Here is a 51,562-nt window from a genome sequence, read left to right as displayed (position 1 = left end):
TCTGCCGCCCCGTCGCGGGAACAACCCTCACGCCAGCCGACGAGGTACGCGCCGGGGCCGGGCCGAGGTCCACCCGCCGGGCGACGGCCGCGGCCCCCGAGGCGGGATTCGCCGCGAAAGCCGTATGAGACGAAGCCCGCCCACACGGCAGGCGGCAGGCGCGCGGCCTGGCTTACGCCTTACCGCCCGCGGGGTAGGCGAACCGGGTCAGCAGATCCCTCAGCTGCTCGGCCTCGCCGGGCCCCAGTTCGGCGACCAGACGCCCGGCCAGCGGCTCCGCCGCCACATGGGCCGCGTCGAAAAGCTCGACGCCCCGAGGCGTGATCTCCACTGCCCGCACTCGCCGGTCTGTGAGCTCCGACGATAAATGGCCGGGGAGACCCAGAGCTATCTGGCCGGGATGGTCCCGGATCGGTCAGCTGACTCTTCTAACGAGGGTCAGTGGGTACGGCGACGGGGCGCCAGAACCTCGGTGACCTTGGCGATGGCTTCGGCGCCGGGTTTCACGTAGCGCATGGCGGTGCGGGGGTTCTTGTGCCGGGTCTTACCCATAATGAGCTGCAGCGGGACTTCGGCCTCGCCGAGGTGGGTGGCGGCACTGTGGCGCAGCTGGTGCAGATCGAGGCCGGCGTACTTGTCCAGCAGGACGCGGGCGCGGTCGTAGCCGAGACGGGCGCGGCCAGTGTGCGGGCAGATGTCGTCAGCGGCCGGGCGGCGGGCCGGAACCGGGCGGCGTTCGGACAGGAACACCGGCCCGTGCGTGCGCGTGCCGCCATCCGGAAGCCGGAGTAGCCGGGGCAGCAGGTGGGCGGTGCCGCTGTCCCAGTACACCCATTCGACGGCGCCGCCCTTGGACCGGACGGGGGCGCGCCGGTGCTCCAGATCGAGGTCCTCGACATTCAGCGCCAGGATCTCCGCGGCCCGGGCCGCCGTCTCGTACAGCATCCGCCACAGGGTCTTCTCCCGGAGCGGGATGTCGCGGCGTGACAGCAGTCGGTGGATCGTGGTCATGGCCACGGCGCGGGTCTCGTCGACGGTTTTCCTGCGGCGTTCAGCGTCGGCCGGGACCGACGGCGCTGCCCAGTGCTTCTTGGCCTGGCACCAGGCGAGCCAGGACGTGACGGCGGCGCGGTTGCGGTTCCAGGTCGCCGGCGCGCTCGCGCCCCACAGTTCGGTGAGCGCGGTGCCGATCTCGGCGTCGGCGACCTCGGCGAGCGGCCGGTCCCGGCCAAGGAGGGTGATGACGCGGTCGATGGCCGAGGTATAGGCACGGTGGGTGTTGGGGTTGGCCGTGCGCGGGGTGGTGAGGAAGGCGTCGGCGGCCGCGGCGAGCGTGACGCGCCCGCCGCGCAGGGCGGAGATCTTCGGCGCGGCGCTCATGCCGGCCGCCGGGCGGCGGTCGCCGCGCCTGCCCGAAGGATGTACCGGATAACGTGCCGGAGTCGCGCACCGTCCCGGCGGGGGGTTCTCCTGGTCGCCGCGCCGCCGTGATCGCTCATGTACGTGATAATAGCTAATTATCACGTACCTACCTTGGCTCGCCCGTATGGGTCATGCCGCTGCCGCATGTTCATGGTGGAAGAGCTTGTGGGCGGGCTGGTCAGCGAGGCAGGAGTTTGAGTGTGGTGGCCCGGGCTGTGTCGGCGACCATCGGCTCGACGTACCCGCTGTAGTGGCCGTACTTGCTGCGGTAAGCGGCGTCGATGCGGTCGTTGACGGCCGGATCGGCTTCTTCGGCGAAGGTAACGTCTTTGGTCACGCCGCCGGCGCTGACGCGGCCGGCGCGGCTGGAGCCGGCGGTGCGGAACCACATGCCGCCGCTGCCGCGCCAGGAGCGGACGAACAGGTTGTCGCCGTCGCGGCGTTGCGGAGCGATGTCCAGCTCGTCGGCTGTGCTGATGCGCTCCAGCTCGTCGGCGGTCCAAGTGGTCATGGGCGTGTCTCCTTCACAGGGTGATGTAGCCGCAGCTACCGGAGCTTTGAAAAGGGGAGCGACGATGAACGGGCGTGGTAAGGGGGTTGACGAGCATGCGAACGAAAAGTCGCGTTTGGCCGCCCTCAAGGCGATGGCGAGGCCGACACGGCGGTGATGGCGATCGTGTGGGAGGAGGAGGCGCTCGCGGCCAGATCGCGGAGGTTGGCCGGTCCGGTCATGCAGACGGACTCGAGGCGGTCGGTCAGTGTGCCGTTGCCGAGCTGGCCGTAAAAGTTCCAGCCCCAGGCCACCGCATGCGTCGACTCGGCCGTCGCAGCCGCTGGCATCGCGATGGCCACTCCTGACAAAGCCGTCGGTAAGAACGCCGCCATCGCCACCATCAGGGCGCCGGCTCTGCGCCGATGTATTCCCATTCCCCGTTACCTCCCGTAGCGGTCTGCGCGATGCACGCACTTCTTCAGTGGACTCATGGGTAGCCGGGCACTGTTGCCAGCGCGTTGCCCGGCAGGTCGGCGACGACCGGCGCGCCTGTCCTACCAGCCGATCGGACTGCTCTTTGATGCGGTCGACCGTGCCCGGCATCGATGGCCAGCACCACGCTGACCTCCACCAACCGCGGCCTGACCAAGGACCTGGCCGTGGCGCCTAGTCAGGCGATCGCCTGGTAGGCAGTGGTCCAGAAGTCGCGGTGGAGGCGGGGCGTGTGGGCCGAGTCCATCGCGGCCTGGGTCAGCAGGATGCCGGTGAGCCCTTCGGCCGGATCGGCGTACGCGGTGGTGCCCAGGCCGCCGTCCCAGCCGAACTGCCCCGGCGAGGCCAGATCACGACGGTGGGTGCGGACGGCCGTGCCGAAGCCGTACCCGCCGTGCCTGCCGAAGTGGTCGCCGAAGGCGTCCTTTTCGACCTTCTGCTCCGGCGTCAGGTGGTCCATCGTCATCAGCTCGACCGACGCCTGCGACAGGACGCGCTCGCCGCCCAGGGTGCCCTTGTTCAGCAACATCCGGTAGAAGGCGTGATAGTCGTCGACGGTCGAGACCAGCCCGTCGCCGCCGGCCTGGAACACCGGCGGCGTGCTGTACTTCCCGGTGGCGGCCTCGTCCCACACCACCAGTTCGCCGTTCTCCGGGTTGTGGGCGTAGCTGGTCGGCAGCCGGTGGATCCGGTCGGCGGGCACGTGGAAGCCGGTGTCCTTCATGCCGAGCGGCCCGAACAGCCGCTCGCGCAGGAACTCCTCCAGCGACTGCCCGCTCACCCGGCCGACGAGCACGCCGAGCACGTCGGAGCCGGTGTGGTACTGCCAGAGCGCGCCCGGCTGGTGCATCAGGGGCAGCGTGCCGAGCCGGCGGATCCACTCCTCAGGACCGAAGCCCGGTGAGGTGGTGTCCAGGCCGAGCTCGCGGATCGCGGTCTGGATCGGGTACGTGTCCGGCGGCGCCAGCACCGCCCCGAACCCGAACGTGAAGGTCAGCAGGTCCCGTACAGTGATCGGCCGCGCGGCGGGCACCGTGTCCTCCAGCGGGGCGTCGATCCGGGCGAGCACCCTCCGGTCGGCGAGCTCCGGCAGCCACTCGTCCACCGGCTCGTCCAGCCCCAGCCGGCACTCCTCGACCAGGATCATCACCCCGGCGGCCGTGACCGGCTTGGTCACCGACGCCATCCGGAAGATCGTGTCCCGCCGCATCGGCTCGGTGCCGCCCACGTGCAGCGTTCCCATGGCCTCGACGTGGGTGTCGCCTCCCCGGCCGACCAGGGCGACCAGGCCGGGGACCGCGCCTGACACGACATGCCCGCTCAGCACGTCACGCATCCGCCGCAGCCCCGCCTCGCTCAGCCCGGCGCGCTGGTGCTCTTCCCAGCGTCCCTGAGTGTCCCAAGCACCCTTGCCGTCCCAGGTGCCCTTCATGTCCCAGCTGGCGACTTTCGACATAGTTCACATTCCTTTGTGTTTGTAGACCCTGGTCACGGCCGCGATCACGGCGGCCGCGTGGAGTGTCTTTCGAGCTCGGCAACCCGATGGTCGCCGAGCCGACCTGACACCTCAGCCCTTGATCGCGTGTTCCTGGAGGAACCGCTGGACATGGGGCCGCAAGATCTGCGATCCCTAGGTGCCCCACTGGCCGGTGAAGTTGTGCTCCGCCCAGGGGATGGTCACGGCGGTGGCGGGGACACCCGCGGCGTCGAGCTTGGCGGCCAGGTCGGCGGCCTGGGTGGCGGGGATCATGTGGTCGCGGTCGCCCTGGATGAGCAGGGTTGGCGGGAGGCCGGGCCGGGCGTGCGTGACCGGGGAGGATGCCTCGTAGCGGTCGCGGTGGCTGTCGATGCCGCCACCGAGGTAGTCGCTCGCGACGGTGGCCGCCACGCCGGGCAGGCCGTTCTCGTTGAGCAGGCGGGGCAGGTCGGTCGGCGCGTACCAGCCCATGACGGACTTCACCGGCGCCTGGGGCACCTGGCAGGAGGGCGGGAACTGGGCGTCGTCGACGGTGTAGGCGGCGATCATGGAGAGTTGACCGCCGGCCGAGTCTCCGGCGATCGAGACGTTGGACGGCGCGATGCCGTACTCGCCGGCCTTGCCACGGATCCAGCCGAGCGCGCACTTGACGTCACCCACCGCGTCCTGCCAGCGCGGCGGCGGGGCCAGCCGGTAGTCGATGGAGAAGACGGCGATGCCCTGGTCGGCCATCCAGCGTAGCCAGGGCGCGCTGTCGGCGCGGGTGCCGGAGTTCCATGAGCCGCCATGGACGTAGAGCAGCGCGGGCTTGCTCGCGGCGAGCGCGCGCGGCCGGTACACGTCGACCTTGAGGTCCTGGCCGTCGACGGTGGCGTAGGTCTCGGTCGAGGTCGGGGTCGCCGCGGCCGGCGAGGCGAAGTACTCCGACCAGGAGACCTCCGCGGTACGGGCGGCCACCGCCCAGGGCACGACGACCATGAGCACGGCCAGCAGCCCGGCCAGCACACCGGCGCCGAACAGGGCACGGCGGCCGGACCGCCATGCCATCACCGCCGTGGCAGCGGCGCCGAGCGCACAGACCATCAGGAACCCGGTCAGCCAGGGCACGAACAGCGCGATCACGCCCAACGCTTCCTGCACCGGGGTGATGGGCAGGCGCGGCGCGAAGAACGCCGCCCCTAAGACGACGACCAGCACGCAGATGGCCCAGGCCGACACGCGGCCGACTCGCCGCCACAGGCTCTTCTTCCTGGGCTCGCCCGCGTCACGCGGGAGCGCGGCCGTAGGGCTGGCGGTCACTGTCATGTTTCCTCCTCAAGCGATTCGAACGCTGTACTCGTTCGGGAACGGCGTACGCCCATGAACGTCAAGAACTCAAGAGAACGCGGGATGCACGCTCAGGCGCCCGCAGGCGGCACCCATTCCACGAGCCGGTGAACGGTGCGGGCGATCGGGAGGATGATCATCACTCATGCCTTTCACGGGTGGAGCGGGAAGTTGCTGCGGAAGACGTTGTACGGATCGAGGCGACGCTTGATGTCGCGCAGGCGATCCAGCGCGGCCGAAGTGAAGGCGTCGGCCGCGCTCTCGCCGGAGTTGAGGAAGGTGAAGGGCTTGCGGCCGCTGACGGGCAGGGCGTCGGCGAGAGCGGCCTGCTTGCCCTTGACGGCCTCGGCCGTGGCGGGGTCGGCGGGGATGCCGAACAGGTAGAGGGCGTACGGCTCTATGAGTGAGCCGTGCGGGCTGTCGGACGGGCGGGTGAACGCACCTCCCAGATGCCGGATCTGCAGGCTGAGCAGAGGGGCGATCGGGTCGGCCAGCAAGGTCTTGACCGCGGCGTCACCGAGGTCGCTCAGCAGTTCGCCGCGTGAGAGGCCCGCGCCGGGATCGGTGGGTTCGGCCGTGATGCCGCCGACGTCGGAGACCGGCATGCTCCGCCTGCTGTCGGACAGGGGAGCGGGCAGGCGGTCCAGGGGGCCGAGCAGGTCACGCGCCTGGCTCTCGGCGCCCAGGTAGGTGGCGTCGATGGCCACCATGGGGTCGGCGCCCGGGAAGTGCAGCAGGTCCAGCCAGACCGTCAGTTCGGGCGGGGCGTCGGCGGTGATCTGCCGGTAGGCGTCCATCACGTCCGGCGCGTGCTCGGCCGCCCACAACATCCGGCCGCCGTACAGGCGCGGGGCGGCGTGCAGGGCCAGTTCGAGGGCGGTGACGACGGCGAAGTCGCCGCCTGCGCAGCGCCCAGAACAGATCAGGGTCGGTGCCGGCGGTGACGTGCCGCTGTCTGCCCTGGCTGTCGACGATGTCGAACGCGGTGACGCTGTCGGCGACCCACCCGTACATACGGCCGAACCAGCTCAACCCGCCGCCCAGGGCGACACCGGCGACGCTGACCACCGGAGAGCTGCCCGGCAGGCCGGTCAGGCCGTACGGCGCGGCGGCCGCCTGCACCCGGCCGGAAGGCACGCTCGCACCGACGCGGGCACGCCGGGCCACCGGATCGACCTCCAGAGTCTCCAGCCGACCGGTGCGCAGCAGGATCGTCCCGTCAGTACGGCCGGTCGCCTCGTGCCCGTTGGGCTGGGCCGCGATGGCCAGCCCGGCGGAACGGGCATGCCGGACCAGCGCGGCGACGTCTTCGGCGTCGGCGACCTCCACCACGGCCGCCACCGGCTGCTCGATCGCCAGGTTCCAGGGACGGCGGGCGCCGTCGAAGCCGGGATCGCCGGGCAGCCAGACCCGGCCGCGGATGACGGAGCGCAGGGCGTTCAGTGTGTTCATGAGTCTTCCTCGGGTGATGGAGGTTGTCAGGCGGCCGTGCGGACGGTGGCGCGTTCGCTGGCGCCTGCGGGAACGGCCCGGCGGCGGGCGAGGGTGGAGCCGGGCGCGACCAGGAGGGTGAGGGCGATGCCGGCGGCCACGGCGAACACCGCAGTGCGCGAGGCGGCACCGTTCAGCACCCGGTGCGGCTGTCGATGATCGCGACCAGGACGGCCAGGCCGCCGGCGATGCCGACCTGCTGGGCGGAGGTGGTTGCGGAGGCAACGCCCTGCCGATGCGGGGCGTGCCGGCGGTGGCGGCGCCGAACATCAGCGTGTAGCCCGTGCCCTGCCCCATCCCGAGGATGCGTCCTTGGCTGGGAATGTGACATGAGGACACCTCCGTACGGCTGTGAGCGCACGCTTAGCCGGCGCCACCGATAACGGGACGAGGCGTCCCGTATGGAATGCCTATCGTGCGGGAACGTCGCTATATTGTCAAACCCAACGTCCCGTCCCGATATGGTGGCACCATGAACGCACGCCGCCGCTCCGACGACCGGACCGCAACGATCATGCAGACAGCCCTCGACCTGGCCCTCGAGGTCGGCTACGCCAAGCTCAACATGGAGGCGATTGCCGCCCGGTCCGGCGTCGGCAAAGACACCATCTACCGCCGATGGCCCTCCAAGGCCCAGCTGTTCCTCGACGCGGTTCTCAGCTCGAGAACCACAGGCCTGGAGCATCGCGACACCGGCGACATCGTGGCCGACCTGCGCGAGGTGATGACCCGGGCCGTCGACCTCCTGGCCCGGCCACCATGGGGACCGCTGTACCAGGACCTCATCGGCGAAGCCCAGCACACCCCCGAGGTCGCCGCCGCCCTCAACCAGCGCTTCATCCAGCCGCAGACCGCCGACACCCTGGCTCGCCTCAAAACCGCCAAGGAGCAAGGGCAACTGGCATCCGACTTCGACCTGGACCTGGCCTTCGAGATCCTGTCAGGCCCGTTGTACTTCCGACTGCTGATCACACAGCAGCCGATCACACACGCTTACATCGACCGCTTGCTCCAAGCCCTCTTCGCCGGGATGGCGCCTGCACCCCATCCCCGGTGAGCGCAGCTCTGGCGCGTCGTCTCCAGACCGGCGTGGCCGCCGAAGTCGCAGACCAAGATGAGGTCAATATTGCCGGAGCACTCGCGACTGGATGCTCACATCACCACCTGGCCCGGCGACACGGATTCCTTCGTCGACGCGATGGTCTGGCTGGTCGGCCGCATGCTGACCGACCCCAAGCACTTCTACCGCAGCTACACCACCCAGGAACCGGATCGCATCATGACTGCCCGTCCCGCCAGCAGCACCGGCGTACGCGCCCGCGAGATGAACCTCTACCGCCGGCTACTTCGGCCTTGTCGCCGCCGGCCGCAAGACCATCGAGGTCCGTGTGCAGTACCCCAACCTGCGCATCCTTAAGGCCGGGGACCACATCCGGTTCGTGTGCGGCCGCGACGACGCCCTCACCCGGGTCAAGCGGGTGAGCCGGTACGCCTCGTTCGAGGAGATGCTCGACGCCGAAGGCGCGGCCAACGTCAACCCCGAAAGCTCCCGCGAACAGCAACTGGCCAACATCCGCCGCATCTACGGCCCCGAGAAGGAAGCCCTCGGTGTGCTGGCCATCGAGATCGAGTTCCTCCAGTGGTTTTGTCAGCCCGCACCGCCTGAGACACATCGACCCGCCACCACGACGAATGGCCCGCGCATTGCGCGGGCCATTCATCAGCTCTGGAGCACACCCACCGTGGCCGTGCGGCACGGTGGGCGAGGCTGTGTGATCGCCCTGCTCAGCGACATGACTGTCCCTTTCTGATCGAGTTGGACGCCCGCACGAGCTTCCTGGCGTGCTTCACCCACGCGGGTGGACGGAAGTCGAAGCTGTCGGTGGAGCTCAAGCGCAACATCCTGGCCGTGCTGATCGCCGGGGCCACCAACCTCGGGCTGACCCGCATGTCGGAGGCGTGCGGGGTCTCCTACGACACCCTGGCGTGGACGCAGGAGTGGTACGTGCGGGAGGAGACGCTGCGCGAGGCCAACACGGTCCTGGTCAACCACCACTACTCGCTGGATCTGGCCGGCAAGTTCGGCGGCGGCACCATGTCCTCCTCCGACGGGCAGCGGTTCCCCGTCCGGGGCAAGTCGCTGACCGGCCGTGACATGGTCATCCATGGTGGGCGGGTCCTGTCCACCTACACCCATGTGTCCGATCAGTGGTCGACCTACGGGACCAAGCAGATCGTGCCGACCGCTCGCGAGGGCCAATACACGCTGGACGAACTGCTCGGTAACGCCACCGACCTGCCTATCACCGAGCACGCCACCGACACCCACGGCGCAACCCTGGTCAATTTCGGGTTGTTCGACCTGGTCGGCAAGGCCCTCACCCCGCGCATCCGTGACCTGGGGAAGATCACCATGCTGCGGGTGGAAGCCCCCGGCCTGACGAACGCTCGTTATCCACACGCCGGGCCGCTGCTGGCCGACCGGTGGAACGAAGATCTGATCAGCGAGTGTTACCCGGATCTGCTGCGGATGGCCGGATCGCTCAAGTTCAGAGAGGCGACCGCGTCTTTGATCGTGGGGAAATGGTCGGCGGCCTCCCGGCAGAACACCCTGGCGGCAGCGTTAAAGGAGTGGGGGCGGATGCGCCGGACCATCCACGCCGCCCGCTATCTGTCCGATCCGGTCTACCGCCGCAAGATCTCCCGGCAGCTCAACAAAGGCGAGAGCCTGCACGCGCTACGCCGCGACCTGCACTACGCCCAGCAGGGCACCATCGTACGGGCTTACCTCCAAGACCAGACCGAGCAGGCATGGTGCCTCACCCTGCTCACCAACGCCGTGATCACCTGGACCACCGAGTACTACGGCAAGGCGATCGGCGAGCTTCGCGCCCAGGGCCGCGACGTCGGCGACGAACTGTTGTCGTTCATCGCCCCCGGCCACCGCGAGAACATCAACTTCTTCGGGTTCATCACCGTGGACATCGAAGCCGAACTCGCCAAGCTCATCGAGGGTTGGAGGCCGCTTCGTCCGACCAGAGTCCACGACGCGGGCCTGCCCTTCCTGCTCAACCCGTGACCCGAGGTCCCTACGTCCCGAGTCTCGGCCTGCGATCGGCTGAGGCGCGATCACCGATCCGCGAGGTCTCCTTCACTCCTGACTTGCGATTGGCTCGCGCAGGTAGCGGCCGGTGATGCTGTCGGCGTTGGCTGCGACCTGTGCGGGGGTGCCGGTGGCGACAATCCGGTCGCCTGCTTGTCCTCCGCCGGGGCCGTACGAGCATGCCACGAAGATCCGGATCATGCTGGGCTATCGCGAGTTCTCGGCCGCCGAGGGGGGTGGCGACGTTCATTGCCTCGCGGGTGCGCAAGAGCCGGGACTCGCGCCGGGAGCTGTTCGATCGGGCGGTGCTGTGGCTGATTACCAACCGGGTGCTGCTGCCGGGTATCACCACCTTGTCCCGGCTGGTCACCGAGGTGCGCCGGGCCGTGCTGGAGTCGATCAACCGCGGCCTGGCGGAGGCTGCGCCGCCGCTGATGCGGGCCGAGCTGGTGGCGACCCTGCAGGTGCCGGACGGTAAGAAGGTCTCCACTCTGGAGTGGATGCGTACGGCGGTGACCAGGCTGTCGGGCACCGGGATGGAGCAGGCGCTGGATCGCGCCTCGTACGTGCTGGGGCTGGGCACGGGGGCGGTGGACTGCACTGCGGTGGCGTCGGTGAAGCTGTCCGAGCTGGCCCGCTTCGGGATGATGGCCAAGGCGTTCCGGATCGAACAGCTGGAGAAGGACCGCCGCCTGGCCACCCTGCTGGCCACGATGCGGCAGCTGGAGGGCACCGCGGTCGATGACGCGCTGCTGCTGTTCGACCTGCTGATGTCGACGGTGCTGCTGGCCCGGGCCGGCCGGGCGGCCGACAAGGAGAAGCTGCGCAACCTGCCCCGGCTGCGGGTGGCGGCCGCCCGGCTGGCAACGGCGTGAACGATCCTGCTGGAGACGCCGCCGTCCGGCCCGGCCAAGGAAGGCGACGGCCCCGAGGACGACAGGCCGGACGGAGAACAGCACGTGCTGCCCCAGCGGTACCAGCAGCCGCCCCGACACCCGGTGCCAGCCCGGCCCCGCCGACGGCGGAACCCGCGGGCGAACTGGAAGGCGCCCAGGACTCCGTAGCCGGAGGCGGCGAAGATGTGCAGGATCACGGGGGTCGGCGCGTCGAAGAACCGTGCGTTCGCGGATGTGACCTCCGCACCGGTGAACAACTCGGTCAGCCGGACGGCACCGGCGATCAGCGGGACGACGGTGAGCGCGATCAGCCCGGCGGGCACGAGCCGGCCGTCGCCACGCCGGGAGGCACGCGGACGCGGCCGCGGCGCGGTGGCCGCCACCGGGGAGAGCGTCGGATTCGAGTGCTCGGTCATGGATCGATCCTGCGACGAGAGGCGGGTACGGCTCATCGGGCCACCGGCCCGACCTGCGCCCGCCCCTCGGCCGACCGCGATCTCGTACTTTCGGCCAGGCCCCGGGTCTTGGGCACCCGGCCTCCTCGTCCTACGCCAGAAGGACGATCTTGCCGCGGGCGTGCTCCCGCTCCAGGAGCCGGAGGGCGTCGGCGGTCTCGCTGAGCGGATACGTGCGTTCGATCACCGGTGTCACCTTGCCGTCGGCGACGAAGCCGGCGAGCGTCCACAGGTCCTCGGCGGTGCTCCGGGAGGTCAGGACGCGGAGCCGCTGCCGGACGAACGGCGTCTGCGCGACCGTGGCCAGCAGCCGGGGAATGGGCCCGAGCACCGGCCCACCCGCGCTGTTGGAGGCGATGTAGATGCCGCCGGGGGCGAGGAGCCGGCGCAGCGCCGAGATCGGGTGGTTGCCGACCATGTCGATCAGGACGTCGAAGCGGCGTGTATCCCGGGTGAAATCCTCGCGGGTGTAGTCGATCACGTGGTCGGCGCCGAGCGAGCGCACCAGCTCGGCGTTGCGGGTGCTGCACACGCCGGTGACCTCGGCGCCGAGCACCTTGGCGAGCTGCACGGTGAACGTGCCGACCCCGCCGGAGGCACCGTTGACCAGCACCGTCGTACCGGGGCGCGCGGCGCCGAGCCGCAGCGCCTGCAAGGCTGTGATCCCGGCCACGGGTAAGGTGGCCGCCTGCTCGAACGTCACCTGCTCCGGCTTCCTGGCCAGGCGTTTCGCCGGGATCGCGACGTATTCGGCGAAGCCGCGCTGGGCTGCCTCGCCGAAGACCTCGTCGCCGACCTGGAGGTCCTTGACGTCCGGGCCGATCTCCGCCACCGTGCCCGCGACGGCGCGTCCCAGGACGGTGGCCTTCGGCCGCCGCACTCCGAACGCCAGGCGCAGCAGGAGCGGCGTGCCGCGCAGGGTGAGCAGGTCGGCGTGGTTGAGCGCGGCGGCGCGCACCCCGACCAGCACCTCACCCGCGGCCGGGGCGGGACGGTCGACGTCGGCGTGACGCACGACGTCGGGCGAGCCGTACTCCTGATAGACGATCGCTTTCATGCCGGTCTCCTGATTCGTGTGGGTTCAGCGACGCGTGGCTCGGGCGATGCCGTCGATGACGGCGAAGACGATCGTGAGGGCGGACACGACGATGAGCGCGGTGTTGATCCAGGTGGTCGCGCTCTGCGGCCAGGCGGCGGCCTGGGTGAAGCCGGGGTTGAGCACCCGGTCACCGGCGGCGAGCCAGAGCAGCGCGATTGGGCAGGCGATCTCGACCAGTGTCCCGGCCACGGCGAGCGGAACGCTCCACCGGGCGTAGTGCTTGGCGTAGGCGACGGCGAGGTTCAGGGTCACCAGGGCGATGAACGCGTACACGAAGCCGGTCTGCCACAGCCACGGCGCGAACACGCCGATGGGGGCGCCGTGCGCGTCGGTCTCGGTGCTGATCACCGGGGAGAGCAGGATGAGGGTGGTGAACAGCACCATCGCCACGGTGTAGATGATCAGCTCGCCGTAGCGGGCGCGGCGGGTGGGCGGCTCGGAGAGCGCGTCGGGCGTCCAGCGCCTGGCGGGCGTGCGGCGTCCCGCGGCGCCTCCGGTGACGCGTCCGGCGACGCGTTCGATGGTCGCGAACAGCAGCGTGGTCCAGCAGACCAGGTGCGCGGCGGTGGTGAGCGCCGCACCGAGGGTGTCGCCGATCAGGTCGAGCGCGCCCGCCCCGCGCAGTCCCTGCACGAGCCCCACCGCCACGGCCACGGCGGGCACGATGGTCACGAGCAGGGCGGTCAGTAATCGCGTGTAGTCGAGGTAGAGCGCGGGGCCGATGAGCTGGAGCGGACGGTCCGCGTAACCGGCCGCCAGCCGCGCCGGGTCGCCGAGCTCGGTGAGCACCGCGAACTCGGCCTCGGCCCGGTCGGCGCCGGCCTCCACCCGGTCGTCGACGGCGTCGGCGATGGAGGCCCGCAGCTCGCGTTCGATGTCGATGTCGGGCCGCTGGTCCTCGGATCGCCGGCTCCCGCTTCGCCGGCTCCCGCTTCGCCGGCTTCCGCTTCGCCGGCTTCCGGGCAGGTGGCGCAGGACCGCCGCGACATAGCGGTCGGTGAGCGTGTTGGTGGTGGCAGTAGTGGTCATGACGCGCCTTTCAGGGAGCGGAGTACGGTGTCGAGCTCGTCCCAGTCGCGACTGAGCGCGGCGGCGAGCGCGGCGCCCCTGTCGCTGGTGCGGTAGAACTTGCGCGGCCGGGATTCCTCGGTGTTCCAGTCGCTGGTCACCAGACCCTGTTTCTCCAGGCGGCGCAGGAGGGGGTAGAGGGTGTTGGCGTCGACGGCGAGGCCCGCCCGGGTGAGGCGGTCGAGCAGCGCGTAGCCGTAGTCGGGGTGGTCGAGCATGAGCAAGCAGGCCAGGACGACGGTGCCCCGCCGCAGCTCCTGGAGATGGGTGGCAAGCAGCTCATCGTCATCGTGCACATGTCACACGATACTGTGCGCCACACACTATTGCAACGAGCACGGCATAAAGCTGAACCATTCAGGGTGGCGCGACAGCGCTCGAAGGGCTCGACAGGGGCTCGACAGGGCCCCGTCACCGCAAGCCACGTAGCCCACAAACACGGCTTGGAGTTCGGCGCGGACCTGGCTGACCGGCTTCGACGGCACCCCAGATCACTTCGCTCTGGCCATCCAACTGACCACTATCCACCAGCTACCACGAGAAATGGGGCAGGCCACGGTGTGCGTCCTCGACCGGGTATCTGATTCTCAGAAACGTCCGATTCTGAGACGAGGTCCGCCGTCAGCGTGACGGCGAACCGGCAAGCCCTCGAATCCCTCTCAAAACCTGGTCTCACGCAAGTGGTCGATCCCTCATGTTGTGAGAAATGTTTGTGAGAGGATTCGGGCATGGCCGACGCCTCACGCCCCCGCGAACGTTCGGATCCCGCCGCCGAGTCCGCGGACAATAACACCCGCGACGCCGATGAGGTGGAACACCACCCGTGCCCGCGCTGCGGCGTGGAAGCCGGTTCGCCCTGCCGAGCACGGTCGGGGGCGGTCGCCGGCAGCTATCACACCGGCCGGTTCACCAAAGTGCTGCGGCTGACCAAGCACCTGCGGGTACTCACCCCCACCGACCGGGGACCCGGCCGGCCCTGGCGGCCCGGTACCCCGCCGCCGGCCCCGGTCGACCCCGACGCCCGGACCGCCGACATTCGCATCGGCTACGCCCGCTGCTCCTCCCTCACCCAGGAGCTGCAGTCCCAGCTCGACGCGCTGGCCGCGCACGGCATCGGCCGCGACAAGATCTTCGCCGAGAAGGTCTCCACCCGGATCAAGGTCCGGCCCGAGTTCGAGAAGGCTCTCGCGACCGCCCGGCAGATCAAGGCACACGCCCCGCACTGCCGCGTCATCTTGACGGTCTACGAGATGAAGCGGCTGGGGCGCGACGCCGCAGAGCTCACCGCCCTGGCCGACCATCTGACCGCGCACGGTCTGGTCCTGGAGATGCTCGCCGGGCCGCTCTCCGGCATCTACGACCCGGCTGGGCCTGGCCGGATGCTATTCGCGTTCTTCGCCGCCATGGCCGAAACCGAACGCGAAGCCATCCGCGAGGCAACGCTGGAAGGACTGGACGCCGCAGCCCGCAAGGGCCACCACGGAGGCCGCCCCACCGTCATCACCGACGACATGATCCACACCGTCCTACGGCGCCGCGCAGCCGGCGAACCCATTGACAAGATCCGCAAGGACCTGATCATCCCCACCGGCAAGCGCAAGGGCCATAACCCCTCCCTCGCCAGCATCTACCGCGCCCTCGCAGAACACGAGAAGGCCCAGCGCCATCCCGACGCCGTCGAACAGGCCCGCGCCGAGTACGCCGCCCTGCACCAGGAGCTCTGATCTCGCTCAACTCGCGGGATCAGGCTCTCAACGCCACAGTCAGGGCGCAGCTCCTCCTTCCGCCTCAGCACTGAGCACTGAGCACTACCCTCACCGCAGGTCAGAAGCGGGTTCGTTGGATTCTGCTCGTTAGCTACTGAGACCCCAGCCGTTGGCGGTGAGAATGATCTTGTGTGAAGTGTGACGTCCGGCTTTAGCGTGTGGTCATGTCCTACCTGGAGGTTTCCGGGCCGTGGATGATGCGGTGGATGGTGGAGCGTCCGACGCTGTACTCGGTGGCCAGGTCGGCCAGAGATACCTCGCCCTCGGCGTATCGCCGGCGGATTGAGCGCCGGGCGGGCTCGGGCAGTTTGGGTTGCTTGCCCTTGAGCTGCTACATCGAAGAGGCCGACCGCTGGAGCGACAACCCGGTCACCGGCCTATAAGCAACGAGATGAATAACGTCACCACCACGGCCGAACTGGCTGCCCCTTCGCTGCTGGTCGCTGCGAACCTAATTAACCTGGCCAACCGGAACGTGGCACCCAACATGGTGGCCAAGGCATTGATACCACCGTCCGCATCGCGGAGACCGCGCGGCACGGTCTCGACAAGGTGCGTGCTATGTTCCGTGAAATGGAATTTCTGCGAAAATTAAATTCCATTCTCGTTGAGCACGGAATAATCGAACTTAAGCTCTTTGAAGTTTTCCACCATCCAGGAGCGGCGCTCAGTGTGAGAAACTCCCCATGCCCAAGAGAGGCATTGCAGTAGACGCTTTCGGCGAAGTTTTTTTGAAGGGAAGCTGAATGGGCCAATTATACTGTGACACAAATCTGAGAGCCAATATATGCGCTCAAACTTGCGCTGTGATTCCTCTGAGGAAATGCCTATATTTCGCTTAAGATCTCCAGAGTCTTTTCTGATTTGCAATTGTGCTCTATGTATGAGTGCGACTACCACATGCTCGATGTCGGACTCACGGCTCGCGCCAAGGAACCGCCGAAACACTTGATGACCCCTCTAAGTATAGGTGTGGCGCATTTCGCCACACCTATACTTAATTTCTAGCACCCTGTATGCTTATCGATATAAATTTCTGTATCGTAATCCCAGTCGTCGTCATGAGGATCGGCTGCTCGGTTGAGAAGTTCCTGAGCCCTATGGTTGCCATTTTCTAGATTCTGGCCGTCAGGCCCAACTCGTATATAGTCAACAGGCCCGTTGCGCGGCTCGAAAATTGAGTCTAGCAACTGCCAATCCTGCATCCCTGAAATCATGCTTGCCTTATCCCGACTATCCTTAGAACCATCGACGTCAGGTCGCCCGTATTTGAGCAGATCTCTGATGGTCGCATTGGGATCGGGGCGCGATGGCGGCGCTGGAGCACCCTTCTTTTTGAATGGGTTCCAGCCATCGTTGTGGATAAGGATAGCTTGGTCGCCTGCGAGGACATGGTAGGTGTGCAGGCCGTCGACGGTGAAGTTGTGGACGCGTTGGGGGGCGGTCCACTTCTTGATGGCGGCGAGTTGGACGTAGGTGCCGGCGCTGGTTCGCAGGAGCATGCCGGGCAGGAGCTCGCCTGCCGTGACCCACTTGTGCAGGTCAGGAACCCAGAATGGATGCCTGTCCGTCGCGACCACGGTTCCGGATTCGCCGGTCTTTGCGTCTGCGGTGATGGTGAGACGGACTAGATGCTTCTCGCCGTCGCCGGTGATCAGGTGGCTGACTTGTCTGGCGGCCGTCAGTCCGGTTTGTGTGTCGGCGGCTACCACCCAGTCGCCGACCTCGACGTCTTCGATCGGCTTGGTGGTTCCGTCGGCCATCAGGACCTTGGTGCCGAGTACAAAGCTGTTACCGGGAGAGCAGAAGGCCGGGGGCGCTGGCGGGGTCTCGGGGTAGCTGTCGCTGTTGTTGTCGGGCATGGGGAAGGTTTGCGGGCGGGCGGTGCCGTTGCCGATGTCTTTGTCGGATCCGGGTACGCATCCGAATACCGATGTCGAGTACACGAAGCCGACGTATTTACCGCATCGGTCCTCCCCGCAGTTCCCGGGGTTCCATTCTTCGCACGAGATTCCGCCGCCGCCCCCTATAGTGGGGGAGCCGACGAGCTCGATTCCAACGTGGCCGGCGTGGCTTTTCACGCACGGACCGTAAACGCACTGGCTGGCGGGTTCTTGTTTCTTACCAGGCTTTTTTACTGTTAGGGTTGTTTTTTTCCCTTTAACCTCAACTGTTTGCTTGGGCGGGTTAGACGTTTTCTTGGGAGGATTAGGCGGATTCCTGGGAGGGGTGGGCGGGTTCTTGGGGGTTTTGCACTTGCCGCAGGGTTTGCCGTCATCTTTCTTGGTGTTTTTTTTCTGACCGTTAGGGGTGTTGTAGCCGTATCTCGGATCTGAGGCGCTTCCCTGAGGGGTAGGGGTGGTCTGGGGGCGGGTGCTTCCAGCCGGGCGGGCTGGTGTGGTGATGCGCTTACCGTTCTTCGGTGAGGACGCGGTCTTCGTCCCTGCCTTGGCGGGAGCGGGAGCTGGCTTGGCGGGAGGAGCAGCTTTAGGGGGAGCAGCGGCAGGTCTAGCCGGAGTGAAAAGCCCAGGACGAGTATTGCTTCCGGCAAACACGTTTTTGAGGGATTGAAGACTGACGCCTCCCATGCTGCCCGACACCCCTCCACGGGTTCCGCTGCCATCGGGTGCGCGGTGCAAATGACCCGATGGATCCACGCCTACCAAAGGGCTCGCGTTGACGTAGGTGTAACGGTTTGCTTGAACCGAGGGTTGGGGGTTCAGGGTCCAGTCGTCGCGGGAGGTGAAGGCGCCGGTGCCGGGCTGGTACCAGCGGGCGTGCATGTTGACCTTGCCGGTGTCAGGGTCGGTGTACTCGCCCTGGTAGCCGAGGCTGCGCTGGGTGCCGGAGCGGTGGGTAACCTCGCCGAAGGGGGCGTAAGCGGTTGAGTCGACCAGCGCGGTGCTGGAGAAGGTGCCCACCACGTCGCCGTGCAGGTCGGTCATCGTGGCCAGGGCGGGGCTCGCGCCTTCTTGGAGGCTGAACAGGCCACCGAAGGGGTCACGCCCGTATTTGGCGAGGGTGGTGTTGGCGCCGTCGGCGACGATGTCGTTTTCCAGGCCGGAGTAGACGAAGCGCCGCTGGTCGGTGCCCTTGGTACGCGACGTCATCCGGCCCAGTGCGTCGTAGCCGTAGGTGGCGTCCCCGTCGGAGATGAGGCGGTCGAAGGCGTCGAAGGTGAGGTTGCGGGTGACGCCGGCCTTGGTCTCGGTGGCGGTGGTGCCGCGCGGGGTGTAGGTGTAGTCAGTCCCGGCGCCGGAGACGAGGCGGTTGCGTTCGTCGTAGGTGAAGGTCTTGGCGCCGACGGTGGTGCGGTTGCCGGAGTCGTCCCAGGTGTAGTCGGTGGCTGCGCCGCCGGGGGCGGTCCAGGAGGTCAGGCGTCCGGCGTGGTCGTAGCCGTAGGTGTTGGTACCGGCTCCGGCGGTGCCGGTGGTGGTCTTGGTGGTGAGGTTGTCGTCCTTGTCCCACCCGTAGACGATCTTCGACAGTTCGGTGCCGGAGCTGTTCTTCACCGCCTGGGAGGTGAGCCGGTCCATGGTGTCGTAGCCATAGCTTTGGGTGCCCACCGGGTTGGCGGAGGTTTTGCTGGTGAGCCGGTCGGCGTTGTCGTAGCCATAGGTCCAGGTGCGCCCCGTTACCGGGTCGCTGGCGGTTTTGAGCCGGTCGGCGCCATCCCAGGTGTAGGTGGCCGTGCCGGCCGGATCGACGCGCTGGGTGGGGTTGCCGGCGCTGTCGTAGGCGTAGGTGGCGACCTGGTTGGTGGCTTTGGAGACCTTGGTCAGCAGGCTGCGGTCGTTGTATTCAAGGGCGTAGTCGCCGATCGCGGTCGGACGGTCCACCTGGTCGTAGGCATAGGTGCGGCTGGGGGTGCTCACCGATGCCCCGGTGCCGGTCTCGGTGGCCACCCGGCCCAGATGGTCGAAGGTGCGGTCGATGCGCACCCCGCCCGGCTGCACGATGGCCACAGGGTTGCCCGCAGCGTCATAGACGCTGGTCCAGGTCCGGTCAGTGGCGTTTGGATGGGCGGCGGTGGCCGGTTCGATGACCGACTCGACCAGTCCGAGCGTGTTGTAGCCGGTCCAGGTCGCGTTGCCGCGGCCGTCGGTGGTGCGGGTAGGGGCTCCGGCGGCGTCGTAGCCGAACGTCGAGGTGATGGACTTGGTGGCCGAGACCGGTTCGATCAGCGAGGTCATCTGGCCCAGGGCGTCGAACGTGCGGCGGGTGATGCGTCCCTCGCCGGAGGTGATGGTGGTCGGGTTGCCGTCGAGGTCGTAGCCGAAGCCGAACGTGCGAGTGGCGGCGCCGACGTCGTTGAGGTCCTTGGCGGCGATCTTGCGTCCGGCCACGTCGTATTCGACCGCGGTCGCGTTGCCCAGCGCGTCGGTCACCTTGGACGTCCGGCCAAGGAAGTCGTAGTCGACCAGGGACTTGTGGAGAAGCGGGTCGGTAACGGTCTTGACCTGCCCGGCGGCGTTGAAGGTGTAGTCGGTGCTCTTGTCGCCGGGGGCGAGGCTCTTGGTGAGGTTGCCCGCGTTGTCGTAGGTCAGCTTGGTCGTGAGCGCCGCGGTGCTGGGCTTGCGCTCGATCTGCGTCCAGGTGATCTGGCGGCCCATGTCGTCATAGGTGGCCTCGGTGCGCGCGCCGGTGGGGTCGATCGTCGCGCGCACCTCGCCCAGCATGGTGAACTCCGCCACCCATGTCCCGCCGGGCCCTGAGGGGCCGGGGTCGGTCACCCGGACCGGACGCCCCAGCGCGTCATACTCCCTTGAGGTGACATGACCACGCTGGTCGGTGACCTTGGTCACCTGCCCGCCCGGGTCGTAGTCATAGCTGATCTTCGGGGTCAGCGCGGTCGCGCCCGGCGGGGTATAGGAGGGGGCGGTGGCCGACACCAGGCGGCCAGCCTTGTCGAACGCCGAGACGAGGGTGCGGCCCTCGGGGTCGACGCTGTGCGTCACGAGCCCGGCGTTGTCGTAGCCGTACTTCACCGTCGGCCGTCCGTCGGTGGCCACCCCCGCTTTGTCGATCTTCACCTGCGGTGCCTTCGTCTCCACGAGCTGGCCCAGGAGGTCATATCGCATCGTGGTGGTGAAGTCCGCCGCGGTGGCGCCGGAGGCGTTGCCGCGTGGGGTGGTGGTCGCGGTCAGCAGACCACGGTCGTCGAAGGTGTTCGTCGAGACCAGGTCGTCGTCGCCGTTTTCCACGCTCTGCTGGGTCACCAGCCCCAGGGCGTTGTAGGTGTAGAGGGTGGACTCCACTCGGGCACTGCCTGCTCCGGTGAGGCTCTCCCTGGTGACGTTGTCGGTCGCGTCGTATTCGTAGGCGATTTTGCGCTTGAGGGTCGCTGGATCGAACGTGGTGGAGGTGATGCGGTTCGCGGCGTCGTAGACGTAGTCGGCGGTTTCCGCCCCGCCGCCGCTGACCTGCTTGGTCAGATTGCCGGCCGCGTCGTAGGTGTTGTCCTCCAGAATCACGTCCGCCGCCGTGGTGGAGCCGTTCAGCCGGACGTCATCGGCGACGGTCTGCGACAGACGGTTGTCGGCGAAGTAGGTGTAGGCGGTCTTGCGGCCCATCGCGTCGGCCTGACCGGCCAGGCGCCCGCCAGGGTCGTAGGAGTAGGACTCCAACACCACATCCTGTGGCGCCTGCGGATTGACCGGGCTGCCGGTCCAGTTCTTGATCGTCTTAGAAGCCAGCTCGCCGCGCTTGGTGTAGGCGTAAGTGAAGACGGCGCCCAGCGGATCGGCCGCCGATGCCTTGGCGCCGGTGTTGTTCCAGGTGGAACGGGCCACGCCGCCTTCGGGGCCGGTCATCGTCTCCAGACGGCCCTTGGCGTCATAGGTGTAGGTGGTCGTGCGCGCCGCATCACCGCCGGTCAGGTCGGCGAGGGTCTCGGTGAGCGGGTTGCCATCGACGTCGTAGGTGTAAGTGGTCTTGGCGGTGTGGGTGACGTCGGTAACCTCGTTCTTCACCCCCGGATCAGTCTGCGTCAACAACCGCCCGACGCCGTCGTAGGTGAACGTCGAGGTCACCCCCACCGGATGAGCCTGCGACACTTCCGTTTGGGAGACCTTCCAGCCCAGCGCGTCGTAGGCGAACTGGGTCTTCACCCCGGTCACGCTGGTCTCCTCGGCCAGATCACCGGCGGAGGTGTAGCGGTAGGTCGTCTCGTTGTCCCTGGCGTCCTCCTCCGACTTCACCAACCCCGCGGGAGTGGTGCCACCGCCGACGGCGGCTTCGGTGCCGTCGGTATAGACATACGCCGTCGAGCGGCCGGTGGGGAAGTCCGGAGTGGCCGGAGTGGTCTGCTTGGCCACCTCACCCTGGGGGGTGTACTCGGTGGTGGTGGCGTAGGTGGTGTCGGTGGCGCTGGATGATCGAGCGTCTCGTGACACGGTGAGCTGGTCGTTGCGCGGGTCGAACTCATCAGCGGTGTTGCGGTAGAAGGTTCGGCGGGTGGTCTGGCAGTTTCCGGCCGCCTTGCAGGTTGTGGTGGCGGTGGCGTTGCCGCGGGTGTCGTTGACCTGTTCGGTGACGACGCCGTTGGGGTCGGTGACCTTGGTGAGGAATCCGCCGGTGTCGTACTCGTAATCGGTGATCTTGCTGAGCTGGTCGGTGCGGCTGACCAGGCGGTAGCCGCGCCAGGCGTCGTGGACGTGGCCGAGGGTGTTGTTGTTGGGGTCGGTGACCGTGACCGTTGATGTGCCCGTGTCCGGCGCGTAGACCGGGGCGCCGACCTTCCACAGTCCACCGTTTTGGTCGGTGTGCGTGGCGATCCGGTCGGTGGCGGCGTCGTAGGTGTTGGCCGTCCATGCCCGCCCGGACGGCAACGTGATGGTGGTGAGTTTGTGCGGCACCGCGGTACGAGCCGCGTAGTGGCGGCTGATCTCCTGGGCGGTCAGCGGCTTGTCATAGACGGCGGCCTCATCGATCTGGCCTTGAAACGCTGCACTGGCCGATGGCCAGCGCCAACTGAGTGACCCCATGCCGATCCGAGCCTGCCCCCGCCACTGCGGGCCTCCCTGCCCGACCAGCGACCCGACCAGTTGCCCGTCCAGATAGAGCCGGTCGGTGTTGCCGGCCACGCTCAGCACCGCGTGATGCCATTGGCCGTTGTTCACGACTCCCGTCGAGGTGATCGGGGCCGCGTCATCACCGGAGAACCGCTGGGAGCGGGCGCGTAGCTTGCCGTCCTCGCCGACGTAGAGCGCCGCGTTCGCCAGGCTCATCTCCTCCAAAGCGCCGGAGAACAGCATCCCGTTCGCCGTGGTCTTGAACCACAGCTCCACCGAGAACTTGTCGGCCAGACGAGCGACCGAATTCTCCGGCAGCTCCACGAAACTGAAATCCATACCGATCGAGGTGTTCGGCGTGCCGGCCAACGCCCCTGACTGGCCGTAGTTCACGTTGTCGTAGGTGGCGGGGCCCGCACCCCAGCCCAGATCGGCGGCCCAGGTGCCCGAGGCCTCGCCCAGCCGCCAGTACCCATAAGGGTCGGAGTCCAGCACCGTCGAGCGGTAGGTCGAGCCGGCGCCATACCCATAGGTGGTGCAGTTCGGCGCGGCCACCGGAGCACACGAGCCGACCAGCCGATCGCCCTCATACTGGTAGGTCCACGTCAACGCCTGACCACCCACCGGGTCAGTGGACACCTGCGTGACGTGCGCGCCCGTCCAGGTGAAATGCAACGCCCGCCCACGGCTAACGCCGGAAAAACTCCCCGAATAAGAAGGAGGGGAATCAGGTGAGTGGGCGCGAGTGCCGACAGCAAGATCAATAACGATGGCGACGGCAAAACCAGCAACTGGGTTGACGATCGGGGTGGCTCTGGAGCCGGCAACGTGGTGGTGCTCCCGCCCGGCGTCGAGTCGGGATCGGTGGTGGCCGCCGCGGAGGTGGCGTTGGCCGCGTTCGGTGCGCACTTGCGAAGAACACGGTGACCGCCTACCGGCGCCAAGCCATGGCCTACCACGACTGGCTGCTCGCCCGGGCGGCCGAGCACGCGGATGCGTTCGTTGACCTGGTCGGTGCCGAGGCCGCCGTCACCGCCTGGCGTCGGCACCCGCTCGGCGCGGGGGCGTCGCCGGCGACGGTGAATCAAGCGCCGGCGGCGGTGACGCTGCTGTACGAACACGGCCCCGCCCTGCGCTCGGCGGTCAAGCGCGCCCGGGTCCCCAAGCCTGGAGTCCCGGATGCGTTGTCGCGGGCGCAGGAGAACGCGGTCCGCCGCGCCGCCGACCACCGCGGCCCCCGCGACGCCGCCCTCATCGCCCTGCTGCTCGGCGCTGGCGCCCGCGCCGAAGAAGCCCAGCGCCTACGCGTCAGCGACGTGCCGATCACCGCGCGCAGCGGCACCGCCCGCCTGCACGGCAAAGGAGACGAGGTCCGCGCCGTCCCGTTGCCGGTCCCGGCCCGCGAACGGCTCACCGCCTGGTTGTCGGTGCGCGCCGAGCTGCTGGCCGCCCGGCCCGCGCTGGCGGAGGCGGTCGGCGAAGGACTGTGGGCTGCCAGCGCGGACGGCTGACGGTCGACGGCGTCACCGACGTGGTCTGCGCCGCCGGAAAGGACGCTGGCCTGCCCGGCCTGCGCCCGCACCGGCTACGCCACACCTACGCCACCCGGCTACGCGAAGCAGGAGCCGACCGCGCCCAGATCCAAGCCCTCCTCGGCCACACCTCCATCGAAACCACCGCCCGCTACTTCCGCGCCTCAGCCACCGAAGTCGCCGACCTCATCAACCGCGCCCTCGACTACTGACAACCCACGCCGCAGGCACAAGAAGCACCTTGGGGGAACGTGTATTGCCAGGAGGCGTAGGACCTTCCCCGAGGAGACCATCCCCGCAGGCGCGGGGAGCACGCCATCGGCAACCCCGACGCCCCCAACACCGAGGGGCCATCCCCGCGCGGGGATGGCCCCGTCACCGTCCGGTCCGAGGGTGACACCGAGGAGTGCTCCCCGCGCCCGCGGGGATGTCCCTGGCGTGAGCGGATCCGCGCGGCCCTGGAGTGCTCCCTGCTTCTTCCTTGAACTCCGGTGAGAACTGCCTGCGACGCCTTGTCACGTACCTACCTCTTCCAGACTTCTGTCGGCTTATGTAGACGACTGTCAGGAATCTGCTGGGCAGCTCACAAGTGTGAGACTCGGCGGAGACGAGCACGAGGCGGCAACGCCTCGGCCAGGGCGAGGACCACCCGTTCGTCCGCGTTGCCCTGGCTGTTTCTCATGGAGCGATCGCTTGCTGATCTGTGCCGGAGGCGCCGATCTGACCTGCATTGGTGAGCCCGACGTCGAGCACATTGAGCGCCAGGCGTGGGTCGGTGTAAAGCCGCGGATTGCGCTGCAGGTGCTCCACCTGCTCGGGGGTGAGTTCACGTACGAGCGGAACGCCATCGATCTTCACGATCAGGATATTGGAGAACGCGAGGAGGGCGTTTTCGGTGTTCTGCAGCGTGTCCAGAAGGTTCGCGATCGCTTCTCCCTGGGCTTTGGTGATTTGTGACTGGGGTTCGCCGTACCAGCGTGCCTTGGCGCCGGCCGTGAGCGCGTCACCTGCGTGTTCCAGCCGTTCCGGAGCGGCCTGACGCTTGAACACCGCTATGAAGGCCTGCCAGATTGATCCGTGCAGCGGATGACGAACCTGGGAGATCTGGAGACCAAAGGCCGGAAGGGCATCCTCCAGCGCTTGTCGTACGGATTCGTAGTGGGCCGTGTCGTCCAGATACAGGACGACGGGAGACAGCTGTTGATCGCGAGAACTGCGGTTGATCATCCCGATGACCGTCGCCAGCTCCACCTCCTTGCGCCGGGAACGGGCATACTCCTCGAGTTCGTCCAGTTCCTCGAGTACCGCACGGTCTTCGGGGAAGGTTTGTGCCCCGGCGGTGGGCTGCTCGAAGAGCTCCCGTAGACGTCGCCCTCTCCGCAACAGCATGCCCAGGAGAAACCGCAGTTGCTGCAGCTCAAGCTCATCGGCGTTGACGAGATCGTTCGTGGCCATCGTGTGATGCCGAAGCTCACGCAGCCGCTGAACATCCTGTTGTTTCTCCTCGATCGCATGCGCTTTGCGCTGCTCAGGGGCGGAGACGGATGTGCCTTCGTTCGTGGGATTCTTGGGCATGGCCCTGCTTCCAAAGGAGCGCTTTGTTCGGCACCGGCATTGACCATGATGTTGCCGTATCGCCGGTCGACGTGAAAGGTGCTCTGGATCGGGGAGGCAAGAACAGCGAAACAAAAAGTCCCGTCGCAGCTCATCGACGGCCCCAAACGACTTTCTACCCGTGGGTGGCTTGCGGGAAGGATCCTTTTCCCGGGACTTGGCTCGAAGCAGGCAAACCGGGCATCCTCACTCGGCGTCGGGCTCCTCTGACTGCGCAGTCGCCACCTCCCCGGTATCGGGGCCTGCATCCACCCCCACACGCCGTCGCAGGTCCACCACACCGTTGAGAGTCGTGCGAGTGAGGGTTGCGCCAGCGAGGTCCGCGCCAGTGAGGTTGATCTTCACACCGAATGGGTCTTGACCGACGATGCGTCGGCCTATCACGATAACCGCGGCCTGCAGGTCGGTTCGCGGCTCTGGACGAGTAGGTCCTGAAACTGAGAGCGGGTAAGGCGGGGCGTACCGGCTGATGAGCCCACCCGTGAAACGCGTCGGCAGTGGGGCGGGCGTTGCCCACCCGGGCTGCGCCTGGAGGCAGACGAACCTGCCCTCGAGGCCAGAGTGGAAGTGACGAAGGGTGTCGAGGATCGATGTGTGACCAACGACCTCGACACCCTTTTGACCGCACTCTACGTCAAGGTCGATGACTGGCTCGGTGCTCCCGGCAGCTGTGCCCGTCTGGGCCGCCCGCCCAAACTGGCCGACGCCGAACTGCTCACCGTGGCCGTCGCCCGGGCCCTGCTCGGCATCCGTTCCGAGACCCGCCGGCTGCGCTTCCTGCCCCGCCATCTGCCCGGCGCCTTCCCCTGCCTGCCCGGCCAGTGCGGCTACAACAAGCGTCTCCGCCGCGCACTGCCTCTGCTTCAGCGCGCCATCTGTGCTCTGGCCCGCGACAGCGACCTGTGGGCCGGCCCGATCTGGGTTGTGGACTCCACCCCGGTCGAACGCGGTCGCTCGCGCCCCACCGCCCGGCGCTCGAACCTGGCCGGCTGGGCCGGCTACGGCTACTGCCGCTCTCACTCGCGCTACTTTTGGGGCCTGAGCCTGCACCTGGTCGGCACCCCAGCCGGGCTGCCGATCACCTGGGCCCTGGCCACCTCGAAGTCGACGAGCGCCAGGTGCTGATGGCCCTGCTCGATCATGACCCGCACTTGATCGCTGAGCGCCCCGGGCGGATCCTGGCGTTGACCGCCGCGATCTGGCACAACCGCGCCACCGGCCAGCCCGTCACCCGATCACTGATCGCCTACGACCACTGACCAGACTTCGGACTCACTCGTCCAGTTGACCTCGCCGAGGTTGTCGAAAGAGCCTTGAAGGCCTCTGCATCCTCTCGTGCCGTCCGAGCGGCATCCGTCACGAACGCCTGTTTCCGTAGCCTCGCGGATCTTGGGGGCACCGGCCTTCCCCGTAAGCTTTGGGTGATCTCCAGCAGATCGCGGAGAAGGAGCAGCCGATCACCACTCCAGCCAGCTTCGCGGAGGTGCTGCGTCGCCATCGGCACGCGGCACGCCTGACGTTGGAGCAGCTCGCCGAGGCCTCGGGAGTCAGCGCCCGGACGCTGTCGGACATGGAACGCGGACGTAGCAAGGGTCCCCAGCACCGGACCGTCACCGCGCTGGCCGACGCCCTTGGCCTGGCCGACGCCGACCGCGAACAGCTCGACGAGCTGGCGCGCGAGGGCCGGCTGCGCGACCACTGGACCCGTCCGAGCGGGCTGTGCGAGCTGCCGCGCTCCGTCGACGACTTCACCGGCCGAGCCGCGGAACTGGCCTGGATCAGCGAGCTGGTGCGCGCCGGGGACGCGCCGGGCGCCGCGGGCGTGCGGCTCATCACCGGCTCCGCCGGGCTGGGCAAGACCACGTTGACCATCCGCGTCGCCCATGCCCTGCGGCCGCACTTTCCCGACGGGGTGTTCTTCCTCGACCTGTTCGGTATGTCTTCGCGGCACCTGCCCGTCGACGAGGCCCTGGGCACGCTGCTTCGCGCGCTTGGCGTCGCGGATCAGCGGATCCCGGGTGACGTCGCCGGGCGTGCGTCCTTGTACCGGTCCCTGCTGCGTGTCCGGCGGGTGCTGATCGTGCTCGACAACGCCGCCTCCGAGGAGCAGGTCCGGCCGCTGCTACCGGGTGGGGGTGCGGGCAAGGCCCTGGTGACCAGTCGCCGGCTGCTGGCCGGTCTGGAAGGAGTGCGCAGACTCGGCCTCGGACCCATGCCCGTGCTGGAGGCCACCGAGCTGCTGACCGGAATCCTGAAAGACCGCGGCGCCTCGGACGACGGATCGGCCGTCTGGCAGCTCGCGCAGATGTGCGGTGGTCTGCCCCTCGCGCTCCGGATCGCCGGAAATCGGTTGGTCAGCCGGCCCGGCTGGAACGCCGCCGACCTCGCCGCCCGGCTGACGAACGAGGAGCGTCGCCTGGACCAGCTCAGCGCCGGCGATCTCAAGATCGCCACCGCGTTCGGGTTGTCGTACGAGCAGCTGGCGGACTCGACGCGGCGGGTCTTCCGCCGGCTCGCCCTGGTGCCGGGCCGCACCTTCGACGCCGCTCTCGCCGCCGTGGTGGGGGACACCTCGATCGAGGGGGCGTGGGACGCCCTCGACGAGCTCGTCGACCTCGGTCTGCTGCAGGACAGCATGTTGGGACGCTACCGCTTCCACGACCTGGTCCGGCTGTTCGCCCGCGACCGGCTTCGGCAGGAGGAACCCGCGGCCGCGCGCGACGCGCTCACCGTGACGATGACGTCGTGGTTGCTGCGGATGGCCACCACCGCCGGGCGGTGGTTCGAGCCCGTGTACGGCCGTCCCGACCGGTCCGACCCCGATCTCGCCGCCCTGTCCTCCGCGGAGGAGGCCGACCACTGGCTGCGTGTGAACGTGGACAACTGGCTGGGCGCGTTACGCCACGCGGCGAGCACCGGCCGGTTCGCCGCCGTCCTCGACTGCGCCGAGTCGATGCACTGGTTCTCCGACCGGTGGATGCACGCGCCGCACTGGTACGAGGTCTTCACCCTCGGCGCCGAGGCCGCCGCCGCCCTGGGCGATACGGCCCGGCAGGCCGAGCAGCTGAACTTGCTGGCATGGGTCCATCTGGTGCCGCGAGAGGACCTGGAGACCGCGCTGCGCTACACGGCCCAGGCGATGGACCTGGCCACGCGCAGTGGTGCCACGACGCAGATCGCGTTGGCCCACCATCAGGCGGGGGGCGCGTTTCGACGGCTCGGGCGGCTCGATGAGGCCATCGTGTCGGAAACCCGGGCGGCGGAGATCTTCAAGGCCGACGGCGACATCGATCGGTACTGCCAGTGTCTCGGCGCCCTCGGCACCTGCCTTCGCGATGCCGGGCACCACACCGAGGCACTGGAGCAGTACCTCGACCTGTGGGCCCTGCTGAACGACGACCGGTCGGGGGTGACGCCGAGCGTCGCGGCGTTCACCCGGCCGATCGCGCTTGCCCGCGTCGGCGAATGCCTGGGACTGCTCGGCCACCGGGCTGAGGCGATCATCAAGCTCACCGAGGCGATCGGCCTCATGGAGCAGGCCCGGCTGCCCGTCCCGCAGGCCCGCTCCCTGGAGACACTGGCGGCCTTGCTGGCCGGCGAGGAACGGACCGGCGAGAGCCGCCGTACCTATGCGCGGGCGGCCGAGGTGTACGAGGCCATCGGCGACGCCGAGGCGGGCAGCCGCTGCCGCGACCTGGCGAACGCCGCGCCCTGACGGTTTCCGCGCTACTTCTGCGTGCTGTTCTGCGTGGCCGGGCCGCGTGCGCGCGACTTGGATGGAGTGCACCGGGACAGACGCCGGGCCTGTCCATCCAGCTCAGGAGCGACCATGACCACCATCGGGAACGTCGTGCTCGTGCACGGTGGCTTCGTGGACGGATCCGGCTGGCAGAGCGTCTACGACGAGCTGACCAGGGACGGGCTCCGCGTCCACATCGCGCAGAACCCGACGCTGTCACTGGAGGACGACGCCGCGATGACCCGCCGGATCCTGGACGGCCTCGACGGCCCGGCGGTCCTGGTCGGCCACTCCTACGGCGGGGTCGTCATCAGCGAGGCCGGCACCCACCCCAACGTCGCGTCGCTGGTGTACATCGCCGCGTTCGCCCCCGACAAGGGCGAGTCGGTCAACACCCTCATCGCCGCCACGCCGCCCGGCGTGCCGGTGCCGCCCATCCTCCCTCCCGTGGAGGGCTTCCTCTTCCTCGACCGCGACAGGTTCGCCGCCTCGTTCGCCGCCGACCTGCCCGACCAGGTGGCCGCGTTCATGGCGGACTCCCAGGTGCCGTGGGGCGTGGACGCCCTCGGCGGGCCGGTCACCGAACCGGCCTGGCGGCACAGGCCCAGCTGGTACCTCGTCGCGACCGAGGACCGGATGATCCCGCCGCCGGCCCAGCGCATGATGGCCGAGCGCGCCGGAGCGAAGGTCGTCGAGGTCATCGGCAGCCACGCCGTCCACGTCTCCCAGCCTGCCGCGGTCGCCGACCTCATCCGCGAGGCCGCCGCCTGACGACGTCCGCCCCCGCGGGGCCCGATACCGGTCACATCCGGCCGGACAGTTCCACCAAGCGATAAGGCGCTGCTCGGAAGGCGTCCGAACAGGGGACGAGAGACCCTCTCCCGCGACGACGCGGGAACCGGCCGGGCCGCCGGCGCCGGTCGTCACCGCCGAGACCGCCGCGCCGCGAGACGAGGGCGAGGCCCACGCCGCCGGCCCGCGGCGGGCGTGCCCGTGACCGCGTGCGCCACCAGGCCGCCATCCGGCGTCATCCACGGATTTCTCACGCTCAACGCCCCGCGCGGCACCCACGCCGCCCGGGCGGCGATCGACCAGGCCGGACGCTTGCCGGCGCGGGTGCCCGGCCCTGACGACAGGAGGCAGACATGACAAGCAGACCGGTGACCAAGGCCGCCGTCATCGGCACCGCGCTCGAATTCTACGACCACGCCCTCTTCGGCCTCGGGGCGGCGATCGTCTTCGACGAACAGTTCTTCCCGGCCGACATGCCCCTCGCGGGCACCCTCGGCTCCTTCGCCGCGTTCGCGGTCGGATTCCTGGCCCGCCCGATCGGCGGTGTCATGTTCGCCCACTTCGGCGACCGCGCCGGGCGCAAGCCCATGCTGGTCGTGACGCTGCTGCTGATGGGACTGTCCACGGCCGGCATCGGGCTGCTGCCCACCTACGACCAGGTGGGCCTGGCGGCGCCTGTCCTGCTGGTGCTGCTCCGGCTGGCGCAGGGTTTCGGCGCGGGAGCCGAGTACGCGGGCGCCCTGGTCATGATGGCTGAGACCAGTGACCCCCGACGGCGGGGCCTGTGGGCCTCGCTTCCCGGGGCGGGCGTCCAGATCGGAATCCTGACCGCCACGCTGGTCTTCACCGCGGTCACGGCGCTGCCGTCGTTCGAGACCTGGGGGTGGCGGTTGCCGTTCCTGCTCAGCCTCGTGGGCGTGGGCGTGGGGCTGTTCCTCAGGTTCCGGGTACAGGAGTCGGAGCTCTTCGAGCGCGAGCGTGCGCGAGGCGTGAGCCGTTTCCCGGCGCTGGAGGTCGTCAGGAGACAGCCGCGGATCCTGCTGATCGCCTTCGTGGCCAACGCCCCCTTCGGTGCGATCGCCTACATCCTGAGTGTTTTCGTGTTGTCGTACGTGACCAGGACGCTCGGCCTGCCGGCCACGGTGGGCCTGGTCGCCAAACTGCTCTCCGCCGCGGTGGCGATCGCGGTCACGCCGCTGTTCGGGCTGCTGGCCGACCGCGTCGGCCGCCGTCCCGTCTTCCTCGGCACCTCGCTCCTGCTCGCGGTGTTCGCCTTCCCGATGTTCTGGCTGGTCGACACCGGCCGCCCCGAGCTGGTGATCCTCGCGGTCACGCTGGGGTACGGCGTCTGCGTCACCGGGATGTTCGCCGTGCTGGCCTCGCTGCTGACCGAGCTGTTCGACACCCGCCATCGCTACAGCGGCGTCGCGATCGCTCGCGAGTGGACGGCCGCGCTGACCAGCGGCCCCGCCCCGCTCGTGGCGGCCGCCCTGGTCGCGGGCGCCGGTGGCGGGTCCTGGCCCATCGCCCTGCTGGTGGTGATCTGCTCGATGATCGCCTTCACCGCGGTCCTGTTCGCCCCGGAAACCCGCCACCGGAGCCTGACCGAAGCCGTAAGCGAACCGGCGATCCGTACAGGTGCAGTCATCTGACCGATTGCCGCCGAGGGCCGCGGATCTAGCGTCGAGCCCATCGCCACCGATCCGAAAGGCCGCGAATGCCCTACGTGAGCGCCGCCGACGGCACGCAGATCTTCTACAAGGACTGGGGCGGCGGCCAGCCCGTCGTCTTCAGCCACGGCTGGCCGCTGAACGCCGACGCCTGGGACAACCAGCTCCACCTGGTCGCCTCCCACGGTTTTCGCGCCATAGCGCACGACCGCCGCGGCCACGGCCGTTCCGGCCAGCCCTGGAACGGCAACGACATGGACACCTACGCCGACGACCTGTCCACCCTCCTGGACACGCTCGACCTGCGCGACACGATCCTGGTCGGGCACTCCACCGGGGGAGGCGAGGTGACCCGCTACATCGGCCGCCACGGCACCTCCCGGGTGAGCAAGGCCGTGTTGCTGGGCGCGGTGCCGCCGCTGATGCTCAAGACCGAGGCCAACCCCGCCGGGTCGCCGGTCGAGGTGTTCGACGCCATCCGAGGTGGCGTCGAGGCCGACCGCTCGCAGTTCTACAAGGAACTGGCCGTGCCCTTCTACGGCTACGACCGGCCCGGCGCCCCGGTGTCGCAGGGCGTCGTCGACGCGTTCTGGCGGTGGGGCATGCAGGTCGGCGTCAAGGGCGCGCTCGACTGCGTCAGAGCCTTCTCCGAGACCGACTTCGCCGAGGACCTCAAGCGCTTCGACGTCCCCACACTGATCGCGCACGGTGACGACGACCAGATCGTGCCCATCGTCGCCTCGGCGCTGGAGAGCGCCAAGCTGGTCAAAGGCTCCACGCTCAAGATCTACGAGGGCGCCCCGCACGGCCTGGCCGGTGCCTTCGAGCGCGAATTCAACGCCGACCTGCTCGCCTTCCTGAACGCCTGAAGGAGCCCCCATGACCTCTCTGCGCCGCCTGCTGGGCGTCCTCGTCGCCGGTTGTCTCCTGGCCCTCGGCCCGACCCCCGCACCCGCCACCGCCACCAGCGCCGCCACCAGCACCGCGAAGCCGACCGTGGTGCTCGTTCACGGCGCGTTCGCCGACGCCTCCGGTTTCCACGACATGATCGCCCTACTGCAGCGGGCCGGGTTCCAGGTGATCGCACCGGCCAACCCGCTGCGTGACGTGGCCGGGGACGCCGAATACATCTCCAGCGTCCTCAAGACCATCCCGGGACCGATCATCCTCGCAGGCCACTCCTACGGCGGCATCGTCATCACCAACGCCGCCCGCGGCCACGACAACGTCAAGGCCCTGGTCTACCTCGGCGCGTTCGCACCCGACCAGGGAGAAAGCGCCCTGCAGCTGGCCGGCCGGTTCCCCGGCAGCAAACTGGGCGAGGCGTTGCTGCCCCGGCACTACCCGCTGCCGGACGGCACCATGAACGGCGTCGACGGCTACATCACCGCCGACAAGTTCCGCGAGGTCTTCGCCGCCGACCTGCCCGCCGCGAAGACCCGGCAGATGGCGGCCACCCAGCGGCCCGGCAGCGTCACCGGCCTGTCCGGCGGCAGCGGCGCGCCGGCCTGGAAGACCATCCCGTCCTGGTATCTGATCCCCACCCGGGACAACGTCATCCCGCCCGCCGCCCAGCGCTTCATGGCCGAACGCGCCGGCAGCAAGGTCCGCGAGGTCAACTCCTCGCACGTCGTGATGACGTCCCATCCCGCCGCCGCCACCGCGGTGGTCCTGTCCGCCTACGCCGCCACCCGCTAGCAGGAGAACCGACATGAAACCCGACACGATCGTCTTGATCCACGGCTTCTGGGTCACCCCGCGCAGCTGGGAGAACTGGATCACCCGCTACCAGGCCCAGGGCTACAAGGTCCTCGCCCCCGCCTATCCGGGTTTCGAGGTGGAGGTGGAGGCGCTCAACGCCGACACCACCCCGATCGAGCAGGTCACCGTCCCGCAGATCATCGAGAGCCTGGAGACCCTGATCGGAGGCCTGGAGACGCCGCCCATCCTGATGGGCCACTCCGCGGGCGGCGTGTTCACCCAGATCCTGCTCGACCACGGCTACGGCGCCGCCGGGGTGGCGATCAACTCCGCACCCACCGAGGGGGTGCAGGTGATCCCGCTGTCACAGATCAAGGCCACCTTCCCGGTGCTGAAGAACCCCGCCAACCGGCACAAGGCCGTCGGGTTCACCTACGAGCAGTGGAAGTACGCCTTCACCAACACCTTCCCCGAGGACCAGGCGCGCGCCACCTACGAGCGCTACCACATCCCCGCCTCCGGCCAGATCTTCTGGGGCAGCGCGCTGGCCAACATCCACCCCGGCAAGGACGACAACTGGGTCGACTACCACAACGAGAAGCGCAAGCCGCTGCTGTTCATCGCCGGCGAGAACGACAACCTCATGCCGCCCAAGATCCAGCGCTCCAACGCCAGGCACTACACGTCGAACACCGTCACCGAAGTGATCGAGTTCCCCGGCCGCTCCCACCTCATGCCCGCCGAGCAGGGCTGGGAGGAAGTCGCCGACCGCGCCCTGGCCTGGGCCCTCGACCACAGCTGACACCCCGGGAAAAGAGCGCCTCCCATGACGGAAGTCAGGTTCACTCACATCGGCGGTCCCACCGTCCTCATCGAGTTCGACGGCTGGCGACTGCTGACGGACCCGACTTTCGACGCCCCCGGCCGGACCTACGCGTTCGGCTGGGGGACCTCCTCCCGCAAACTCACCGGCCCCGCCCTCCCGCCGGACGCGCTGCCGCCGGTGGACGCCGTCCTGCTCACCCACGACCACCACGGCGACAACCTCGACGACGCCGGGCGCACCCTGCTGGCCGCCGCCGGAGTCACGATCACCACCCGCGCGGGCGCTCGCCGCCTCGGCGGAACCGCCCGCGGGCTCCGGGCCGGGCGAACCACCCGGCTGGAGGCACCCGGCCGCCCGCCGATCGAGATCACCGCCACCCCGTGCCGGCACGGGCCGCCACTGAGCCGTCCCATCACCGGCGACGTCATCGGCTTCGCCCTGACCTGGCCCGGCCAGACCCACGGACCACTCTGGATCACCGGCGACACCGTCTACCACCGCGCGCTCCGCCGCGCCGCCGCCCAGATCCGGCCGGGAACGGTCCTGCTCCATCTGGGCGGCGTCGGCTTTCCCCTCACCGGGCCGCTGCGCTACACCATGACCGCCGGCCAGGCCGTACGGCTGTGCGAGGCCATCACCCCGCACACGATCCTGCCGGTCCACTACGAGGGATGGCAGCACTTCCGGCAGGGCCGCGACGGCATCGAGCAGGACCTGCGGCGGGCGCCGAAGCAGATCAGCAGCCGCTTTCACTGGCTGCCCACCGGATCGACGGAACACCTGCGTCTCTAGATACCGGCCCCGCCTCTGCGGAAGGCGGCCTTTCCGGCTCCGGCGGCCCGGTGGCCTCACCTCCGGGCTCAGGGAGCACCTCGGCCGGCCGGCCGTGTGCCCGCCTCGTCTTCGCCGTGTCGTGGTTGTGTCACGGCCTTGCCGCCGGTGGCCGCCGTCGGGAAACGGTGACATGCGGCGGACAAGGCGCGCACATTCGGCGCCGATCGTGGTTCGTTATGAACGAGCCACGCACGATCCCACCTCGGCCCCGTGACCGGCTGTTCGCCGCGGTCACGCTGGTGCTCGCCGTGCTCCTGCTGCCCGCGGCGTTCGTCCGCCATCCCGGCCGTGCCCGCGAACTGGCCTGCCGCTGGGCGCTGCGGATGCGCTTTCCCGCCGAGGACCTCACCGGGCTCACCGCCGGCGCCCTGGCGGCGTTCACCGCGGCGCGCACCCAGGCGCTCTGGCGTCACGGCCAGCTCATCGGCCTCACCTCGGGATACCGCGATCCCCATGTCCAGCAACGGATGTTCGACGAGGAGGTGCGCCGCTCCGGCTCCCCGGCGTTGGCGCGCATGCTCGTGCTGCCACCGGCGGAATCCTGCCACGTCAAGGGCGTCGCATTGGACGTGCGCCCCCATGAAGGCGCGCGCTGGCTGGAGGAACACGGCGCCCGCTACGACCTGTACCGCATCTACGACAACGAGTGGTGGCACTTCGAGTACCGCCCAGACAGCGGCGGCAGGCCACCACGACGACGGCCCCACCCCGGCATGGGATACGTCAGCGGGCACCCGGACCGGCTGTAGCCCGGTCCGGGGCCGCTCATGGGCGCGATTCGGGGGAGTCGAACCGGTGATCCGGCCGGCGCGCCCCAGGGGTCGGGCCCGGATGGTCAACAGCGGCATCGACCGGGCGTTCGGAAAGGGGTCCTTGAGGTGTGATCCTTTCTGAGTGATGGAGAGTCCGCGTCGAGGCTGACGTACTCACCAGGTGGCCCCCGTCGATTCCGGGTTCCACGGCGGCGCCGGCGGGCAGCCGCCGGAGAGGGCGCAGTCCACCGGCCGGATCGGCGACCTGCCCGCGAGCGATCCGTCCCGCTCGACACCCGGCCGCGCCGCCGCCAGACGGCGCAAGGCCATCCGCGCCAGCGCCACGATCGCCGCCGGCGGGCCGCGCAACGGGGTGCCGGCGGCGGCGGACTACCTGGCGGATCGGGGGGGACGTTCCTCGATAACGCGGGCGACATCACCTGTGCATCGCCCGCTGCCCTCGCGCGGCTACCCGGCCTCGCCGTCGCCACCACCGCCGGCCGCGCGTTCCCCTCGATCTCCCCAAGACCATAATGATCTGCCCGAAGTAGAACCGTTACCCCGGGCAGTTCTGGGGGCCGACGCTCTGCCCGGCACCGGTGACGGTGACCTGGGAAGGGTTTTCCAGCGCCGTGGCGGTGGCCGTGCACACGATCTGCTCGACGGCCAGTGCGGACAGGTCGCCGGCCGGAGTGGACAGAGTCACCACCAAGTGGCCGGACGGCTTGACGGTCACCGAGAACGGGCCGGCTTCGGGCGGGACGTCGGTGGTGAATCCGAGCGCCCGTTCCTCCGTGGTGGGTCCGTCCGCCAGCAGCGCGAGCGTGTCCGCTGGGAATATCGGACGATCACTGGGCCGCGTTACCGCGCTGAGCCGGCCGTTCTTCACCAGATAGAGGGTGGTCGTCGTGGTTGGTGCGACGCGTCCGCTCGGCGGGTCGCCGGCGGGGATGACGTCGCTGGGTTGCACGCCGCAGCCGGCCACGGCGGCGAGCGACACGAGGCCCGCGATGAGCATGCGGCGGGTGAGTCCGATCCTCATTCGGGGCCTCCGTCCGGATCGGGCGCCCGGCGTGGCAGGCGCAGCGTGAACACGGCGCCGCCGTCCGGGGCGTTGGTGACGGTGAGGTCGCCTTGGTGTAGACGCGCGTTCTCCCGCGCGATGGCCAGGCCCAGGCCGCTGCCCTCGGACCTGGCCCTGGCCGCGCTGGCCTTGTAGAACCGGTCGAACACATGCGGCAGCACCGCCTCGTCCAGTCCCGGTCCGTGGTCGCGGACCTCGAGAGCGATCCAGTGCGGGTCGGCGCGAAGCCGTACCGACACCGGTGGCTCGCCGTGCCGCAGGGCGTTGCCGATCAGGTTCGCGAGGATGACGTCCACTCGGCGCGGGTCCAGCCGCGCCGTCACCCCGGGGGGAACCTCGGTGCGCACTCGCTCCGGCCAGCCCCGGACGCGCAAGGTCGCGCGCACCAGTTCGGCCACGTCGACCTCGTTCAGCGCGAGGGCCGCGACACCGGAGTCGAACCTGCTGATCTCGATGAGGTCGTTCACCAGAGCGGTGAGGTTGAGCGTCTCCTGGCTGACCAGCCTGGCGGCCCTGTCGGCGGGGGCGGGCAGCCGGGCCGACTCCTCCTCCAGGACGTCGGCGACCGCGGTGAGCGCGGCCAGCGGGGTGCGCAGCTCGTGGGACACGTCGGCCACGAACCGGCGGGCGTCGGCCTCCATCTCGCGCAGCTGCTTGACGAGCCGTTCCAGCTCCGCGGCGGTGTTGTTGAACGTGCGCGCCACGTCGGCCAGCTCATCGGAGCCGCGCACCGCGATCCTGGTCCACATCTCGCCCTCACCCAGCAGGCGTGCCGCCCGGCCGAGCTCGCGCACCGGGCCCAGCACGCCACGGGTGGCCAGCAACGCCAGGACGACCGCGAACGCCAGGGCCGCCCCGCCGATGAGCCAGGCGCTTGTGGCGAGCCCGTCGATGCTGCGCTGCTCGGGAAGCAGGCTGCGCGCGGTGTAGACCTCGATGCCGGACACCCGCTTCGCCCGGTCCTGCTCGATGATCAGCAACGGCATGCCGATGATCAGGTAGGGATCGCCCTGCCACACCACACGTTGCCACGCGGTACGGCCGCCGGCCACCACCTGCCGCAACCCCGGTGAGATCACCCCGAGATCCAAGACCCGGGCCTCCCCGCCCGGCCTCCAGCGCCCCGGCACCGGGGGCGAGAGCGGGGGGATCGGCGAGTGCGTCTCGCGGTAGACGGCGACCGCGAAGCTGTTCTGGTCGGCCGCGGCCGCGGCGATCTCACCGAGCTCGTCCGGGCCCGGCGCCGCGCTCCGCAACGGGTAGATCGCCTCCAGGCGGCCGGCCATCGCCAGCACCGCGGCGTCCTGGGTCCTCTGCAAGATGTCGTTGCGGGCCTGGACGTAGATCCCGCCGGCCACCGCCGCCGTGGTGACCACGCACAGCAGTGCGAAGGCGAACAACAGCCGGGCACGCAGCCCCAGGCTCGGCCGAGGTGTCACCGGCGGCTCACACCGGCCCGAACCGGTACCCGAACCCACGCACCGTCTGCACGTAGACGGGCGCCGCGGAGTCGTCCTCGATCTTCGCGCGCAACCGCTGCACGCACGCGTCCACCAGACGCGAGTCGCCGAAATACCCGTGCTCCCACACCGATTCCAGCAGCTGCTGGCGGCTGTGCACCCGGCCCGGCGTGCCGGAGAGCTCGAGCAGCAGGCGCAGCTCGGTCGGGGCGAGGTCCATCGGCACGCCGCGTTTGGCGACCACGATCCCGGCCCGATCGATGGTCAGTTCCCCGTGCCGCTCCAGCTCCGCCTGGTCCCGGCCGATCCGCCGGAGCACGGCGCCGATGCGTGCCTCGAGCACCCTGGGCTGCACCGGCTTGACCACGTAGTCGTCGGCGCCCGCCTCCAACCCGGCCACCACGTCCATGTCGTCGCCGCGCGCGGTCAGCATGATGATCGGCACCTGGCCGGTGGCCCGGATGCGGCGGCAGACCTCGAACCCGTCCATGCCGGGCAACATCAGATCGAGCACGACGACGTCGGGAAGGTCCGTACGCAGCCGGTCCAGCCCCTGCTCGCCGGACTCCACCGCGCGCACCCGGTGCCCATGCCGGGTCAGGGCCAGCTCAAGACCCTCCCGTACGGCCGGGTCATCCTCGATCAGCAACACTCGTGACACGCCCCCGAGTTTCACAGCACGCCCCCGTAACTCGTCCGCCGGTCAACCCAATCCACTGTCGGCCGGCCGTGTCTCCGCCTGGTCCGCGCCGTGTCATGGTTGTGTCACGGCCTTGCCGGCCGTCGTGCCGCCGGTGGCCGCCGTCGACGAACGGTGACATGCGGCGGACAGCGCGCACATTCGGCACCAATCGTAGTTCGTCATGAACGAGCCAGGTACGATCCCACCTCGGCCCCGCGACCGGCTGTATGCCGCGGTCACGCTGGTGCTCGCCGTGCTCCTGCTGCCCGCGGCGTTCGTCCACCATCCCGGCCGTGCCCGCCGACCGGCCCGCCGCTGGGCGTTGGAATGTGCTTTCCCGCCGAGGACCTACGCGCGATCCAAGCGGGCACGAGAAGCGCGCCCCGGTCTCCCGGGGGTGAGGAGCCCTTGCCGTCTCGTTCCTCTCCCACTACGCGGGTGCTCGGCGTCGCCGTGTCCGCCGTTCTCGCCGCCGGAGGCCGGCTGGTCTACGGCGGCGCGCAGGCCCGGCCGGCGTCGATGCCGAGTTTCAGACCGGCGCCGATCGCCGTGGCCCGGCCGCCGGCTCTGCCGTGGCCATCGACGGGGCAGGCGGCGGTAGAGACCACCGGGCAGGCGGGCGGCCTCGGTGTGCACGGCGAGCGGCGGCCCGTGCCGATCGCGAGCGTCACCAAGGTGATGACCGCTCTGGTGGTTCTTCGCGACCACCCGCTCGGCAGGAACGCCGCGGGGCCGTCCATCCGGGTCGACCGTCGGCTCACCTGAGGTTCGAGCTCGGATCGAGGCCGGTCAGGCCGGCGGTGACGGCCCACAGGCGCGCCGCGAGTACGGTGTCGGCCAGGTGACCTCGGACGGGTTCGAGGGTGGGCAGGCCGCGGATCCCGAACACCCGGGGTCCCCAAAGCCGGCCACCGCGCACGGACGGGTCGAGGACGGCCCGGACGGCGGGCCAGGCGGCGGCCTCCTTGCTTTGCAGGAGGAGGCCGGCCGGCAGGCCGCGCAGTCGTTCGCCGCCGGTTCGGACATGGACCGGCGGGCGTGAGGGGGTGAGGGAGTCGAGTGCGCCGCCGGGGTGGGTGATCACGCTCAGCGTCGTGCTGCCGGCGGCGCGCAGGCGGCGGTCGAGTTCGAAGCCGAAGAGCATCTGCGCGAGTTTTGATCGTACGTAGGTGAGTTTCGGCCGGTAGTCCCGCGTGCTCTGGAGATCGTCAAGGTCCAGGTTCGCGGACTTCGCCGTGAAGCTGCCGGTGGTGACGACGCGGCTCGCGGGTGTGGCCGCCAGCAGGGGTGTGAGCCACGAGATCAGCGCGAAGTGCCCCAGATGGTTGGTGGCGAACATCAGCTCGTGGCCGTCCCCGGTCTCGCGCCGTGGCGGCCGGTCGAGCAGCACTCCGGCGTTGCAGACGACCGCGTCCAGTCTGTCCAGTCTCAGGGCGGCCGTGGAGGCTTCGAGCGAGGAGAGGTCGGCGAGATCCAGGCGGATGTGACGGACGTGCGCACCGGGGACGCGGGCGCGGATCGAGGCCCGCGCGGCTTCGGCCTTGGCGGTGTCACGGCAGGCGAGGATGACGGTGGCGCCGGTGCCGGCGAGTTGCTCGGCGACGAAGTATCCGATGCCCGCGTTGCCGCCGGTGACGAGGAAGTTCTTGCCCTCGGCACGCGGCAGGCGTCGTACGTCCCAGGGGGCCGGGTTGTGGAGGGAGGCCATGGTCGGCTCCTTGTGTCGATGGCTGGCCGGGGTTGCGTCAGTGCCGGGATTCTTCCGGTGCCCGTCTGGGCATCAGGGTCACAGCCGGGACGGTGATGGCGGTGAGGACCAGGACGACGATGAGGCTGGTCGTCATGGCGGGGCCGAAGCCGGAGCCGGCCCACTGGAAGAAGACCGAGGTGACGGCGGCCGAACCGATACCGGCCGCCAGTTGCTGGATCGCCGACAGGGAGCCGCTGGCGCTGCCGGCCTCGCCGGGATCGATGTCGCCGATCGTGACGTCGAAGATCGTGCCGTAGCAGGTGCCCATCCCCAGGCCGGTGAGAAAGACGGCTGGTGCGAGGGCCCACAGGCTCAGGTCCGTACCGAAGCCTGTGACCAGGACGAGCAGCCAGCCGCAGCCGATCAGGATGATGACCAGGCCGACGAAGACGAGGGTGCGGCCCAGCTTCTTGATCAGCGCCATGCATGCCCCCGCGGCCACGATGATGCCGGCGGTCATCGGCAGCAGACCCAGGGAGGCGTCCCGGGCCGAGGCGTGCAGCCCCTGCTGCATGAACAGGGACAGGACGTAGACCAGCCCGGTGGTGGCGGCGAAGACGATCAGTCCGACGAGCAGCCCGGACCTGAAGCCGGGGTTGCGCAGCAGGGACGGCTTGAGCAGCGGGTCGGTGGCGGTGCTCTGGCGGCGGGCGAAGGCGGCGAGGAACGCCAGGCCGGCGGCGATCGAGAGGATCGAGATGGCGGGCCAGCCGTTGTTCGCCCCCTCGAGCAGCCCGAAGAGCAGGCCGAACATGGTGGCGGCGAGCAGCCCTGAGCCCACCCCGTCCACGCTGATGGACGCGTCGCCGTCGTCGTGCGGCAGCAGCCGGACGGCCAGGACCAGGCCGAGGCTGCCGAGCACCAGGTTGACCAGGAAGATCGGGCGCCACGACAGCCCGGCGATGTCGGCGTCGATGACGAACCCGGCCAGGATCGGGCCGCCGACCGAGGCGGCCCCCAGCAGCGGGCCGAACAACGCGAACGCCTTGGTGAGCATGTCACGCGAGAACGTCTTTGTCATGATCGCCATACCTTGCGGGATCAAGAGCGCGCCGAACGCGCCCTGTGCGCCGCGGGCGAGGATCAGCAGAGCGGGGTCGGGCGAGAGTCCCGCCACGGCCGAGGCGATCGTGAAGCCGCTCATGCCGACGAGGAACAGCCTGCGCTGGCCGTACTTGTCGCCCAGTCGCCCGCCGACCACGAGCAGGACGCCCATGGCGAGCATGTAGGCCGACCCGAGCCACTTGATCAGGCCCTCGCCGCCGTGCAGTTCGGCGGTGATCGTGGGCGCGGCGATGTTGGTGACCGTGGCGTCGATCATGTCGAGGGCGTCGGCGAGCAGCACCAACCCCAAGATCGCCCACATGCGCCGGGTGGACGTGGCCGTCGGCGGGCCGACGGTTGCGGGGGTTGTCATGACGCATCTCCATTCACAAGGAATCTGAACTGACTCCGAAACTATAACCACTATAGATTCAGATGCAATCCAGGTTCCGGTACGATGGGGACATGCCAACGACGATGGGGCGCCGCGAGCGCAAGAAGGCACAGACCCGCCGGGCGTTGTCGGACGCCGCGTTGCGGCTGTTCTGCGAGCACGGGTACGACGGCGTCACCGTCGCTCAGATCGCCGACGAGGCGGACGTCTCCATCGCCACCCTGTTCACGCACGTGCCGGACGGCAAGGAAGCGCTGATCTTCGACGACGGCGCCGAACGACGCGTCTGGCTGGTCGCCGCGGTCCGCGACCGGCCCCCCGGCCAGCCGGTGCTGGAAACCCTGCGCCGTTGCATGGCAGCCCGGGGACCCTTCACCAATGACCTCTCGCCCGAGCTTCGGCGCAAGCGCGACCTGATCGTCAGCACACCCGCCCTGCGGGAATACTCGCGCAAGCTCTGGGTAGCCAGCGAGGGAGCCCTGGCCGAGGCGATCGCCGCCGAGAGCGGCCGCGCCCCCTCCGACATGACCGTCCGCGCTCTCGCCCGCTACGTCCTGGAGATCCCCGAACTCGCGGGCACCGAACCCGACCCCCTGGCCGCGCTGAACGCCATCTTCGACCTTCTCGAATCCGGCTGGCCCGAGTCGCCGGAAGAGGCCTGACCAGGCTCACCGTGCCGGCGCGGGCGCGGGCCGTATCCGCCCGGTGGAAGCGGTCGAACGCCCGCCCGGCCTGGCCCTCGTCCTGGATCTCGAGAACGGCGTAGCCGTCCTGGGGCCCGACGCCGATACGCGCGGGGGCACCGGGGGGAATGCGGGCGATGACATCTCCGACGAGGTCGGTGGTGACCTGCCGGAGCCTGGACTCGTCGCCGAGAACCGGCGCTGCGGCGGATGCCCCGCCACCGGGTCCGGTGATCGTGGCGGGGCACAGCGGGTCGAGTGCGCGCAGGTCGTGCAGCGCGTCGACGGCCGGCGTTCGCAGATCCAGGGGAGTGAGGGCCAGGCTCTGCGCCGCGGCGGCGCCTCCCGCCTCGATCCGGGCGCTGCGGGCCCGTCCACCGTGCCGCCGCACTCAAAGAGCGTCAGCCGAATGGGTTGCCCGGCGGCCCGGGGTGATCGCGTGACCGCGGTCCGTCACGCCGCTTCGACGGGTAGCCACAGCTCACATGTCGCGGTGCTGAAGTCGTCCGCGCGCTCGAGGACCGCGACGATCGAGGGACCTGGCCGCAGACGCCACGGGTTGGAGGGGAACCACTCGGTCGCGGTCGCGGCCCAGGTCGTCTGCAGGGCCTGCGGATGCGGTCCGGCGGTGCGGAAGACCGCCCACATGCCGCCTGGTACCTCGATGGCGTCGAGGTCGTCGGGGGCCGGCGTGTCCCCAGAGACGGCGACCCCGTGCAGGTAGGTCAGCTCGCTGCCCTCCGTGCCGTCGGGGTCGAGGTCGTCGCAGACCTGCAGCAGGCCCCCCGGTTCGGTGTCGCCGAAGGCCTTCAGCCGGAGATGCTCCTCCTGCGGCAGCGCGGTGATGTGCTGCTGGATGTGCGGGTTGACGCCCTGGTGGATGAGCGGAACCCGGGTCGCGTGTCCGACCAGCCGGAACGCGGGGCGGTCGACGAGGCGGGTGTCCATGGGGATGCTCCCTTCGACGGTCAGGCGGAACCTGAGTTGCGGTTGTGCGCGCAGGGGGCCTCCGTCGCGGCGCACGTCACCGGGGCCGGAGCCGTGGACCGCGCGGAACGCACGTCCGAACGCCTCGGTCGAGCCGTATCCGTACCGGACGGCGATGCTCAGCAGATCGTCCTCACCCCGGACGACGTCGGCGGCGGCGACGGTCATGCGGCGGCGGCGCACATACTCCGACAGCGGCATGCCGGCCAACGACGAGAACATCCGGCGCAGGTGGTACTCGGTCGTGCCGAGCTCCTTGGCCAACCCGTGGACGTCGAGCTCCTCGGCGAGGTGCTCCTCGACGAGATCGACGAGCCGGTTGAGTGCCGAGATCATGAGGCCTCCTTTCGATGTCAACCCTGCCGGAAGAATCCCGGCCGTACCCGACCGCTGCGATCCGATCCGATCAGGCGCCTGGACGGACGCGGAGCCGACGCACACTCATGCCGCCGGGCAGGCGCTTGCTCAAAGTCGGCGGACGCCGGTGTCCACGGCCGCCCAGGCGGCAGGCCCACGTGGGGCCCACCCGCCCACGCCGCACCGCGCCAAGGGCCGGACTTCCTTCGCGTTCCTTCGCGCCCGGCGTACCAGCGGGAGCCGGTCAGCCGTGGGGCACCTCAGGAACTCGGTCCGCCCTGCCGGCCGCGGCCCGAACACCCCCGAAGGACTTACGGAGCAGACCGCCGAGCCCGTCCCCGGCGCCGCGTCAACGGACCTGGGCCCGGCTTGTCCGTGACACCTCCGGCCACCCGCCGGGCCGCCGGCGGTGGTCAGCCGGCCAGCGGTACCCGCAGCTGCTCACGGTGCGCTCGGTTCGTGACCATCAGCCCGTCGAGTGCGTCGCGGGTGCGGATGAGGTCGCCGATGTGTGCGGAGAGCCGGTCGCGCTCCTGCGCCATCCGTTCCATGGCGGCATCGGAGTTCTCCCTGCTGGGCGAATCGGTGCACGGGAGCAGCTCGGCGATGGTGCGGCTGGAAAGACCCGCGGCGTACAGGCGCTGAATGAACGCGACCCGCTCGACCTCGTCGTCCGTGTAGTGCCGCTGTCCACTGGCGCTGCGGGTGCTGGCGAGCAGCCCCTGCTCTTCGTAGTAGCGCAGCGACCGGACACTGACCCCGGTCCGTGACGCGAGCTCACCGATGCGCACCTCGTCCTCCCACTGTGATCTGCGACACAAGGCTTGCCTCTGACATTGATGTGAGCTTCTAGCGTACTCACCGTACCCGCGATCCGGGATCGACGACCATGGAGGACGACGTGACGACCCTTTTCGACAGCTATCGGCTCGGCGGCCTGACGCTGCCCAACCGGATGGTGATGGCCCCGATGACGCGAGTCCGGGCCGCCGTTGGCGGTCTGGCGACGCCGTCGATGGCGACGTACTACGTTCAGCGCGCGACGGCCGGGCTGATCATCTCCGAGGGCGTGCAGCCGAGCCTGATCGGACAGTCCAACCCCGGCACGCCGGGACTGCACACCGATGAGCAGGTCTCCGCGTGGCGCCCGGTGACCGCGGCCGTGCACTCCAACGGCGGGCGGATCTTCGCCCAGATCATGCACGGCGGACGGGTCTCCCATCCCGCCACCACCGGTATGCAGCCGGTCGGGCCCTCGGCGGTCTCGGCCGTCGGCGACGTGTTCACACCATCCGGGCCCCGGCCCGCGCCGACGCCGCGCGCCCTGGACACCGCCGAGGTGCCCGAGCACGCCGAGTCGTACGGCCAGGCCGCCCGCCGTGCCGTCGAGGCGGGCTTCGACGGCGTGGAGTTGCACGGCGCGAACGGCTACCTGATCTCGCAGTTCCTCTCATCGAACGCCAACCTGCGCACGGACCGCTACGGAGGCTCGGTGACCAACCGGATCCGGTTCGCCGTCGAGGCGGTGTCCGCGACCGCCGAAGCCGTCGGCGGGGCCAGGACCGGGATCCGTCTCTCCCCGGGCGGGACGTTCTGGGGTGTGGAGGAGACCGATGTCCCGAAGCTGTACACCGCGCTGCTGACCGAGCTGGCCCACCTCGACCTGGCCTACGTCCATCTCGAGGCCACCGCCGACGAAGAGGTGCTGATCGGGCTGCGCCGTGCGTGGCCGGGCACCCTCATCCTGAACCCGGTGCTGCCGATGGGCCCGAAGCAGACCGGACGGGCCGAGGCCGACCACTGGCTCGGGCTGGGCGCCGACCTCATCAGCTTCGGCCGCGGGTTCCTCGCCAACCCCGACCTGGTCGAGCGGCTGCGTACCGGTCTCCCCATCGCTCCCGTCGACGAGGCGACGTACTACCAGGGCGGTGACGCGGGCTACCTGACCTACTCGACGTACCGGTACAGCGCCTGACGTCGCTTTGCCGCCAACCGGATCACGCGGCCCCGGCCGTCCTCGTACGGGTCACCTACACGCCCGCGCCGCACACGAGCACGGCTGCCACGTGGCCCTCGCCACCGGCGCCCGGCGCGGCGGTCCCGGAACGCCGCCGCGGGTGAGCGGCGCCCGGCGCGACGCTCACCCGCGGCGGGACTCGGCATGGTCGGCACTCCGCATCCGGTTTTGATCGGTGCCGTCAGGACGACTAGCCTGATCGCCGTGCCGCCGGAAGGCGGGGGCGAGGCGATCGCGTCACGCGGGAAGAGTCCCGACCACGACGAGCTGCTCGACCACGCCGCCATGGAGTTGGGGACCGACTGACGATGAGCGCGGAAGAGGACTTCAAGCAGGTCGGCGCCGAGCTGGCCGACCTGGGTGTGGGGATCTCCAGGATGATGGGGAACCCCGCGCTCAAAGATCAGGCGGGGAAGGTGTTCGCGAGCCTGCAGCGCGACGGCGCGATGGTGTTCCGGCTGGTCAGGGACACCCCCGAACACACAGCCGCGCTCCAGCTGGCCGGGGCGTCCCTGTTCGACCCCTCGGGGCAGGGCAGGGTGATGAAGGACTGGGTGGTCGTGCCCCACTCCTGGGCCGAGGAGTGGACGGATCTGGCCGAGGCCGCCCTCAGCCGCCCGCGCTGATCGGTAGGCCACGCCGACGGTGTGGCGGTGGGTGCCCGAGCCGGGCGGGACGCGGAGCACGGCGTCGGCGAGGTCGGCGCGGGCGCTGGTGGAACCGCCGCGCACCGCGTCGTCGATCCGCGTGCGGTAGTCGCCGCGCGTGGGGTGTCGAGCGGGCGCGGCGGGCGCACGATCGTCCAGTCGAGCGGGCACGTCCTCAGATACCGGTCGAGCAGCACGTGGTCCCGGTGGACGTTCTTCGGCACCCCCACGTCAGAGTGGCATGATGCAAGAGCTCAGCCACCCTTCCTCCTCCGGCATCGCGCCGGTGGCGCACCGAACCGGTGCCGCCATCGCAGATCCGTCAACGGCCACACGCCGGGAAAACCGCCAGGAAAACCGCGCGATGCCAAGCACGCACCGGCTATAAGGTGCGCTCGTGGACAATCTTGAAAGCCTCGTCATCGCCCGGCGACTTCGTGTCCCCATCGGCGACGCCCCTGCCGGATCCCATTCAGGCTGGGGAGAGGTGGCCGCCCGTCAGCTTGACGCCGCGCTGCTGAGCGTCGGCTTCAAGTGTTCGGCGCCCCTGCTCGACCGCCTGGCGAGCCTGCACGGCGAGACCGTGGTCGATCTCGGAGTACGGATCCTGGCCGCTGTCCGTGGCCTGGTCGGCGACCACGTGCACCACAACGCCTACTTCATCGACTTCCCGCGGAACGTGCCCGACACGCTGGAGTTCTGGGCCGGGCTGCTGCGGGAGGCGCTGCTCGACCCGGTCGCCGCCGCCTCCGTCCAGCCGGCCACGCTCAACCTGCTCGCGCTGCCCGGCTACGGCCGCTACCAGCACACCTACGCCGACCTGCTGGCCGCGCACGCGGAGTTGATCCCGCTGGCCGGCGACCGGGTGACCGTGCTGGAGCTGGGCGGAGGCCTGGAGTCGGAGGCGCGTGAGCTGTACCTGTCGCTGGCGGGCTCGGAGGTGCCGCTGTCGGCCGAGGACCTGGCGGCGCTGCGCACGCTGGCCGCGTTCTGCGTCGATGCGCCGGAGCGTATTCCGGTGCGCGAGAACCGCGCGGTGATCAATGAACTGCGTCTGGCCGCCGGCCGCCCGCTCCTCGTGGACACGGTGACCGACGTGCTGCGTCTGGCCTGCGGCGCCTCTGGCGGAGACGTCACGCTGGCCGAGCCGACCCGGTTGCGCTCCTTCCGCCGGGCTGAGCGCCGTTCCCTCTTGCAGGCCCTGGACACGGTCGCCTCCCCGGCCAGGCTCGGCGATGTGTCGCGCCACCGGGAGCAGTGGAAGCGGCTCGGCGAGCGGCTGCACCCGCACGAGTACCCGAGCCTCCCGCGCGCCGCCCACGTCTTCGAGGTCGCCAGAGGGGTGCGCCAGGCACGCGGTTTCGACAGCCGCGTCGAGGCGGCCCTGGTGGAGGGCCGCACCGGCGACGCGGTCGCGTTGCTGGAGAAGACGCCCGGCGCGCTGCTGCGCCGCCTCGATCACCTGCTGCGTGCCGGCATCTCCTCCTCGGCCGTGCTGGATGCCGCCGAGAAGGCCGCGGCGGGTGCCTCCGGCCGGGTCCTGCTGTCATTGCGCGAGCACCTGCAAAACCGGCTCGCCCCGGCCGCCGGCCGCGTCTTCACCAACCGGCACGGCCGGGCGTGGGCGGCGCCCGACACCCGCTCCCCGCTCGAGGAGAGTGTCTTGTCGCGGGCGGTGGCCATTCTGGATGAGGAGATCACCCGGCGTCTGCCCGATCCCGGCGAGCTGATCGTCGATCCCGACGTGCTCGACGTTGCCCTGCCGCTGTCGGGCAAGGCGGTCGCGCCCGGGCTGGGCATGCTGCCGCGCGGCTCGCTGTCGACGGTGGACGGCGAGCTGCTGCGATTCTTCGTCCACTGGCGCCAGGCCGAGCGGCGCACCGACTACGACCTGTCAGCCCTGATGCTGGACGCCTCCTACGGCGATCCCCAGCAGGTCTCGTGGACGAACTACGGCAACGATTTCGCCGAGTACTCCGGCGATCTCACCGACGCCACGGACGGCGCGAGCGAGTTCATCAACATCCGCCTCGCCCAGGCGACTCAGCCGATCATCATTCCGCAAGTCAACATCTATGACGGCGAGGCGTTCGGCGAGGTGGCCGAGGCGTTCTTCGGATTCATGACAAGAGACGCCGAGCAAGAGGGCAGGCCGTTTGAGCCGCGCACGGTTCGAATGAAGTCCGATCTGCGCGGGTCGGGCCGGATCGCACTGCCGCTCGTCTTTCTGCGCGGTGACGACGGCGGCTGGCGGGCGAAGTGGCTGCACCTCTACCTGAGGGGGCACGCCGGGTTCAACCAGGTGGAGGGCAACCGTGTCACGGCGTCCCTCCTGGTGCGCTCGATCGTCGAACGCGACTACCTGCGGGTCCGGTACCTGGTCGACCTGCTGCGTGCGAAGAGCTCGCCGGGTGGCTCCACCACCTACATCGGCCTGCAGGCACCGGCCGATCTGCCGACCGGCGCGCGGGTGTACACGCATGCGACGCTGCACGAGCTGATCCCCGCCTGATACAGTGAAGATCGCGAGGCCATGGGAGGGCTTCCTTCTCAACTTCTTTGGAAAAGTATCTAGCCTTCCCGCTTTCCTCGCACTTTGATCGTGCGGCCATTCGTGGGCTTCCTTCACTGGTTCACATCCGGTGCAGGGCTTTTCCCCGGCCGGCCTGCGAGGTCCCTGTGCACAATCGCGCGGGGCCCGTCACTTCCCGACGGCCGGCTGGCCCGGCTGGCTGGAGCCCCCCTACCCCTCGGTGGACATCGGCCCGTGCCCCATTTGCGGCCCCGACGAGACGATCCACCACCTGGCAGACCCGCCATGAGACGGCGACCAGCTACGCGTGCGTATGGTGCCAGGCCGATGCGGACGTCTTTCATACCGGCCCACCCGGCCATACCCCCACCCCGACCCGGCCGTCCTACGCGCCGCCGGACCAGCGCTGGAACGAGGTCTCCGGCGGAGAGTCCCGGCGACACCACGCTTCGGGGCACTGGAGACTGACCCTGTGTGGACTGACCGCCGGTGACCTCACCGACTACGGTGCGCAGTGGCGGCCCGACCATACCGACGTCTGTCCCAAGTGCTCGACGGCGGCCGCCGAGATCGACGCACGCTGGCCCGCCGACCGACGCGCCGACGGAACTTTCATCGTGGCCTGCCCCTGCCACGCCTGCCGGCTCCCTAACGCCAGGGCAGGCCGATGACCAACGTCGTCCCGCCGCGTCCGCCACCGAGCTCGACGTGGCCGCCGCCGGCGCGCTGCTCGTCGCGCACCGGCATCCAGCCCGCCGCAAGCAGGCCGGACTGCGCATCGCCGTCAAACGTGCCCGAGTCCCCGAGCCCGGCGAATCCGACGCGCTGACGGTCCAGCAGCAAGGCGTCGTCGAGCGGGCGGCCGCACGCCGCGGCGTCCGGGACACGGTTATGGGCCGCGGCGTCGAACTCGCCCGGGACGTTGGGCGGGTCGAGCATCTGGTCTTGGTGGAAAACGGTCTGCTACCGGGCCGACCCCACCCGGATCGACCGGGCGCTGAGCGATCTGCGGGCCGGCCTGCGGGCCTGCTGCCCGCCCGGCATCTGCACCCCGGGCGCCACCTGTGAGCAGACCTTGCCCGTCGGCGGATCTACTGATTTGACAATCCTCTAATCAGCGAGGCACTCTCTTTACTACTTAGATGCTTTTCTAAACAGGAGGTGTGCGATGCGCGCCCTACTTCGCCGATTTCGCTCCGGCACCAGCTCTGGTGGCGTCACCTTCGACGAGATCCGCGGCGAGGTCTGTGACACCGGCTGCCGCGCGAGCGCCCGGGTGGAGCGCGCCAGCACCAACGTCCTGTTCAACCGCTAAGACCTGACGATCACACCCCACACGAACCTTAGGAGAGGCCATCATGAGTGACGGATGCTGCGGCACCGCCCCCACCGCTGCTGCTGTGGAGAGCGAGCAGATCGTGGCACACACCGCACCCGGCGCCCTGCCCGTCGTGGTCATCGGAGCCGGACCGGTCGGATTGGCCGCCGCCGCGCACCTGGCGGCGCGCGGTCTGGACTTCCTGGTGCTGGAGGCGGGGCAGCAGGTCGGCGCGTCGGTCGCGCAGTGGGCTCATGTGCGGGTTTTCAGCCCGTGGCGCTACAACATCGACAGCGCCGCCCGCCGGCTGCTGGAGGCCGACGGCTGGAGTGCCCCGGACCAGGACTGGCTGCCCACCGGCGCCGAGCTGATCACCGACTACCTCGCTCCGCTGGCGAAGTTGTTCGGCGACAAGGTCCGGTTGGGCGTCGAGGTGACCGCGATCAGCCGCCTGGGCTATGACCGGGTCCGCAGCAGCGGCCGCGAGCAGGCCCCGTTCGTGGTGCGCCTGTCCGACGGCCAGGAGTTGCGGGCCAGGGCCGTCGTCGATGCTTCCGGCACCTACACCTCGCCCAGCGTGCTGGGCGCGAGCGGCCTGCCCGCCTCCGGTGAGGAGCAGGCGGCGGCGTTCATCGACCACGCGCTGCCCGACGTGCTGGGCGCCGACCGTGACACCTACGCGGGCAAGCACACCCTGGTCGTCGGTGCGGGCCATTCGGCGGCCACCACCCTGCTGGCCCTGGCCGAGCTGCCGGACGCGCGGATCACCTGGGCGATCCGCGCCACCAACGCCGGCCGCACCTACGGCGGCGGCGAGGCCGACGCCCTCCCCGCGCGCGGGGCGCTCGGCACCCGGCTGCGGGCGCACGTCGATTCGGGCCGCATCACCCTGGTCACCGGCTTCCACACCCACTCGATCACTGAGAACGACGGCCAGGTGACGGTGATCAGCCGCGACCCCTCGGGCACCGAGCAGTCGGTCACGGCTGAGCGCATCGTGGCCGCCACCGGATATCGCCCCAACCACTCCATCGCCTCGGAGCTG

Annotated in this window: 45 protein-coding genes and 2 pseudogenes; 24 read left to right on the top strand and 23 right to left on the bottom strand. The window is 69.5% G+C overall.

What is annotated here, in order from left to right; all coding sequences use genetic code 11:
• Positions 1-172 precede the first annotated feature (172 nt).
• The 9 genes from ACSDR0_RS38635 to ACSDR0_RS38595 form a co-directional block, all read right to left on the bottom strand.
• Positions 173-340: a hypothetical protein gene (locus tag ACSDR0_RS38635; RefSeq protein ID WP_435293912.1), complete on the bottom strand. Its 168-nt coding sequence runs from the start codon at positions 338-340 to the stop codon at positions 173-175.
• Positions 341-438: 98 nt separating this feature from the next.
• Positions 439-1,380 (bottom strand): tyrosine-type recombinase/integrase, encoded by a 942-nt coding sequence (locus ACSDR0_RS38630; RefSeq protein ID WP_435293911.1) that lies wholly within the window; start codon positions 1,378-1,380, stop codon positions 439-441.
• A 220-nt stretch (positions 1,381-1,600) separates the two neighbouring features.
• Complete coding sequence (locus ACSDR0_RS38625) at positions 1,601-1,933, bottom strand: DUF2255 family protein (protein ID WP_435293910.1); 333 nt, start codon at positions 1,931-1,933, stop codon at positions 1,601-1,603.
• 125 nt (positions 1,934-2,058) lie between these two features.
• Positions 2,059-2,307, bottom strand: a complete 249-nt coding sequence (locus ACSDR0_RS38620; RefSeq protein ID WP_435293909.1) for an RCC1-like domain-containing protein — start codon at positions 2,305-2,307, stop codon at positions 2,059-2,061.
• Positions 2,308-2,585: 278 nt separating this feature from the next.
• Positions 2,586-3,863, bottom strand: coding sequence for a serine hydrolase domain-containing protein (locus ACSDR0_RS38615; protein WP_435293908.1), 1,278 nt, complete (start codon positions 3,861-3,863; stop codon positions 2,586-2,588).
• Between the two features lie 174 nt (positions 3,864-4,037).
• A complete protein-coding gene (locus ACSDR0_RS38610) occupies positions 4,038-5,189 on the bottom strand; it encodes an alpha/beta hydrolase fold domain-containing protein (RefSeq protein WP_435293907.1) in 1,152 nt (383 codons plus the stop codon).
• 173 nt (positions 5,190-5,362) lie between these two features.
• Entirely contained in the window at positions 5,363-5,920 is a 558-nt protein-coding gene (locus ACSDR0_RS38605; RefSeq protein ID WP_435293906.1) for a BBE domain-containing protein, read from the bottom strand.
• Positions 5,871-6,662 (bottom strand): FAD-binding oxidoreductase, encoded by a 792-nt coding sequence (locus ACSDR0_RS38600; protein WP_435293905.1) that lies wholly within the window; start codon positions 6,660-6,662, stop codon positions 5,871-5,873. Before ACSDR0_RS38600 ends, ACSDR0_RS38605 begins: the two co-directional genes overlap by 50 nt.
• Positions 6,663-6,688: 26 nt before the next feature.
• Positions 6,689-6,841 carry a hypothetical protein gene (locus ACSDR0_RS38595; RefSeq protein WP_435293904.1) on the bottom strand — a complete coding sequence of 51 codons (153 nt, stop codon included), beginning with the start codon at positions 6,839-6,841 and terminating at the stop codon, positions 6,689-6,691.
• 332 nt (positions 6,842-7,173) lie between these two features.
• Between ACSDR0_RS38595 and ACSDR0_RS38590 the strand changes: the two genes are divergently transcribed.
• The 3 genes and pseudogenes from ACSDR0_RS38590 (at position 7,174) to ACSDR0_RS38580 (ending at position 9,780) form a co-directional block, all read left to right on the top strand.
• A complete protein-coding gene (locus ACSDR0_RS38590) occupies positions 7,174-7,758 on the top strand; it encodes a TetR/AcrR family transcriptional regulator (protein WP_435293903.1) in 585 nt (194 codons plus the stop codon).
• Positions 7,759-8,056: 298 nt separating this feature from the next.
• A pseudogene (locus ACSDR0_RS38585) lies at positions 8,057-8,512 on the top strand (ASCH domain-containing protein); the annotation flags it as partial.
• A 5-nt stretch (positions 8,513-8,517) separates the two neighbouring features.
• Complete coding sequence (locus tag ACSDR0_RS38580; protein ID WP_435293902.1) at positions 8,518-9,780, top strand: transposase; 1,263 nt, start codon at positions 8,518-8,520, stop codon at positions 9,778-9,780.
• A 72-nt stretch (positions 9,781-9,852) separates the two neighbouring features.
• On the opposite strand, the gene ACSDR0_RS38575 is transcribed toward ACSDR0_RS38580, so the two are convergent.
• Entirely contained in the window at positions 9,853-10,005 is a 153-nt protein-coding gene (locus ACSDR0_RS38575) for a hypothetical protein (RefSeq protein WP_435293901.1), read from the bottom strand.
• A gap of 35 nt (positions 10,006-10,040) precedes the next feature.
• Between ACSDR0_RS38575 and ACSDR0_RS38570 the strand changes: the two genes are divergently transcribed.
• The gene (locus ACSDR0_RS38570; protein WP_435293900.1) at positions 10,041-10,679 is read left to right on the top strand and encodes a DUF4158 domain-containing protein; all 639 of its coding nucleotides are present in this window, start codon (positions 10,041-10,043) and stop codon (positions 10,677-10,679) included.
• A 567-nt stretch (positions 10,680-11,246) separates the two neighbouring features.
• Here the strand turns inward: ACSDR0_RS38570 and ACSDR0_RS38565 are convergent.
• From ACSDR0_RS38565 to ACSDR0_RS38555, 3 genes are read right to left on the bottom strand one after another with little or no spacing between them, the layout of a single operon-like run.
• Positions 11,247-12,212 (bottom strand): NAD(P)-dependent alcohol dehydrogenase, encoded by a 966-nt coding sequence (locus ACSDR0_RS38565; RefSeq protein ID WP_435293899.1) that lies wholly within the window; start codon positions 12,210-12,212, stop codon positions 11,247-11,249.
• 24 nt (positions 12,213-12,236) lie between these two features.
• Positions 12,237-13,283: a permease prefix domain 1-containing protein gene (locus ACSDR0_RS38560; protein WP_435293898.1), complete on the bottom strand. Its 1,047-nt coding sequence runs from the start codon at positions 13,281-13,283 to the stop codon at positions 12,237-12,239.
• A complete protein-coding gene (locus ACSDR0_RS38555) occupies positions 13,280-13,618 on the bottom strand; it encodes a PadR family transcriptional regulator (protein WP_435293897.1) in 339 nt (112 codons plus the stop codon). The genes ACSDR0_RS38560 and ACSDR0_RS38555 overlap by 4 nt, the downstream gene beginning before the upstream one ends.
• Before the next feature lie 432 nt (positions 13,619-14,050).
• Here ACSDR0_RS38555 and ACSDR0_RS38550 point away from each other — a divergent pair, with 432 nt between their 5' ends.
• Both ACSDR0_RS38550 and ACSDR0_RS38545 read left to right on the top strand, forming a co-directional pair.
• Positions 14,051-15,046 (top strand): recombinase family protein, encoded by a 996-nt coding sequence (locus ACSDR0_RS38550; RefSeq protein ID WP_435293896.1) that lies wholly within the window; start codon positions 14,051-14,053, stop codon positions 15,044-15,046.
• A gap of 206 nt (positions 15,047-15,252) precedes the next feature.
• Positions 15,253-15,471 carry a hypothetical protein gene (locus tag ACSDR0_RS38545; RefSeq protein WP_435293895.1) on the top strand — a complete coding sequence of 73 codons (219 nt, stop codon included), beginning with the start codon at positions 15,253-15,255 and terminating at the stop codon, positions 15,469-15,471.
• A 621-nt stretch (positions 15,472-16,092) separates the two neighbouring features.
• On the opposite strand, the gene ACSDR0_RS38540 is transcribed toward ACSDR0_RS38545, so the two are convergent.
• Positions 16,093-23,010, bottom strand: a complete 6,918-nt coding sequence (locus tag ACSDR0_RS38540) for a LamG-like jellyroll fold domain-containing protein (RefSeq protein WP_435293894.1) — start codon at positions 23,008-23,010, stop codon at positions 16,093-16,095.
• Positions 23,011-23,024: 14 nt separating this feature from the next.
• On the opposite strand from ACSDR0_RS38540, the gene ACSDR0_RS38535 reads away from it, so the two are divergent.
• Together ACSDR0_RS38535 and ACSDR0_RS38530 are read left to right on the top strand one after the other, a co-directional pair.
• Positions 23,025-23,612: a tyrosine-type recombinase/integrase gene (locus tag ACSDR0_RS38535; RefSeq protein WP_435293893.1), complete on the top strand. Its 588-nt coding sequence runs from the start codon at positions 23,025-23,027 to the stop codon at positions 23,610-23,612.
• Positions 23,588-23,845, top strand: coding sequence for a tyrosine-type recombinase/integrase (locus ACSDR0_RS38530; RefSeq protein WP_435293892.1), 258 nt, complete (start codon positions 23,588-23,590; stop codon positions 23,843-23,845). Before ACSDR0_RS38535 ends, ACSDR0_RS38530 begins: the two co-directional genes overlap by 25 nt.
• A 466-nt stretch (positions 23,846-24,311) precedes the next feature.
• Here ACSDR0_RS38530 and ACSDR0_RS38525 read toward each other — a convergent pair whose 3' ends face one another.
• Positions 24,312-25,208 (bottom strand): hypothetical protein, encoded by an 897-nt coding sequence (locus ACSDR0_RS38525; RefSeq protein ID WP_435293891.1) that lies wholly within the window; start codon positions 25,206-25,208, stop codon positions 24,312-24,314.
• A gap of 633 nt (positions 25,209-25,841) precedes the next feature.
• Between ACSDR0_RS38525 and ACSDR0_RS38520 the strand changes: the two are divergent.
• From ACSDR0_RS38520 to vanY-N, 9 genes and pseudogenes are all read left to right on the top strand, one after another.
• A pseudogene (locus ACSDR0_RS38520) lies at positions 25,842-26,506 on the top strand (hypothetical protein).
• A gap of 158 nt (positions 26,507-26,664) precedes the next feature.
• Positions 26,665-28,962, top strand: a complete 2,298-nt coding sequence (locus tag ACSDR0_RS38515; RefSeq protein WP_435293890.1) for an ATP-binding protein — start codon at positions 26,665-26,667, stop codon at positions 28,960-28,962.
• Positions 28,963-29,076: 114 nt separating this feature from the next.
• Complete coding sequence (locus tag ACSDR0_RS38510) at positions 29,077-29,757, top strand: alpha/beta fold hydrolase (protein WP_435293889.1); 681 nt, start codon at positions 29,077-29,079, stop codon at positions 29,755-29,757.
• Positions 29,758-30,131: 374 nt separating this feature from the next.
• Positions 30,132-31,430, top strand: coding sequence for an MFS transporter (locus tag ACSDR0_RS38505; protein ID WP_435293888.1), 1,299 nt, complete (start codon positions 30,132-30,134; stop codon positions 31,428-31,430).
• Positions 31,431-31,495: 65 nt separating this feature from the next.
• Positions 31,496-32,317 (top strand): alpha/beta fold hydrolase, encoded by an 822-nt coding sequence (locus ACSDR0_RS38500; RefSeq protein ID WP_435293887.1) that lies wholly within the window; start codon positions 31,496-31,498, stop codon positions 32,315-32,317.
• A gap of 10 nt (positions 32,318-32,327) precedes the next feature.
• Positions 32,328-33,146: an alpha/beta fold hydrolase gene (locus ACSDR0_RS38495; RefSeq protein WP_435293886.1), complete on the top strand. Its 819-nt coding sequence runs from the start codon at positions 32,328-32,330 to the stop codon at positions 33,144-33,146.
• A gap of 13 nt (positions 33,147-33,159) precedes the next feature.
• Positions 33,160-33,951 (top strand): alpha/beta hydrolase, encoded by a 792-nt coding sequence (locus tag ACSDR0_RS38490; RefSeq protein WP_435293885.1) that lies wholly within the window; start codon positions 33,160-33,162, stop codon positions 33,949-33,951.
• A gap of 24 nt (positions 33,952-33,975) precedes the next feature.
• The gene (locus ACSDR0_RS38485; protein WP_435293884.1) at positions 33,976-34,767 is read left to right on the top strand and encodes an MBL fold metallo-hydrolase; all 792 of its coding nucleotides are present in this window, start codon (positions 33,976-33,978) and stop codon (positions 34,765-34,767) included.
• Between the two features lie 218 nt (positions 34,768-34,985).
• Positions 34,986-35,558 (top strand): D,D-peptidase/D,D-carboxypeptidase VanY-N, encoded by a 573-nt coding sequence (gene vanY-N, locus ACSDR0_RS38480; RefSeq protein ID WP_435293883.1) that lies wholly within the window; start codon positions 34,986-34,988, stop codon positions 35,556-35,558.
• Positions 35,559-36,117: 559 nt separating this feature from the next.
• On the opposite strand, the gene ACSDR0_RS38475 is transcribed toward vanY-N, so the two are convergent.
• The 3 genes from ACSDR0_RS38475 to ACSDR0_RS38465 are packed head-to-tail and all read right to left on the bottom strand — an operon-like array spanning position 36,118 to position 38,766.
• Entirely contained in the window at positions 36,118-36,603 is a 486-nt protein-coding gene (locus tag ACSDR0_RS38475; RefSeq protein ID WP_435293882.1) for a GerMN domain-containing protein, read from the bottom strand.
• A complete protein-coding gene (locus ACSDR0_RS38470) occupies positions 36,600-38,084 on the bottom strand; it encodes an ATP-binding protein (protein ID WP_435293881.1) in 1,485 nt (494 codons plus the stop codon). The genes ACSDR0_RS38475 and ACSDR0_RS38470 overlap by 4 nt, the downstream gene beginning before the upstream one ends.
• 7 nt (positions 38,085-38,091) lie before the next feature.
• Complete coding sequence (locus tag ACSDR0_RS38465; RefSeq protein WP_435293880.1) at positions 38,092-38,766, bottom strand: response regulator; 675 nt, start codon at positions 38,764-38,766, stop codon at positions 38,092-38,094.
• Between the two features lie 429 nt (positions 38,767-39,195).
• On the opposite strand from ACSDR0_RS38465, the gene ACSDR0_RS38460 reads away from it, so the two are divergent.
• Entirely contained in the window at positions 39,196-39,552 is a 357-nt protein-coding gene (locus ACSDR0_RS38460) for a hypothetical protein (RefSeq protein WP_435293879.1), read from the top strand.
• On the opposite strand, the gene ACSDR0_RS38455 is transcribed toward ACSDR0_RS38460, so the two are convergent.
• Both ACSDR0_RS38455 and ACSDR0_RS38450 read right to left on the bottom strand, forming a co-directional pair.
• Positions 39,545-40,495, bottom strand: a complete 951-nt coding sequence (locus tag ACSDR0_RS38455) for an SDR family NAD(P)-dependent oxidoreductase (protein WP_435293878.1) — start codon at positions 40,493-40,495, stop codon at positions 39,545-39,547. The genes ACSDR0_RS38460 and ACSDR0_RS38455 overlap by 8 nt on opposite strands.
• Positions 40,496-40,532: 37 nt before the next feature.
• Positions 40,533-41,954, bottom strand: a complete 1,422-nt coding sequence (locus ACSDR0_RS38450) for an MFS transporter (protein WP_435293877.1) — start codon at positions 41,952-41,954, stop codon at positions 40,533-40,535.
• 92 nt (positions 41,955-42,046) lie between these two features.
• Between ACSDR0_RS38450 and ACSDR0_RS38445 the strand changes: the two genes are divergently transcribed.
• Positions 42,047-42,637 carry a TetR/AcrR family transcriptional regulator gene (locus ACSDR0_RS38445; protein WP_435293876.1) on the top strand — a complete coding sequence of 197 codons (591 nt, stop codon included), beginning with the start codon at positions 42,047-42,049 and terminating at the stop codon, positions 42,635-42,637.
• A gap of 474 nt (positions 42,638-43,111) precedes the next feature.
• On the opposite strand, the gene ACSDR0_RS38440 is transcribed toward ACSDR0_RS38445, so the two are convergent.
• Positions 43,112-43,981, bottom strand: coding sequence for an AraC family transcriptional regulator (locus ACSDR0_RS38440; protein WP_435293875.1), 870 nt, complete (start codon positions 43,979-43,981; stop codon positions 43,112-43,114).
• Positions 43,982-44,415: 434 nt separating this feature from the next.
• Positions 44,416-44,793 (bottom strand): MerR family transcriptional regulator, encoded by a 378-nt coding sequence (locus ACSDR0_RS38435; protein ID WP_435293874.1) that lies wholly within the window; start codon positions 44,791-44,793, stop codon positions 44,416-44,418.
• Between the two features lie 110 nt (positions 44,794-44,903).
• Here ACSDR0_RS38435 and ACSDR0_RS38430 point away from each other — a divergent pair, with 110 nt between their 5' ends.
• The 3 genes from ACSDR0_RS38430 to ACSDR0_RS38420 all read left to right on the top strand — a co-directional run bounded on the left by ACSDR0_RS38430 (position 44,904) and on the right by ACSDR0_RS38420 (position 49,178).
• Positions 44,904-45,977, top strand: coding sequence for an alkene reductase (locus ACSDR0_RS38430; protein WP_435293873.1), 1,074 nt, complete (start codon positions 44,904-44,906; stop codon positions 45,975-45,977).
• A 350-nt stretch (positions 45,978-46,327) separates the two neighbouring features.
• A complete protein-coding gene (locus ACSDR0_RS38425; protein ID WP_435293872.1) occupies positions 46,328-46,645 on the top strand; it encodes a hypothetical protein in 318 nt (105 codons plus the stop codon).
• A gap of 418 nt (positions 46,646-47,063) precedes the next feature.
• Positions 47,064-49,178 carry a hypothetical protein gene (locus ACSDR0_RS38420; protein ID WP_435293871.1) on the top strand — a complete coding sequence of 705 codons (2,115 nt, stop codon included), beginning with the start codon at positions 47,064-47,066 and terminating at the stop codon, positions 49,176-49,178.
• Between the two features lie 669 nt (positions 49,179-49,847).
• Here the strand turns inward: ACSDR0_RS38420 and ACSDR0_RS38415 are convergent.
• Entirely contained in the window at positions 49,848-50,138 is a 291-nt protein-coding gene (locus ACSDR0_RS38415) for a hypothetical protein (protein WP_435293870.1), read from the bottom strand.
• A gap of 229 nt (positions 50,139-50,367) precedes the next feature.
• On the opposite strand from ACSDR0_RS38415, the gene ACSDR0_RS38410 reads away from it, so the two are divergent.
• Positions 50,368-50,514 (top strand): hypothetical protein, encoded by a 147-nt coding sequence (locus ACSDR0_RS38410; RefSeq protein WP_435293869.1) that lies wholly within the window; start codon positions 50,368-50,370, stop codon positions 50,512-50,514.
• 43 nt (positions 50,515-50,557) lie between these two features.
• A partial coding sequence (locus tag ACSDR0_RS38405) for an FAD-dependent oxidoreductase (RefSeq protein WP_435293868.1) occupies positions 50,558-51,562 on the top strand: 1,005 nt, incomplete at its 3' end.

It is taken from the genome of Streptosporangium sp. G11 (genome assembly GCF_051192615.1).
In the GTDB taxonomy this organism is placed as follows: Bacteria; Actinomycetota; Actinomycetes; order Streptosporangiales; family Streptosporangiaceae; genus Streptosporangium.
Note: the sequence above shows the minus strand (reverse complement) of the source record. Positions and strands in the feature narration are given on the sequence as shown.

What these genes read in the sequence shown, in the direction of transcription:
- ACSDR0_RS38630 (WP_435293911.1), bottom strand. Translation starts at nt 1,380, where the DNA reads ATGAGCGCCGCGCCGAAGATCTCCGCCCTGCGCGGCGGGCGCGTCACG.
- ACSDR0_RS38625 (WP_435293910.1), bottom strand. Translation starts at nt 1,933, where the DNA reads ATGACCACTTGGACCGCCGACGAGCTGGAGCGCATCAGCACAGCCGAC.
- ACSDR0_RS38620 (WP_435293909.1), bottom strand. Translation starts at nt 2,307, where the DNA reads ATGGCGGCGTTCTTACCGACGGCTTTGTCAGGAGTGGCCATCGCGATG.
- ACSDR0_RS38615 (WP_435293908.1), bottom strand. Translation starts at nt 3,863, where the DNA reads ATGTCGAAAGTCGCCAGCTGGGACATGAAGGGCACCTGGGACGGCAAG.
- ACSDR0_RS38610 (WP_435293907.1), bottom strand. Translation starts at nt 5,189, where the DNA reads ATGACAGTGACCGCCAGCCCTACGGCCGCGCTCCCGCGTGACGCGGGC.
- ACSDR0_RS38605 (WP_435293906.1), bottom strand. Translation starts at nt 5,920, where the DNA reads ATGGTGGCCATCGACGCCACCTACCTGGGCGCCGAGAGCCAGGCGCGT.
- ACSDR0_RS38600 (WP_435293905.1), bottom strand. Translation starts at nt 6,662, where the DNA reads ATGAACACACTGAACGCCCTGCGCTCCGTCATCCGCGGCCGGGTCTGG.
- ACSDR0_RS38590 (WP_435293903.1), top strand. Translation starts at nt 7,174, where the DNA reads ATGAACGCACGCCGCCGCTCCGACGACCGGACCGCAACGATCATGCAG.
- ACSDR0_RS38575 (WP_435293901.1), bottom strand. Translation starts at nt 10,005, where the DNA reads ATGATCCGGATCTTCGTGGCATGCTCGTACGGCCCCGGCGGAGGACAA.
- ACSDR0_RS38565 (WP_435293899.1), bottom strand. Translation starts at nt 12,212, where the DNA reads ATGAAAGCGATCGTCTATCAGGAGTACGGCTCGCCCGACGTCGTGCGT.
- ACSDR0_RS38560 (WP_435293898.1), bottom strand. Translation starts at nt 13,283, where the DNA reads ATGACCACTACTGCCACCACCAACACGCTCACCGACCGCTATGTCGCG.
- ACSDR0_RS38550 (WP_435293896.1), top strand. Translation starts at nt 14,051, where the DNA reads ATGGCCGACGCCTCACGCCCCCGCGAACGTTCGGATCCCGCCGCCGAG.
- ACSDR0_RS38545 (WP_435293895.1), top strand. Translation starts at nt 15,253, where the DNA reads ATGTCCTACCTGGAGGTTTCCGGGCCGTGGATGATGCGGTGGATGGTG.
- ACSDR0_RS38525 (WP_435293891.1), bottom strand. Translation starts at nt 25,208, where the DNA reads ATGCCCAAGAATCCCACGAACGAAGGCACATCCGTCTCCGCCCCTGAG.
- ACSDR0_RS38510 (WP_435293889.1), top strand. Translation starts at nt 29,077, where the DNA reads ATGACCACCATCGGGAACGTCGTGCTCGTGCACGGTGGCTTCGTGGAC.
- ACSDR0_RS38505 (WP_435293888.1), top strand. Translation starts at nt 30,132, where the DNA reads ATGACAAGCAGACCGGTGACCAAGGCCGCCGTCATCGGCACCGCGCTC.
- ACSDR0_RS38500 (WP_435293887.1), top strand. Translation starts at nt 31,496, where the DNA reads ATGCCCTACGTGAGCGCCGCCGACGGCACGCAGATCTTCTACAAGGAC.
- ACSDR0_RS38495 (WP_435293886.1), top strand. Translation starts at nt 32,328, where the DNA reads ATGACCTCTCTGCGCCGCCTGCTGGGCGTCCTCGTCGCCGGTTGTCTC.
- ACSDR0_RS38490 (WP_435293885.1), top strand. Translation starts at nt 33,160, where the DNA reads ATGAAACCCGACACGATCGTCTTGATCCACGGCTTCTGGGTCACCCCG.
- ACSDR0_RS38485 (WP_435293884.1), top strand. Translation starts at nt 33,976, where the DNA reads ATGACGGAAGTCAGGTTCACTCACATCGGCGGTCCCACCGTCCTCATC.
- vanY-N (WP_435293883.1), top strand. Translation starts at nt 34,986, where the DNA reads ATGAACGAGCCACGCACGATCCCACCTCGGCCCCGTGACCGGCTGTTC.
- ACSDR0_RS38475 (WP_435293882.1), bottom strand. Translation starts at nt 36,603, where the DNA reads ATGAGGATCGGACTCACCCGCCGCATGCTCATCGCGGGCCTCGTGTCG.
- ACSDR0_RS38455 (WP_435293878.1), bottom strand. Translation starts at nt 40,495, where the DNA reads ATGGCCTCCCTCCACAACCCGGCCCCCTGGGACGTACGACGCCTGCCG.
- ACSDR0_RS38450 (WP_435293877.1), bottom strand. Translation starts at nt 41,954, where the DNA reads ATGACAACCCCCGCAACCGTCGGCCCGCCGACGGCCACGTCCACCCGG.
- ACSDR0_RS38445 (WP_435293876.1), top strand. Translation starts at nt 42,047, where the DNA reads ATGCCAACGACGATGGGGCGCCGCGAGCGCAAGAAGGCACAGACCCGC.
- ACSDR0_RS38440 (WP_435293875.1), bottom strand. Translation starts at nt 43,981, where the DNA reads ATGATCTCGGCACTCAACCGGCTCGTCGATCTCGTCGAGGAGCACCTC.
- ACSDR0_RS38425 (WP_435293872.1), top strand. Translation starts at nt 46,328, where the DNA reads ATGAGCGCGGAAGAGGACTTCAAGCAGGTCGGCGCCGAGCTGGCCGAC.
- ACSDR0_RS38415 (WP_435293870.1), bottom strand. Translation starts at nt 50,138, where the DNA reads ATGCTCGACCCGCCCAACGTCCCGGGCGAGTTCGACGCCGCGGCCCAT.
- ACSDR0_RS38410 (WP_435293869.1), top strand. Translation starts at nt 50,368, where the DNA reads ATGCGCGCCCTACTTCGCCGATTTCGCTCCGGCACCAGCTCTGGTGGC.